The 55894-nt window shown below is 70.3% G+C and carries 52 protein-coding genes, 1 tRNA gene, 1 other RNA gene and 2 pseudogenes (1 of these 56 running past the window's edge); 13 read left to right on the forward strand and 43 right to left on the reverse strand.

Features of this window, described 5'->3' with window-relative positions; genetic code table 11:
• The 3 genes in view from ACWGKT_RS03230 to ACWGKT_RS03240 are tightly spaced (at most 11 nt apart) and all read left to right on the forward strand, a layout consistent with a single transcriptional unit that may run on beyond the window.
• Positions 1-569, forward strand: the 3' end of a protein-coding gene (locus ACWGKT_RS03230; RefSeq protein WP_453272247.1) for an ATP-binding cassette domain-containing protein. Its footprint begins 718 nt before the window's first position; the window shows 569 of its 1287 coding nt (coding positions 719-1287); its start codon lies beyond the left edge, outside the window; it ends in the stop codon at positions 567-569.
• An 11-nt stretch (positions 570-580) separates the two neighbouring features.
• Positions 581-1399 (forward strand): ABC transporter permease, encoded by an 819-nt coding sequence (locus ACWGKT_RS03235; protein ID WP_453272318.1) that lies wholly within the window; start codon positions 581-583, stop codon positions 1397-1399.
• The gene (locus ACWGKT_RS03240) at positions 1396-2349 is read left to right on the forward strand and encodes a glycine betaine ABC transporter substrate-binding protein (protein ID WP_453272248.1); all 954 of its coding nucleotides are present in this window, start codon (positions 1396-1398) and stop codon (positions 2347-2349) included. Before ACWGKT_RS03235 ends, ACWGKT_RS03240 begins: the two co-directional genes overlap by 4 nt.
• Before the next feature lie 7 nt (positions 2350-2356).
• Here the strand turns inward: ACWGKT_RS03240 and ACWGKT_RS03245 are convergent, their stop codons facing one another.
• From ACWGKT_RS03245 to ACWGKT_RS03255, 3 genes are all read right to left on the reverse strand, one after another.
• A complete protein-coding gene (locus ACWGKT_RS03245; RefSeq protein ID WP_453272249.1) occupies positions 2357-3148 on the reverse strand; it encodes a S16 family serine protease in 792 nt (263 codons plus the stop codon).
• A gap of 67 nt (positions 3149-3215) precedes the next feature.
• Positions 3216-4325, reverse strand: coding sequence for an o-succinylbenzoate synthase (gene menC, locus ACWGKT_RS03250; protein ID WP_453272250.1), 1110 nt, complete (start codon positions 4323-4325; stop codon positions 3216-3218).
• Entirely contained in the window at positions 4322-5080 is a 759-nt protein-coding gene (locus ACWGKT_RS03255) for a chorismate synthase (RefSeq protein WP_453272251.1), read from the reverse strand. Before ACWGKT_RS03255 ends, menC begins: the two co-directional genes overlap by 4 nt.
• 117 nt (positions 5081-5197) lie before the next feature.
• Here ACWGKT_RS03255 and ACWGKT_RS03260 point away from each other — a divergent pair, with 117 nt between their 5' ends.
• Positions 5198-6742, forward strand: coding sequence for a PucR family transcriptional regulator (locus ACWGKT_RS03260; RefSeq protein ID WP_453272252.1), 1545 nt, complete (start codon positions 5198-5200; stop codon positions 6740-6742).
• On the opposite strand, the gene dapE is transcribed toward ACWGKT_RS03260, so the two are convergent.
• From dapE to ACWGKT_RS03295, 7 genes are all read right to left on the reverse strand, one after another.
• The gene (gene dapE, locus ACWGKT_RS03265; protein WP_453272253.1) at positions 6723-7778 is read right to left on the reverse strand and encodes a succinyl-diaminopimelate desuccinylase; all 1056 of its coding nucleotides are present in this window, start codon (positions 7776-7778) and stop codon (positions 6723-6725) included. The two genes, ACWGKT_RS03260 and dapE, sit on opposite strands and share 20 nt — an antisense overlap.
• A complete protein-coding gene (locus ACWGKT_RS03270; protein ID WP_453272254.1) occupies positions 7775-9241 on the reverse strand; it encodes an amino acid permease in 1467 nt (488 codons plus the stop codon). The genes dapE and ACWGKT_RS03270 overlap by 4 nt, the downstream gene beginning before the upstream one ends.
• A 126-nt stretch (positions 9242-9367) precedes the next feature.
• Positions 9368-10009 carry an IclR family transcriptional regulator gene (locus ACWGKT_RS03275; protein ID WP_453272255.1) on the reverse strand — a complete coding sequence of 214 codons (642 nt, stop codon included), beginning with the start codon at positions 10007-10009 and terminating at the stop codon, positions 9368-9370.
• A 318-nt stretch (positions 10010-10327) separates the two neighbouring features.
• Positions 10328-12118, reverse strand: coding sequence for a DEAD/DEAH box helicase (locus tag ACWGKT_RS03280; protein WP_356142893.1), 1791 nt, complete (start codon positions 12116-12118; stop codon positions 10328-10330).
• A 206-nt stretch (positions 12119-12324) separates the two neighbouring features.
• Positions 12325-12699 carry a type II toxin-antitoxin system death-on-curing family toxin gene (locus ACWGKT_RS03285; RefSeq protein ID WP_453272256.1) on the reverse strand — a complete coding sequence of 125 codons (375 nt, stop codon included), beginning with the start codon at positions 12697-12699 and terminating at the stop codon, positions 12325-12327.
• Entirely contained in the window at positions 12696-12896 is a 201-nt protein-coding gene (locus ACWGKT_RS03290; RefSeq protein ID WP_356142777.1) for a hypothetical protein, read from the reverse strand. Before ACWGKT_RS03290 ends, ACWGKT_RS03285 begins: the two co-directional genes overlap by 4 nt.
• A gap of 97 nt (positions 12897-12993) precedes the next feature.
• Positions 12994-14430, reverse strand: a complete 1437-nt coding sequence (locus ACWGKT_RS03295) for an MFS transporter (RefSeq protein WP_453272257.1) — start codon at positions 14428-14430, stop codon at positions 12994-12996.
• A 177-nt stretch (positions 14431-14607) separates the two neighbouring features.
• On the opposite strand from ACWGKT_RS03295, the gene ACWGKT_RS03300 reads away from it, so the two are divergent.
• The 3 genes from ACWGKT_RS03300 (at position 14608) to ACWGKT_RS03310 (ending at position 15422) form a co-directional block, all read left to right on the forward strand.
• Positions 14608-14682 (forward strand) — tRNA-Cys (locus tag ACWGKT_RS03300).
• A gap of 87 nt (positions 14683-14769) precedes the next feature.
• Positions 14770-15171, forward strand: coding sequence for a hypothetical protein (locus tag ACWGKT_RS03305; protein WP_453272258.1), 402 nt, complete (start codon positions 14770-14772; stop codon positions 15169-15171).
• Positions 15168-15422: a hypothetical protein gene (locus ACWGKT_RS03310; RefSeq protein ID WP_453272259.1), complete on the forward strand. Its 255-nt coding sequence runs from the start codon at positions 15168-15170 to the stop codon at positions 15420-15422. The genes ACWGKT_RS03305 and ACWGKT_RS03310 overlap by 4 nt, the downstream gene beginning before the upstream one ends.
• On the opposite strand, the gene ACWGKT_RS03315 is transcribed toward ACWGKT_RS03310, so the two are convergent.
• Complete coding sequence (locus ACWGKT_RS03315) at positions 15395-15829, reverse strand: hypothetical protein (RefSeq protein ID WP_356142767.1); 435 nt, start codon at positions 15827-15829, stop codon at positions 15395-15397. The two genes, ACWGKT_RS03310 and ACWGKT_RS03315, sit on opposite strands and share 28 nt — an antisense overlap.
• Before the next feature lie 62 nt (positions 15830-15891).
• Here ACWGKT_RS03315 and ACWGKT_RS03320 point away from each other — a divergent pair, with 62 nt between their 5' ends.
• Positions 15892-16302, forward strand: a complete 411-nt coding sequence (locus tag ACWGKT_RS03320; protein ID WP_453272260.1) for a MerR family transcriptional regulator — start codon at positions 15892-15894, stop codon at positions 16300-16302.
• Here ACWGKT_RS03320 and ACWGKT_RS03325 read toward each other — a convergent pair.
• The 8 genes and pseudogenes from ACWGKT_RS03325 to ACWGKT_RS03360 all read right to left on the reverse strand — a co-directional run bounded on the left by ACWGKT_RS03325 (position 16257) and on the right by ACWGKT_RS03360 (position 26001).
• Positions 16257-17414 carry an SUKH-4 family immunity protein gene (locus tag ACWGKT_RS03325; protein ID WP_453272261.1) on the reverse strand — a complete coding sequence of 386 codons (1158 nt, stop codon included), beginning with the start codon at positions 17412-17414 and terminating at the stop codon, positions 16257-16259. The two genes, ACWGKT_RS03320 and ACWGKT_RS03325, sit on opposite strands and share 46 nt — an antisense overlap.
• Positions 17415-17666: 252 nt before the next feature.
• On the reverse strand, positions 17667-19967 hold the full coding sequence (locus ACWGKT_RS03330; RefSeq protein ID WP_453272262.1) for a xanthine dehydrogenase family protein molybdopterin-binding subunit: 2301 nt from the start codon (positions 19965-19967) through the stop codon (positions 17667-17669).
• Complete coding sequence (locus ACWGKT_RS03335; RefSeq protein ID WP_453272263.1) at positions 19964-21859, reverse strand: 2Fe-2S iron-sulfur cluster-binding protein; 1896 nt, start codon at positions 21857-21859, stop codon at positions 19964-19966. The genes ACWGKT_RS03330 and ACWGKT_RS03335 overlap by 4 nt, the downstream gene beginning before the upstream one ends.
• Positions 21856-22749: an FAD binding domain-containing protein gene (locus tag ACWGKT_RS03340; protein WP_356142757.1), complete on the reverse strand. Its 894-nt coding sequence runs from the start codon at positions 22747-22749 to the stop codon at positions 21856-21858. Before ACWGKT_RS03340 ends, ACWGKT_RS03335 begins: the two co-directional genes overlap by 4 nt.
• A gap of 224 nt (positions 22750-22973) precedes the next feature.
• Positions 22974-24593: a beta-N-acetylhexosaminidase gene (locus ACWGKT_RS03345; RefSeq protein WP_453272264.1), complete on the reverse strand. Its 1620-nt coding sequence runs from the start codon at positions 24591-24593 to the stop codon at positions 22974-22976.
• Between the two features lie 4 nt (positions 24594-24597).
• Positions 24598-24732: pseudogene (locus tag ACWGKT_RS03350) on the reverse strand (carbohydrate ABC transporter permease); the annotation flags it as partial.
• A gap of 388 nt (positions 24733-25120) precedes the next feature.
• Positions 25121-25399: a DUF3039 domain-containing protein gene (locus tag ACWGKT_RS03355; RefSeq protein ID WP_235452699.1), complete on the reverse strand. Its 279-nt coding sequence runs from the start codon at positions 25397-25399 to the stop codon at positions 25121-25123.
• A gap of 29 nt (positions 25400-25428) precedes the next feature.
• On the reverse strand, positions 25429-26001 hold the full coding sequence (locus ACWGKT_RS03360) for a YqgE/AlgH family protein (protein WP_453272265.1): 573 nt from the start codon (positions 25999-26001) through the stop codon (positions 25429-25431).
• A 252-nt stretch (positions 26002-26253) separates the two neighbouring features.
• Between ACWGKT_RS03360 and murA the strand changes: the two genes are divergently transcribed.
• Positions 26254-27594 (forward strand): UDP-N-acetylglucosamine 1-carboxyvinyltransferase, encoded by a 1341-nt coding sequence (gene murA / locus ACWGKT_RS03365; protein WP_235452696.1) that lies wholly within the window; start codon positions 26254-26256, stop codon positions 27592-27594.
• A 122-nt stretch (positions 27595-27716) separates the two neighbouring features.
• Here murA and ACWGKT_RS03370 read toward each other — a convergent pair whose 3' ends face one another.
• The 6 genes from ACWGKT_RS03370 to ACWGKT_RS03395 form a co-directional block, all read right to left on the reverse strand.
• Positions 27717-27998: an HU family DNA-binding protein gene (locus ACWGKT_RS03370; protein ID WP_067001509.1), complete on the reverse strand. Its 282-nt coding sequence runs from the start codon at positions 27996-27998 to the stop codon at positions 27717-27719.
• 288 nt (positions 27999-28286) lie between these two features.
• Positions 28287-29702, reverse strand: a complete 1416-nt coding sequence (locus tag ACWGKT_RS03375; protein ID WP_453272266.1) for a malic enzyme-like NAD(P)-binding protein — start codon at positions 29700-29702, stop codon at positions 28287-28289.
• A gap of 366 nt (positions 29703-30068) precedes the next feature.
• Positions 30069-32477: a HelD family protein gene (locus ACWGKT_RS03380; protein WP_453272267.1), complete on the reverse strand. Its 2409-nt coding sequence runs from the start codon at positions 32475-32477 to the stop codon at positions 30069-30071.
• 73 nt (positions 32478-32550) lie between these two features.
• The gene (locus ACWGKT_RS03385) at positions 32551-33381 is read right to left on the reverse strand and encodes an anti-sigma factor family protein (RefSeq protein WP_356142747.1); all 831 of its coding nucleotides are present in this window, start codon (positions 33379-33381) and stop codon (positions 32551-32553) included.
• Positions 33381-33902 carry a sigma-70 family RNA polymerase sigma factor gene (locus ACWGKT_RS03390; RefSeq protein ID WP_010039908.1) on the reverse strand — a complete coding sequence of 174 codons (522 nt, stop codon included), beginning with the start codon at positions 33900-33902 and terminating at the stop codon, positions 33381-33383. The genes ACWGKT_RS03385 and ACWGKT_RS03390 overlap by 1 nt, the downstream gene beginning before the upstream one ends.
• Before the next feature lie 468 nt (positions 33903-34370).
• A complete protein-coding gene (locus tag ACWGKT_RS03395; protein ID WP_453272268.1) occupies positions 34371-34964 on the reverse strand; it encodes a CGNR zinc finger domain-containing protein in 594 nt (197 codons plus the stop codon).
• Between the two features lie 184 nt (positions 34965-35148).
• Here ACWGKT_RS03395 and ACWGKT_RS03400 point away from each other — a divergent pair, with 184 nt between their 5' ends.
• The gene (locus ACWGKT_RS03400; protein WP_453272319.1) at positions 35149-35694 is read left to right on the forward strand and encodes an anthrone oxygenase family protein; all 546 of its coding nucleotides are present in this window, start codon (positions 35149-35151) and stop codon (positions 35692-35694) included.
• 199 nt (positions 35695-35893) lie between these two features.
• On the opposite strand, the gene ACWGKT_RS03405 is transcribed toward ACWGKT_RS03400, so the two are convergent.
• The 3 genes from ACWGKT_RS03405 to ACWGKT_RS03415 form a co-directional block, all read right to left on the reverse strand.
• Positions 35894-37045, reverse strand: a complete 1152-nt coding sequence (locus ACWGKT_RS03405) for a uroporphyrinogen-III synthase (RefSeq protein WP_453272269.1) — start codon at positions 37043-37045, stop codon at positions 35894-35896.
• A gap of 117 nt (positions 37046-37162) precedes the next feature.
• Positions 37163-38545, reverse strand: coding sequence for a nitrate/nitrite transporter (locus ACWGKT_RS03410; protein WP_453272270.1), 1383 nt, complete (start codon positions 38543-38545; stop codon positions 37163-37165).
• A gap of 341 nt (positions 38546-38886) precedes the next feature.
• Positions 38887-39528, reverse strand: a complete 642-nt coding sequence (locus ACWGKT_RS03415) for a hypothetical protein (protein WP_453272320.1) — start codon at positions 39526-39528, stop codon at positions 38887-38889.
• Positions 39529-39713: 185 nt separating this feature from the next.
• On the opposite strand from ACWGKT_RS03415, the gene ACWGKT_RS03420 reads away from it, so the two are divergent.
• Positions 39714-40352: a hypothetical protein gene (locus tag ACWGKT_RS03420; protein WP_453272271.1), complete on the forward strand. Its 639-nt coding sequence runs from the start codon at positions 39714-39716 to the stop codon at positions 40350-40352.
• A 196-nt stretch (positions 40353-40548) separates the two neighbouring features.
• Here the strand turns inward: ACWGKT_RS03420 and ACWGKT_RS03425 are convergent, their stop codons facing one another.
• From ACWGKT_RS03425 to ACWGKT_RS03465, 9 genes and pseudogenes are all read right to left on the reverse strand, one after another.
• Positions 40549-41142 (reverse strand): hypothetical protein, encoded by a 594-nt coding sequence (locus ACWGKT_RS03425; RefSeq protein ID WP_453272272.1) that lies wholly within the window; start codon positions 41140-41142, stop codon positions 40549-40551.
• The gene (locus ACWGKT_RS03430) at positions 41139-41747 is read right to left on the reverse strand and encodes a hypothetical protein (protein WP_453272273.1); all 609 of its coding nucleotides are present in this window, start codon (positions 41745-41747) and stop codon (positions 41139-41141) included. Before ACWGKT_RS03430 ends, ACWGKT_RS03425 begins: the two co-directional genes overlap by 4 nt.
• 18 nt (positions 41748-41765) lie before the next feature.
• Positions 41766-43199 (reverse strand): hypothetical protein, encoded by a 1434-nt coding sequence (locus tag ACWGKT_RS03435; RefSeq protein WP_453272274.1) that lies wholly within the window; start codon positions 43197-43199, stop codon positions 41766-41768.
• On the reverse strand, positions 43199-43522 hold the full coding sequence (locus tag ACWGKT_RS03440) for a hypothetical protein (protein WP_453272275.1): 324 nt from the start codon (positions 43520-43522) through the stop codon (positions 43199-43201). The genes ACWGKT_RS03435 and ACWGKT_RS03440 overlap by 1 nt, the downstream gene beginning before the upstream one ends.
• Positions 43523-44073: 551 nt before the next feature.
• Positions 44074-45111: a hypothetical protein gene (locus ACWGKT_RS03445; protein ID WP_453272276.1), complete on the reverse strand. Its 1038-nt coding sequence runs from the start codon at positions 45109-45111 to the stop codon at positions 44074-44076.
• Positions 45099-45761, reverse strand: coding sequence for a hypothetical protein (locus tag ACWGKT_RS03450; RefSeq protein WP_453272277.1), 663 nt, complete (start codon positions 45759-45761; stop codon positions 45099-45101). The genes ACWGKT_RS03445 and ACWGKT_RS03450 overlap by 13 nt, the downstream gene beginning before the upstream one ends.
• A gap of 258 nt (positions 45762-46019) precedes the next feature.
• Positions 46020-47233, reverse strand: a pseudogene (locus ACWGKT_RS03455) (acyltransferase family protein).
• A gap of 45 nt (positions 47234-47278) precedes the next feature.
• On the reverse strand, positions 47279-47437 hold the full coding sequence (locus ACWGKT_RS03460) for a hypothetical protein (protein ID WP_453272278.1): 159 nt from the start codon (positions 47435-47437) through the stop codon (positions 47279-47281).
• 535 nt (positions 47438-47972) lie between these two features.
• Positions 47973-48944 carry a LysR family transcriptional regulator gene (locus tag ACWGKT_RS03465; RefSeq protein WP_453272279.1) on the reverse strand — a complete coding sequence of 324 codons (972 nt, stop codon included), beginning with the start codon at positions 48942-48944 and terminating at the stop codon, positions 47973-47975.
• An 84-nt stretch (positions 48945-49028) separates the two neighbouring features.
• Here ACWGKT_RS03465 and ACWGKT_RS03470 point away from each other — a divergent pair, with 84 nt between their 5' ends.
• The gene (locus ACWGKT_RS03470) at positions 49029-50312 is read left to right on the forward strand and encodes an MFS transporter (protein WP_453272280.1); all 1284 of its coding nucleotides are present in this window, start codon (positions 49029-49031) and stop codon (positions 50310-50312) included.
• 61 nt (positions 50313-50373) lie between these two features.
• On the opposite strand, the gene ssrA is transcribed toward ACWGKT_RS03470, so the two are convergent.
• The 5 genes from ssrA to ftsE all read right to left on the reverse strand — a co-directional run bounded on the left by ssrA (position 50374) and on the right by ftsE (position 54401).
• Positions 50374-50778, reverse strand: a transfer-messenger RNA (tmRNA) gene (ssrA, locus tag ACWGKT_RS03475).
• Between the two features lie 113 nt (positions 50779-50891).
• Complete coding sequence (smpB, locus tag ACWGKT_RS03480; protein WP_356142889.1) at positions 50892-51434, reverse strand: SsrA-binding protein SmpB; 543 nt, start codon at positions 51432-51434, stop codon at positions 50892-50894.
• 75 nt (positions 51435-51509) lie between these two features.
• A complete protein-coding gene (locus ACWGKT_RS03485) occupies positions 51510-52679 on the reverse strand; it encodes a S41 family peptidase (protein WP_453272281.1) in 1170 nt (389 codons plus the stop codon).
• 67 nt (positions 52680-52746) lie between these two features.
• Positions 52747-53664 carry a permease-like cell division protein FtsX gene (gene ftsX / locus ACWGKT_RS03490; protein WP_453272282.1) on the reverse strand — a complete coding sequence of 306 codons (918 nt, stop codon included), beginning with the start codon at positions 53662-53664 and terminating at the stop codon, positions 52747-52749.
• 47 nt (positions 53665-53711) lie between these two features.
• A complete protein-coding gene (gene ftsE / locus ACWGKT_RS03495) occupies positions 53712-54401 on the reverse strand; it encodes a cell division ATP-binding protein FtsE (protein WP_235452642.1) in 690 nt (229 codons plus the stop codon).
• 304 nt (positions 54402-54705) lie between these two features.
• On the opposite strand from ftsE, the gene ACWGKT_RS03500 reads away from it, so the two are divergent.
• Positions 54706-54897, forward strand: coding sequence for a hypothetical protein (locus tag ACWGKT_RS03500; protein WP_235452640.1), 192 nt, complete (start codon positions 54706-54708; stop codon positions 54895-54897).
• Between the two features lie 91 nt (positions 54898-54988).
• On the opposite strand, the gene ACWGKT_RS03505 is transcribed toward ACWGKT_RS03500, so the two are convergent.
• A complete protein-coding gene (locus tag ACWGKT_RS03505) occupies positions 54989-55606 on the reverse strand; it encodes a hypothetical protein (RefSeq protein ID WP_453272283.1) in 618 nt (205 codons plus the stop codon).
• Positions 55607-55894: the final 288 nt, after the last annotated feature.

Raw genomic sequence — 55894 nt, forward strand, 5'->3', positions numbered from 1 at the left:
CGCACATCGCCCAGTTCGACACCCCGGAGGCGATCCTCACCCAGCCCGCCGACGACTTCGTGTCCGGGTTCGTCGGCGCCGGGGCCGCGCTGAAGCGGCTCAACCTCACCCGTGTACGGGACGTGAGGCTCGGCGACTGTCCGACGGTGAGCGTGGACACCCCGCTGCAGGAGATCTTCGACAAGCTGCGGACCAGTGGCCCGCGCGAGATCCTGCTGCTCGACCAACAGCGCCGCCCGTACAAGTGGCTGCGGCGCGGCGACCTGCTGCGGGCCGGGGGTTCGCCGGCCCGCGCGGGCGCGCTGGTGCGGGACACCGTGCCCGGGGACGCGACGCTGCGGGACGCGCTGGAGGCCGTGCTGACGGACAGCTCGGGGCGGGCGGCGGTGACCGGGCCGGGCGGGGAGTACGCGGGCGTGGTCGACATGGCGACGCTGACGAACGCGGTGCACCGGCTGCTGGAGGCCGACCGGCTGGAGGCGCTGGAACACCGGCACACGCCGGCCCGGGCACCGGCCCGGCAGACCCACGCGGCGCAGGAGGGCGACGGCGGGGTGAGCACGGGGTGACCGCTCCCGACCTGGAGGAGATCGCCGAGTTGACGCAGCGCCCTGAGGCGGGGCCGGCGACCGGCGCCCCGCCCGCGCCCGGCCCGGCGCGCCCGCACGTCACCTGGCAGAAGCTGACCTTCCTGCCGACCGCCCTGGTGGCCCTCATGCTGGCGACCTGGCTGTGGTTCGAACGGGCCGACCTGGACGCGATCTCCCGGAACGCGCTGGCCGGCGGGCAGGTGTCCAAGGCGCTGTGGCAGCACATCGAACTCACCGTGATCTCGACCTTCTTCGTGCTGGTCATCGCGATCCCGCTGGGCATCCTGCTGACCCGCCGAAGGTTCCGCCGGGCCGCCCCGCTCGTCCGGGCGCTGGCCAACATGGGCCAGGCGACCCCGGCGATCGGTCTGCTGGCCCTGCTGGTGATCTGGCTCGGCACCGGCATGACGCCGTCCCTGATCGGCATCACCGCCTACGCCGTGCTGCCGGTCCTGTCGAACACGATCGCCGGGCTGAAGGGGAACGACCCGACCCTCCTGGAGGCAGCCCGCGGCATCGGCCTGTCACCGCTGGGCGTGCTCCGGCAGGTCGAACTCCCCCTCGCCGTCCCGCTGATCCTGGCGGGCGTGCGTACGGCGCTGGTCCTGAACGTCGGCACCGCGACCCTGGCGGCCTTCGGCGGGGGCGGCGGCCTCGGCGTGCTGATCACCGCGGGCATCACCGCCCAGCGGATGCCGGTGCTGGTGCTGGGCTCCGTCCTCACCGTGACCCTGGCCCTGCTGGTCGACTGGCTGGCCTCGCTCGCCGAACTGCTGCTGCGACCGCGCGGGTTGGAAGTGGAGACGTGAGACGCGCCGCGGGTCTGCTGCTGGCCGGTGTGCTCGTCGGCGGCTGCGGGCTCTCCAGCGGCTCCCCCATGGTCGACTCCGTGCGGCCCGGCTCGATCGGGCGGGGCGAGCCGCTGAAGGGCGCCCGTCTCACGGTCACCTCGAAGGCCGACACGGAGAGCCTCGTGCTCGGCTCGATCATGGGCATCGCCTTCCAGGCGGCCGGCGCGCGCGTCATCGACCGGACCGGCATCCAGGGCTCGATCGGGGCGCGGGAGGCGGTCCGGAGCGGGGACGCGGACGCCATGTACGACTACACGGGCACCGCCTGGATCTCGTACCAGGGCAACAGCGAGCCGATCCCCGACCCGTACGACCAGTGGGAGGCGGTGCGCAACGCCGACGTGCGCAACGGGGTGAGCTGGCTGCCGCCGGCCCGGCTGAACAACACCTACGCCCTCGCGACGAACCAGTCGCTGGTCAAGAAGTACGGCATACGGACCCTTTCGGACGTCGCCGCGCTCGCCAAGTCCGATCCCCGATCCGTGACGCTGTGCGTGGAGGGCGAGTTCGCCAACCGGACCGACGGGCTGCGCGGGATGGAGAAGGCGTACGGGATGAACGTGCCCGCGTCCCGGGTCACGCAGATGGACACCGGGATCATCTACACCCAGACGGCGAAGGGGAGTTGCCGCTTCGGGGAGGTCTACACGACCGACGGGCGCATCGACGCCATGAACCTGACGGTGATGGCGGACGACAAGCAGTTCTTCCCCAACTACAACGCGGCTCCCGAGATCAACTCCGGGACGCTCGAGAAGTGGCCCGCCATCGCCGACGTCCTGAACCCCGTCACGGCCAGGCTCGACAACACCGTCGCCCGCACGCTCAACGCGAAGGTGGACGTCGACGGGCAGGACCCGCACCAGGTGGCACTGGAGTGGATGAAGCAGCAGGGGTTCGTGAAGTAAGGAGGGCCTAGCAGCTCGGTACCGAGCCCTTGCCCTTCTCCAGGGCGATCAGGGAGTCCACCGCGCTGTTCAGGGTGGTCACCGGGATCAGCCGGAGGCCCTTCGGCAGTTCGGAGGAGGCCTCGCCGCACTCGGCCTTCGGCACCAGGAAGACCGTCGCCCCGTCCCGGCGCGCGGCCTGCGTCTTCAGGGACACGCCCCCGACCGCGCCGACCCTGCCCGCGGCGTCGATCGTCCCGGTGCCGGCGATGGTGCGGCCGCCCGTGAGGTCGCCGCCGCTGCCGTCACCGTGCAGCTTGTCCACGATGCCGAGCGAGAACAGCAGGCCCGCGCTGGGCCCGCCGACGTCGGCCAGCTTCAGCGTGACGTCGACCTTCTGGTCGCTCAGGTCGAGGTACTTCAGCGCCGCCTGGGTCGCCGCGTCCTGGGACTGCTTCATCTGCTCGGCGTTGTGCTGCTCGATCTCCTTGACGGTGTTGCCGCTCGGGTAGACCGCCTCGTGCGGCATCACGGCCCGGTCCGTACGGAACCAGTTGCCGATCACGTCGGCGAGCGTGACGTCCGTGTCCGGGGCGGTCGCCTCGATCGTCGTCATGCGCAGCTGCCCGTCGGTCGGCCGGGTCGGCGCGCCGGAGATCGTGATCACCTCGGTGCCCTTGTTCTCGCCGAGCACGTTCGCCGTCATGCCGGGCTGCGCCACCGCGAAGGGCAGCGGCGCGAAGGCCGCCGTGGCGATCAGGGCCGCGACGGGCAGGGCGCAGACGGCGACGGCCTTCGGGCGCGTGAGACGAGAGAGCACAGGATCAATCTAACGTGACGCCGACTTCCGGCCAGGTGCCGGTCGGCGCGGGTACGTGCCCGGTCGGTCACCCGCCGTACAGGTCCCGTCGGTGCCGGGTGAAGCGGCGCAGGGTGTCCGGGAGCGGCTCGACGCCGATGCCGGGGCCGGCCGGGACCGGCAGGTGGCCGTCCTGGAGGACGAAGGGCTCGGTGAGGTCCTCGGCGAAGTAGCGGGAGGACGCCGAGGTGTCGCCCGGGAGGGTGAAGCCGGGGAGGGCGGCCAGGGCCAGGTTCGGGGCGCGGCCGATGCCCGTCTCCAGCATGCCGCCGCACCACACCGGCAGTCCGTGCGCGTGGGCCACGTCGTGGACGCGGCGGGCCTCCAGGTAGCCGCCGACCCGGGCGGGCTTGACGTTCACCACCCGGCAGGCGTCCATCGCGATGGCGGAGGCCGTGTCGCGCGCGTTGTGCAGGGATTCGTCCAGGCAGACCGGGGTGGCGATGCGCTGCTGGAGCCGCGCATGGGCGTGCGGGTTGTTCTCCTCCAGCGGCTCCTCGATCAGCAGCAGCCCGAAGTCGTCCAGGCGCCGCAGGTGCTCGGCGTCGGCGAGGGTGTAGGCCGTGTTGGCGTCCACCTGGAGGGGCAGCTCCGCTCCGAAGCGCTCGCGGACCGCCCGTACCGGCTCGACGTCCCAGCCGGGCTCGATCTTCAGCTTGATCCGGACATAGCCCTCGGCGAGGAAGCGCTCGACGTCGTCCAGCAGCTCGGGCACGGAGTCCTTGATCCCGACCGAGACACCGGCGGGCACCCGGTCCCGTACAGCACCCAGGTAGGTCGCGAGGGGCATGCCGTGCGCGCGCAGCTCCGCGTCCAGGACCGCCGTCTCCAGCGCGGCCTTCGCCAGCTCGTGCCCCTTGATCTTCGCCGTCGCGGGGGCGAGCGCCGCCGTGGTGAGGTCGGGGAGGGCGGCGACGCGCGGCAGCAGGAAGTCGCGGAGCACGATCTCGGCGCCGGCGACGAACTCCGAGCAGTACAGCGGCTCGGGGTCGGCGGCGAACTCCGACCAGCCCTCGGCCGCGTCCGTGACGACGCGGAGCAGGAACGTGTCCTTCGTGGTCATCGTGCCGAAGGAGGTGCGGAAGGGGGTGACCAGGGGGATCGCGACGTGGACGATCTCGACGCGTTCGAGCTTCACGCCACGTCCTCCTTCCGGCCGAGCGTGTACCAGCCCTCGCGGGACATGCCCGCCGCCACGAACCCCTCCACGAAGGCCTCCGTGAACACCTCACGGACGGCGTGCCGCCAGCGCAGCGCCGCCGCCGGGTCGGCGGCCCGCAGCCGCACGATGTCGTCCGGGACCCGGCAGTACAGGTACCGGTCGGCGCGGTCACGGCGGACGAGAGGGCCGCCGTCGGGGGCGAAGGCCATGACGGGCGCGGCCTCGCGGTCCCCGGTGTCGTACGACCGCGGCCGCGCCGTCAGGTCCCAGGTCGCCGTCAGCCGGTCGCTCTCGTCGCCGTCGTTCACGCCGTCCGTCATGGGGCCGTAGAAGTCGGTGAGGTACTCGGTGCCGACGGCGCCCAGCTTGACCAGGTTGAAGCGGGCGTTGCGGCCGACCAGCGGGTCGAAGGTCCAGCGCATGGTGAGGGCGCCGTGGTCCAGGGCCCACTCCCGCTGGGCCTGCTTCACCGCGTACCCGAGGCCCCGGTCGGCGGCGGCGACCAGCGAGTAGGTCTCCTGGCCCGGGCCGAACACCGCCACGGACGCCCCGGCCAGCCGGTCCCCGTCGTGGGCGGCGTGCACGGCACCGCCCGCGTGGACCAGGCTGTGCAGGACCTCGGCCGGGTACGGGGGCGCGTCGTGGGGCGTCTGCCAGACCTCGCAGAAGTAGCGGGTCACGGCCGCGATGCCGGCGACGTCGTGGACGGTACGGATGGTGACTCCTGTCATGGTCCGAGTGTCGGAGGCGGAGGTCGGCCTCGTGTTGTGCGAGCGGCCAACACGCGCGTACGTTCGTTTTCAGATCGGCCAATCGCGAAGCCTCGGCCCCTCGCGAAGGTGAGAACCATGGATGCCTGCACGCTCGGCGACCTCCTCGACGTCATCGGCGGCCCCTCCGTCCGCCTGCACACCGCCCCCGCCGGGCTGACCGTGCCGGTCGCCGAGGTGCTGCTGTACGACGCCCACGCGCCGCTCCCTCATCTGCCCGGCGCGCTGCTCCTGGCGGTCGGGGTGCGCGCGGCGGCGGCCGGGCCGCTGGTGCGGGCCGCCGCGGAGGCGGGGATGACCGGGGTGGTGGTGCGGGGTCCGGACGGGCCGGTCGGCGAGGCGGAGGCCCGGAGCGTGGCCCTGCTGTCGGTCGACGAGGACGCGGCCTGGCACCACGTGCACCTGCTGCTGGCGTCCGCGATCGGGGCCCGGCCCGCCGCGTCCGGCAGCGGCCTCGGCGACCTGTTCGCGCTGGCCGACGCCATCGCGGCGGCGGCCGGCGGGGCCACCGCCATCGAGGACCCGCGGCAGCGGATCCTCGCCTACTCGACCGTCGCCGGCCAGGCCGTCGACGAGGACCGCCGGCAGGGCATCCTCGGCCTCCAGGTGCCGGCCAGCTCGGAGAACACCGAGCAGTACCGGGTGCTGTTCGCCGCCGACCGGCCGGTGCGGCTGCCCGCGCTGCGGGACGCGGACCTGCCCCGGCTGGCGATGCCCGTCCGCGCGGGCGGCGAGACGCTCGGCTCGGTCTGGGTGGTCGACGGCGGCACGCTCGCGCCCGACGCGGAGGAGACCCTCGCCCAGGGCGCGTCCACGGCTGCGCTGCTCCTGCTGCGGGCCCGGGCGGCGCAGGAACTGGCCCGCCACCAGAACAGCGACCTGCTGCGCCGACTGCTGGAGGGCACGGCCGACGCGTCGACGGCGGCCCAGCGGCTGGGACTTGAGGGCTCGCTGCGCGTGGCGGCCTTCGTCCTGGACTCCGCGGCGAGCGTGCCCGACGCCGAGCGGACCGCGCTGCGCCTGCTGGACGTCGTACGCCTGCAGTGCGAGGCGCGCTACGGGCGGCACGCGTGCGTGCTGGTCGACGGGGTGGTGTACGCGCTGCTGCCCGGACCCGGCGCCCGGCATCGGGCGCTCGCGGAGGACATCGTGGCGCGGGCCGGGCAGGCGCTGCGGGTGCCGGTGCGGGCCGCGCTGGGCGAAGTGGTCCCGGACGTCGGTGGGGTGGTGGACTCGCGGGCGGACGCGGACCTGGTGCTGCGGGTGCTGGACAGGCACCTGCCGGTGGCGACGGTCGACGAGGTGCGCCCGCGCATCAGCCTGCTGCGCCTGGCGGAACTGCTGTCTCAGCGGCGGGAGTTGAGCGCGGGCGCGTGGCGGCGGGTGCTGGCGTACGACGCGGAGCACGGCACGGACTACGCCCGCACCCTGGTCTGCTGGCTGGACGCGGGCTGCGACATGGCGGGCGCGGCCAAGCTGCTCGCCGTGCACCCCAACACCTGCCGCTACCGCCTGCGACAAGCCCAGCAGCACACCGGGATCGATCTGGACGATCCCGATGAACGGCTGATGCTGTGGCTCCAGTTGAGGGTCCTCGCGGGCCTCAGAGGAGCCACTTCCTGAGGCGCTCCTCGCACGCGCGCAGGTGCGCCACCGGGACGTACTCCCCCGCCGTGTGGGCGAGGGAGGGGTCCCCGGGCCCGTAGTTGAGCGCGGGTACGCCCAGCGCCGCGAACCGGGCCACGTCGGTCCAGCCCAGCTTGGGCCGGGGCCGCGCGCCGAGCACGGCGACGAGGTCGGCCACCCGCTCCAGCCGGGGCAGGGCACCCGGCACGACCTCGGTGACCCGGACCTCGTACTCGGGGAAGAGCCCGCGCACGTACGCCTCGGCCTCCTCGGCGGAACGGCTCGGCGCGAAGCGGGCGTTCACGGTGACGACGCACTCGTCGGGCACCACGTTCCCGGCGACCCCGGCGCGCACGGCGACCGCGCCGAGCCCCTCCCGGTACTCCAGACCGTCGATGACGACCCGCTCCGGTGTGTGGTCGTCGAGACGTTGCAGAACCCGGGCCGCCTTGTGGGCGGCGTTGACGCCCTTCCAGGCGCGGGCGGTGTGCGCGCGTTCGCCCCGGACGACGATGTCCGCGCCGAGGATGCCCTGGCAGCCGGCCTCGACGCCCGCGTCGGAGGGCTCCATGAGGACGGCGAGATCGGCCTCTTCGAGAAGTCCGGGCCGCTCGGCGGCGATCCGGCCGAGCCCGTTGCGGTCGCCCTCGACCTCCTCGCACTCGTAGAAGACGTAGGTGAGGTCGAGGGCCGGGTCCGGGACGGTGGCCGCGAGGCGCAGGGCCACGGCCACCCCGCCCTTCATGTCGCAGGCGCCGAGTCCGTGGACGCGGTCGTCGGCGAGCCGGGAGGGGAGGTTCCCGGCGGCCGGGACAGTGTCCAGATGGCCCGCGATCACCGCGCGCCGGGTGCGGCCCAGGTCGGTGCGGGCGATCACGGAGTTGCCGACGCGCTCCACGGTGAGGTGACGAAGCCCACACAGGGCGGCCTCCACGGCGTCCGCGATCGCGGCCTCCTGCCCGCTCTCGGAGGGGAGGTCGACGAGGGCGCGGGTGAGGTCGACGACGTCGGCTCTCAGGTCGAGGAGGGTCATGCGAGGTCCTGCGGGAGCGGGTCGGACGGGGCGGCGAGCTTGGAGTGGCGGATGCCGTAGAGGCCGTAGACGACGAGCCCGACCGCCATCCACGCCCCGAACGCGATCCAGGTGTCGGCGCCGAGGCTGAACAGCATGTAGGCGCAGAAGGCGACGCCGAGCAGCGGCGTGACCGGGGAGAAGGGGACACGGAAGGAGCGGGATGCCTCGGGGCTGCGCCGGCGCAGGATGACGACCGCCAGGTTGACCAGCATGAAGGCGAAGAGGGTGCCGATGCTGGTGGCGTCGGCGAGGCTGCCCAGCGGGACGAGCGCGGCGAGCACCGCGATGAAGCCGGAGACGATGACCGTGTTGGCGCGCGGCACCCCGGTGCGCGGGTGGACCTTGGCGAACAGCGGCGGCACGAGACCGTCCCGGGCCATCGCGAACAGGATGCGGATCTGCCCGTACTGCACGGTCAGCACGACGCTGGTGGTGGCGACGACGGCACCGACGGAGAGCAGGATCGGCCAGACGTTCCCGCCGCCGACGGCCTGTACGAGCACCTGGCTCAGCGTGGCCTTCGTCCCTTCGAACCTCGTCCACGGCACGGCGCCGAGCGCGGCGACGGCGACGAGGACGTAGAGGGCGGTGACCAGGACGAGGGACAGGATGATGGCGCGCGGCAGGTCCCGCTGCGGGTTCTTGGCCTCCTCGCCCGCGGTGGAGGCGGCGTCGAAGCCGATGTAGGAGAAGAAGAGGGAGGCGGCGCCGGCACTCATGCCCGCGGCGCCGAGCGGGAACAGCGGCTGGAAGTTCCCGGCGTGGAAGGCGGTGAACGCGACGGCGCAGAACATCACCAGGGCGGCGATCTTCACCGCGACCATGATCGTGTTGGCGACGGCGCTCTCCTTCGAGCCGCGCAGCAGCACGACCATCGCGAGGACGACGATGAGGGCGGCCGGGATGTTGAGCGTGCCGCCGAGGCCGGGCGGCGCGCTGAGCGACTCGGGCAGGGTGACACCGAGGGTGAGGTCGAGCAGTTCGTTGACGTACTGTCCCCAGCCCACCGCCACCGCGGCCACGGACACCCCGTACTCCAGGATCAGACACCAGCCGCACACCCAGGCGACGAACTCCCCGAGCGTGGCGTAGGCGTAGCTGTACGAGGAACCCGAGCCCGGGATCATGCCGGCCAGCTCGGCGTAGGACAGGGCCGAGAAGAGCGCGGTCACCCCGGCCAGCACGAACGAGACGACGATGGCCGGACCCGCCTCGGGGACGGCCTGCCCGAGCACCACGAAGATGCCCGTGCCGAGGGTCGCGCCCACGCTGAGCAGCGTGAGTTGGGCGACCCCCATGGTCCGCTTGAGCGGGCTGCCCTCGGCCTCACCGACGAGCGCGCCGACGGCCTGTCGCCGGGTGAGGCGGGCCGCCGTGCTCGTCTCCTGTCCGGCCCGGGGCCGTGTTCCGACTGTGTCCACCGTGTCGTTCCCTCCGCCGTGGGGCTGTTATGGCCCCTGATGATGCGGAGGGACGGCGAAGCCGGGGTGAGGGAATCGACCAAACCTGAGGGGAGCCGATTTACGCATCGGCCAAACAATTCGCGGCTAGCGCAGCGCTTCGGCGACCTCGCGTGCCGCGTCCACGACCCGTGGTCCCACCCGCTCCGGTACGGCGTCCGCCAGCATCACGACACCGACGCTGCCCTCGACCCCCGTGACCCCGAGCAGGGGCGCCGCCGCCCCGCTGGCGCCCGCCTCCAACTCGCCGTGCGTGAGGGTGTATCCGGGCTCCGCGAGCGGCGACTGCCGCGCCGAGAGGATCGCCCTGCCCGCGGCGCCCCGGTCCAGCGGATGCCGGAACCCGGCCCGGTACGCCACGTGATAGTCCGTCCAGGTCGGCTCGACCACCGCCACGGCGAGTGCCTCCGTGCCGTCCACGAGCGTGAGATGAGCGGTCGCCCCGATGTCCTCGGCCAGCGACCTGAGCGCGGGCAGCGCGGCCTCCCGTACCAGCGGATGCACCTGGCGCCCCAGCCGCAGCACACCCAGTCCGACCCGGGCCCGTCCGCCCAGGTCACGGCGGACGAGCGCATGCTGCTCCAGCGTGGCGAGCAACCGGTACACCACGGTCCGGTTGACGCCCAGTTTGTTGGACAGCTCGGTGACGGTCAGGCCGTGGTCCGTATCGGCCAGCAGCTTGAGGACACGCAGTCCCCGGTCGAGCGTCTGAGAGGTCTCCGCGGTCACGACGCCCACTCCTTAGGTGGTGAGGTCGGCAACCCCTTCGCGGCGGATGCGTCGCAGAGTCCCGTCAACGACGCGCTTCAGAGGCCGCCGATCGGCAGGACGGCCCGGCGGCTCCGGACCCAGTCGCTTCACGGCTGCGCTCCGCGGCGGCGCTGCCACGGGGCGTGTGCGTAGCGGGACAGTAGCGAAGCCGGTTCGCTGAGCGGAAGCCTCCGTCCAGAATCCGGGCAGTGGCAGAGTTGAACTGCCAACATTCGTCCGTATACGTACATCGCACGAACGCAACTGACACTTCACGGGCCCGAACCCGGCGGAGCGTCACCGCATGCGGGTGGCCCACTCCTGCACCTTGGCGATCCGCTGCCTGAGCTGTCCCGGCGTCGCCTCGGCGCTCGGCGGCCCCCCGCACACCCGCCGCAGCTCGGTGTGGATGACCCCGTGGGGCTTGCCGCTCTGGTGGACGTAGGCGCTCACCATGGTGTTGAGCTGCTTGCGCAGCTCCATCATCTCCTTGTGGCTGACCACCGGCCGCCGCTCGGCGGGCAGTTCGAGCAGGTCGGCCTCGGTGTCGGGCTTCTTGCGGCTGTGCGCGATCTGCCGGGCCTGCCGCTTCTGCAGCAGCAGCTGCACCTGCTCGGGTTCGAGCAGGCCCGGAATGCCCAGATAGTCCTGCTCCTCCTCGCTGCCCGGGTGCGCCTGCATGCCGAACTCGGCGCCGTCGTACAGCACCCGGTCGAAGACGGCGTCGGACTCCAGGGCCTCGAACGGGAGCATGTCCTGTTCGCCGGTGTCCTCGTCCTGCTCCTTGTTCGCCTCCTCCATCTCCTTCTCGGACTCGGCGTACGGGTCCTCCTCGCCCTCCTTCTTCGGCTTGTCGAGGGCGTGGTCCCGTTCCACCTCCATCTCGTTGGCGAAGGTGAGCAGGTCGGGGATGGTCGGCAGGAACACCGAGGCGGTCTCGCCGCGCCGCCGGGACCGTACGAAACGGCCCACGGCCTGGGCGAAGAACAGGGGCGTGGAGATGGTGGTGGCGTACACCCCGACGGCGAGCCGGGGCACGTCGACGCCCTCGGACACCATGCGGACCGCGACCATCCAGCGGTCGTTGCTGCCGCTGAACTCGTCGATCCGGCCGGACGCGCCGGCGTCGTCGGACAGCACGAGCGTCGCCCGGGTTCCCGTGATCTCGCGGATCAGTTTGGCGTAGGCGCGCGCGGACTCCTGGTCGGAGGCGATGACGAGCGCGCCCGCGTCCGGGATGGCCTTCCTGACCTCGGTCAGCCGCTGGTCGGCGGCGCGCAGCACGCTGGGCATCCACTCGCCGCGCGGGTCGAGGGCGGTGCGCCAGGCCTGGCTGACGGCGTCCTTGGTCATGGGCTCGCCGAGCCGGGCGGCGATCTCGTCACCGGCCTTGGTCCGCCAGCGCATGTTGCCGCTGTAGGAGAGGAATATGACGGGCCGGACGACGTGGTCGGCGAGCGCGTTGCCGTACCCGTAGGTGTAGTCGGCGGCGGACCGCCGGATCCCGTCCTGCCCCTCCTCGTACGCCACGAACGGGATGGGGTTGGTGTCGGACCGGAAGGGCGTACCCGTGAGCGCGAGCCGCCGTGTCGCCGGCTCGAAGGCCTCCAGACACGCCTCGCCCCAGGACTTGGAGTCGCCGGCGTGGTGGATCTCGTCCAGGATCACCAGGGTCTTGCGCTGCTCGACGCGGTTGCGGTGCAGCATCGGGCGCACGCCGACACCGGCGTAGGTGACCGCGACCCCGTCGTAGTCCTTGCCGAGAGGTCCGGCGCTGTACTCGGGGTCGAGCTTGATCCCGATCCGCGCGGCCGCCTCCGCCCACTGCTTCTTCAGGTGCTCGGTGGGCGCGACCACGGTCACCTGCTGCACGACGTGGTGGTGCAGCAGCCAGGAGGCGAGGGTGAGGGCGAAGGTCGTCTTACCGGCGCCGGGGGTCGCGACCGCCAGGAAGTCGCGCGGCTGCTCCTGGATGTACTTCTCCATCGCCCCCTGCTGCCAGGCACGCAGCTTGCTGGCGGTGCCCCAGGGGGCGCGGCCCGGGAAGGCCGGGGACAGGTGGTGGGAGTGCGAGGAGGAAGCAGACATGGGGGCGGGCCCGGAGGGCACTCCGTTGAGGGTGGTGGCGGGTGACGGGCGGGCAGTAGTCACGGTCTCCGTGGATGGGTCGGGTCGCGCGCCGTTCGGGGCGGCGGCGGGTGGCTCGGCTACGTATGACAACCGGGCCACCCTACCGGCGGCACGGTGGTGTCAACGCGTGGTCGTGGCCGGGTCGCCCGCGGGTGGGATCCACGTCACAGACAACGCAGCCGTCCCGCGATCGCGCCCACGTCGCTCTCCTTGCCGGAGGCCACGTCGATGACCAGGCCGTACGCCATGTCCTGGTCGACATCGGCGAGATCGACCCCGTTGACCGCGAGGAAGGTGGCCGCCGCCAGCCAGGCGGTGCGCTTGTTCCCGTCGACGAGGGGGTGGTTCGCGGCGATGCCGTGCAGCAGCGCGGCGGCCTGCTCGTACAGGTCGGCGTAGGCCGCCGCACCGAACATCCGGGCGCGCGGCCGGTGCACGGCCGAGGCCAGCAGCCCGGGCTCGCGGGCCTCCGGGGCCCGTCCGCCGAAGGCGACCTCGGCGAGGGCGGTGACCTCGGCGACGGTGAGGTGACGGGTCATTCGCCGAGTCTCCTCAGCAGGTCGGCGTGGGCCCCGGCCAGCCGCTCGGCGGCGGCCCGCACGACCAGCCCCTCCTCGATCAGATACCTGCGCACGGCCTCCAGGACCAACTCCTCCGGCGCACGCCCCTGGGCGTCCGCGAGGTCGTCGAGGGTCTGCCGGGTGGCGGGGTCGAGGGGGAGGGTCAGCCGGTGCATGAGGGGAGGGTAGGTGCCGGGGCCGACGGGCGGCGAACGCTTTTACGACGCCCGCGGCCGGTCCTCTCGCGGCACGCCCCGCCCGTTGCCGGGCGGCTCAGCGCACCCGCACCCGGGTGGTCACCCACGCCCCGACGAGCGCCACCACCGCCATGGGCAGGAACACGGCGGCGAACGCGGCGGGATGCGCGCCGGAGCCGGCGTCCGCGGCGGTGGAGGCCGCCGTGCCGCCACCCAGGGCCGCGAAGGCGGCGCCTGTCGCGGCGAGGAGGACGACGTTGGACAGGGCGTCGGAGATCTGGAGGGCGGCGGAGTTGGCGCCGGCCTCCTCCGGGGCGGAGAGCCGGAGCAGGAGCACGCCGGCCGAGGCGATGACGAGCCCCATCCCGAAGCAGCCGAAGGCCCAGGTCACGGCGACGATCCAGACGGGCACGGAGTGCACGAGCACGCTGGGCGCGGCGGCGATCGCGCAGGCGACCAGCACCATCCCCAGGGTCATCAGGCGCTCCCGGTACGGCTCCACCCGCGGCCGTGACTGCACCCACGACCCCAGCGCCCAGGTCGCCCCGCCCGCGGCCAGGGAGAACCCGGCCAGCGTCGGCGACAGCCCGCGCTGGGTCACGAGCATCAGCGGTACGAAGGACTCGGCGGCGATGAAGGACCCCGCGGCCACGCCGCGCAGCAGCACGACGGACGGCAGCCCGCGCGCGGCCCGGTAGGTACCGCGGGGCAGCAGTCCGAGCACGGCCGGTACGAGCAGGGCGGCGCCGGCGACACCGGGGACGAGGGAGGCCCACCGCAGGTCCTGCGCGGCGTACTGCAGGAGCCCGGCTCCGAGGGAGATGCCCAGGGCGAGCCGGATGCGCCGCCGGTCGAAGCCGCCCGTCTCCGTCCCCCTCACGGGACCGGCCGCGCGGCGTCGTATCTGCGGGAGGGCGAGCGCCAGCGGGAAGACGACCAGTACGGGTATGCCGAGGAAGACCCACCGCCAGCCGAGGTGCTCGGTCACGGCTCCCGCGGCGAGCGGCCCGACGATGGACGGTACGACCCATCCGGCGGCGAAGGCGGCCAGGATCGCCGGCCGCAGCCGCTCCGGATAGGCCCGGCCGACGATCACGTACAGCGCGACGATCACCAGCCCGCCGCCGAACCCCTGCACGGCCCGCCCCACGATGAACACCCACATCGTCCCGGCGGTCCCGGAAACCACGAGCCCCGCCGCGAAGGCGCCGATCCCCGTGGTCAGGGCGCCCAGCGGACCTCGCCGGTCCGACCACTGACCGCACAGCACCATGCCGAACAGGCTGGTGGTGAAGTACCCGGAGAAGGCGAACGCGTACAGCGACACCCCGCCCAGTTCCCGGGCCGCGACCGGCATCGCGGTGCCCACCGCGGTCGCCTCGAACGCGATGAGCAGCACGACGGAGACGATCCCGACGCTGAGGGCCCGGTACGCCCGCCCGAGCACACGCTCGTCGGCTCTGTCAGCAGGCTCTTCGGCGACTCCGGCGTCGCGCGGCTCAAGGGCGGTCATGGTCGCCAGAGTAAGTCCCACGAGCCCGTTTCGCCCCTGTCGCGAGTCCCCCTCCCGCTGAGACCTTGGTCGTAGTCCCCCCGCCCCTTCGTGAACGCGGCATGGCAGTCCTGTTGCAGCCCCGCCCCACCTCTTGAGCCGCTCCCCCACCCCTGCCTACGGTCGATCCATCAACACGGCCGTGTGCCCGAGTGGCTCAGGGACTCGCCTGCAAAGCGGGTTACGCGGGTTCGATTCCCGCCACGGCCTCCACTGCTCCGAGCAGGCAAAATGCCTCGCTCACCTGTCGTTCTCAGCCCCAGATGTCGTAGTACTGGAAGCCGTTGCCGACCGATACCCGTGGGGCGAAGAAAAGCGGGTATCGACGCCCACCCCGCCACGCTGACGGACACGCTCGCCGCGGCGCGGTACCCGGCGCCGTCCACGACCACCGACTGGCACTTCCCGCTCGGCGAGAGCCAAGCGGCGGGTACGACGCCCTACCAGGTCGCCCGCGCGGCGGTTCGCTTCGAGTGTGCGCCGCCCGCGACGGAGGCCGCCCGCCTCGTCTACTACTGGGTGTCCATGAAGGTCGGCCAGGGCGATGTCTACCTCCGGCGCCTGTCCACCGAACCCGACTTCACCGCGCGGAAGCGGGAGCTGCTGCGCGCGCGGGTGGGCAAGGTTCTCGACCTGGACGTCGCGGACCAGACGGACTGGTTCCGGCGCACCGTCGCCTCCGCGTGCGAGCGGGCGTCATGACCTGGTGGCTCAAGGCGCGGCGGGTGCACACTCACCTGCCGGCCGGACTCCGGTTGTTCTTCCTGCTGGCCGCCGTCGTCCAGGACGGCCCGGTTCATCTGCCGTCGATATCGCTGGGCACCTCGGAAGGGGTGCAGGCATTGATCTTCGTGCCGCTCGTACCGGCGGCGATCCTGTCCCACACCCCCGCGGGAACGGCCGAGGGCAGGAGCGCGGGAGGGGCCTACACAGCACTGCTCCAGTCCCTCTGACGGAACCACGGGACGAGTTGGGCGGCCCCGAAGGCTGTCTCCAGTGCGAAGAAGGGCCACAGGAGGGCGGGGAGGCCCTGGGTGGTCAGGGCGTAGGCCTGCCACAGGGCGAAGAGGGTGCGGGCGGCGCCGTCGTAGAGGCCGTGGACGGGGAGGGGGCGGGTGAGCCGCAGGAGGGACCAGATCACCACGACCGAGCCCATCAGGTTCGCGTAGAGGGTCTGCATCGGGTCGAGGGCGGGCAGGGTGCCCAGGCCGGTGGCCTCGCCCAGAAAGGAGAGGGCGTCGTGCAGCAGCGCGTAGGTCCACGGTGTCGCGAAACCCGCGGTGACGACCAGGTCGTACCAGGCGCTGGCCCGGACGAGGCGGAGGTAGGCGGGACGGGAAGGCGAAAGGAGTCGGTTCACGACGCCCGACGCTAAACACTGGAGTACTGTCCAAGGTCAAGCCCACGATCCGACGGGGGATCATGCGTATCGGTGAGCTGGCCGAGCAGACCGGGATGACCAGGGACACCCTTCGCTTCTACGAGAAGGTGGGCCTCGTCGAGGGGCGGCGGCTGGCCAACGGCTACCGCGACTTTCCGCCGGAGACGGTGCCCTGGCTGCTGTACGTCCGCACGGCCCAGGCCCTCGGTTTCTCGCTGGCCGAGATCGCCCGGCACGGTGCGCAGCTGCGGGACGCGCCGGACTCCGCCACGGCGCTGTCGGCACTGTTCGAGGACAAGATCCGGGTGATCGACGAGCGGATGGCCGAACTCGCCGCCCTGCGGGACGAGCTCGGTGCGCGGGTCGGCACCGGGTGCCCGCTACGGGCGGACGGCGCAACCGGCGGTCACAGGACGCCGCCCGCCTCGTCCTGGAAGGTCTCCGTCCAGTAGTGCCACGCGGCGTCCGTCGTCGCGGCGGTGGGGTCGACGGCCGCCAGGGTGTGGAGCATCGTGGCGGCCAGCTGGGCGTAGGCCTCGGTGGTCAGCTCATGGCCCAGGTGGGCGTCGATCGTGCGCTCGTGGTGCAGGAGCCAGAGGGTGTACGCGAGCGTGGAGACGTCCGTGTTGAGGGGGTTCAGGCTCGCCTCGGGCTCGCTGAAGTTCAGGACGGCGCCGGTCCTGCCGTCGACCACCAGGCTGTTGTCCTCGACCAGGTGTCCGAGACGTATGAGGTGGTCGGCGTGGGCCGGGAGGGCGTCCAGGGGGTATGCGCCGGCTCGCTCGTCCTCGTAGTACTCCGCCAGGGTCGGCAGGGGGACGTCCGTGTCCAGCCGGAAGAGGACCGCGTCCTCGGGCAGGCCCGTCTCGCGCAGGAACCGGCGGGTCGGCTCGTGGGTGAGCGTGGCCGGGAAGTCGACTTCCTCGAAGCGGGCCACCCGGCCCTGTCCGAACTCCTGGTCCAGGAGGCGGGCCGGCACGTCCAGGGTCAGGCCGAAGTCCCCGCCGGGGCCCGCGGCCAGGGCGAGGGGGCGGATCAGCGCGGCCGCCTTCCAGTAGGGCGGCACCTGACCGTCGGCGCCCTCCTCGAAGAGGGCGAGGAGCCGGCGGGACACCTCGCTCGCCACCTTCGGGCCGTGCTGCCCGGCGAAGGAGGCGAAACGACCGCGCAGACCGGCCAGCTCCTCCGTGACCGCCGCGAAGCGCAGCAGGGTCGCCAGGGACGACGCGAGAGGCAGCGGGTCCGGGGCGAAGAGGTGCGCGGCGCTGATCTCGCCCGTGCCGCCGTCGAGCAGGACCGCCTCGCGCAGCATGCCCGCCGGGCCGACCAGCTCCCCTATCACCAGCCGGTCGCGCAGCTCCTCCGCCAGCCGTGAGGGGCCGTCCGCCGCGTCCGCGAGGGTGCGCAGGCCCGCCGTGCGCAGCGGCTCGAAGGTCAACAGGCCGCTGCTGCCGGGCAGTCCGGGACCCGTCAGCAGGTCGCGCGTCGGCGCGTGCGTGACGTACAGACCGAGTTGGTCCTCGGTCAGGGTGATCGCCGCGACACCGGCGTCGGTCGTGCTCATCGCTCCCCCGCGATTTCGGTCGTGCCTCGTCGTGCTCAGTCCCCGGCGGGGCACGTCACGGCCGGCGTCCGCCCTCCCGTCGGAAGCGGCCGTCCCCCACTGCCCAGAACACTACGCCGCACCACTGACAACGGGCCCTCGGCACAAGACGCCGGGCGACGCCCGTCCGTTCCGCCCCAGGGTGACCCGCACGAACAAGCCACCGGACACGCCACCGGACACGGGGGACTCCCGCGACCGCCCGCGGGGGGCTCACTGGCCGGTCGTCACCACCGCCGCCTGCGGGCGGATCGGCAGACGGTTCACCGGGCGGCCCGTCGCGGCGCGCACGGCGGAGGCGATGGCCGCCGGGGAGGTCACGACCGGGACCGCGCTGACCGACTTCGCGCCGAAGGGGGCGACCACGTCCCGCTCCTCGATCAGCCTGACGATCCGGATGTCCGGGGCGTCCAGGGCTGTCGGGAGGGCGTAGCCCGTGAGGTCGGGGTGGCGGATCAGGCCGCGCGGGGTGCGCAGATTCTCGGTGAGCGCGATGCCGACGCCCTGGGTGACGCCCGCCTCGATACGGGCGGCGAGCTGCGCCGGGTTGAGGATCCGGCCCACGTCCTGGGCGACGGCCAGCTCCACGACGCGCACGGAGCCGAGCTCGATGTCGACGTCCACCACCGCGCGGATCGCGCAGAAGGCGAGGCCGACGAAGGCGTCGCCCTGGCCCTCGCCGTCGAGCGGCTCGGTGGGGTGCGGGCGGCACTGCGCGGTGGCCCACAGCTCCTTGCCGTCCAGCGCCTCGGTGACGGTGGTCGACAGCACGCCGTCGTACGAGGTGATCTTGCCGTCGGTGATCTGCAGCAGTTCGGTGGACATGCCGAACTTGTGCGCCAGGGGCTGCAGGAGCTGCGTGCGGACCATCTTCGCCGCCCGCTCCACCGCACCGCCGGACACCCAGGTGTGACGGCCGCGGCAGCCCGGGCCCGCCGGGGGCTGGTCGGTGTCGACCGGCGCCACGTGCACCTCGTCGATGCCCAGCGTGTCCTGGACGATCTGCCGGGCGAGCGTGGTGAAGCCCTGGCCGCTCTCCACGGCCGCGCACAGGACGGTGGCGACGCCGTCGTGGACCTTCACCGTCGCCGTCGAGACCTCGTCGGCGCCCTCCGCGCCGAGCATGTGCACCATGCCCAGGCCGTAGCCGACGCCCCGGCGCACCGCGCCCGGTTCGCCCGCGCCCTCGGGGCCGCCGGGCAGCAGCCACTCGTCCTCGGGGGTGTCCTTGGGGAGCTGCGGGAGCGGGAAGTCCCGTACCGCCTGGAGGAGTTCGGCGACGGGGGCCGGGCAGGTCACCGTCTGGCCGATGGGCAGGACGTCTCCGGTCGCGAGGACGTTGCGCAGCCGCAGCTCGGCCGGGTCCAGGCCGACCTTCTTGGCGAGCTTGTCCATCTGCGCCTCGTAGGCGGCGCACACCTGCATGGCACCCTCGCCGCGCACATGGCCGGAGGGCGGGTTGTTGGTGCGGACGGCCCAGCCCTCGATGAAGGCGTTCGGGACGACGTACGGACCGCAGGCGAAGGAGACCGCGGCGGCCAGGGCCTCGCCGGAGGTGTCGGCGTAGGCGCCGGCGTCCAGCAGGATCTGCGCCTCGACCTTGATCAGCTTGCCCTCGGCGTCGGCGTGGTGGCGGTAGCGCAGGAGGGTCGGGTGGCGGTGGACGTGACCGAGGAAGGACTCCTCGCGGGTCGCCGTCAGCTTCACCGGGCAGCCGGTCTTCAGGGCCAGCAGGCCGAGCGGGATCTGGAAGCCCTGGTCCTCGCGGTCGGCGGTGGCACCGGGCACACCGGTGACCACGATCTTCACCCGTTCCGGCGACAGGCCGTAGCACGCGGCGGCCGAGTTGCGGTCGGCGTGCGGGTCGGTGGAGGCCAGGTACAGCTCGACGCCGCCGTCGGGACGGGGCACGGCGAGGCCCGCCTCGGCCCCTATGGGCGCGGGGTCCTGGCGGCCGATGCGGTACAGGCCCTCGACGACGATCTCGGCGGCCGCCTCCGGGTCGCCGTGGTGCAGCGGGATGTGCCGGATCAGGTTGCCGTCGGGGTGCAGCGGTTCGGCCTCGAAGGCCTGCTCCGGGTCGGTCACCGGGTCGAGCACCTCGTACTCGACGATGACGGCCGCGGCGGCCATCCGCGCGGTGTCCGGGTGGTCGGCGGCGACGGCGGCGATGGGCTCGCCGTGGTGGCGCACGACCTCGGAGGCGAACACCGGGCGGTCGGGGGTGCCCCGGCCGTGGCGCGGGGTGCCGGGCACGTCCTCGTGGGTCACGACGGCCCGTACGCCGGGCATCTCGCGCGCGTGGGAGGTGTCGATCGACACGATGCGCGCGTGTGGGTGCGGGGAGCGCAGGACGGCCGCCCACAGCAGGCCCTCGGCCCACAGGTCGGCCGCGTACGGGAACGTGCCCTCGGTCTTGGCGCGGGCGTCGGCCGGCGGCAGGGAGGAGCCGAGGCCGTGCGGCGGGCCCTCGGGGGCGTCGGGGGCGTCCGCGGTGGCGGCGTCGTTGCTCACGCCTGGCCTCCGTCCTGGCCGTAGTGCCGGTCGTGCGCGACGGGTGAGCCGTGTGCCTCGAACGCCGAGGGGTTGACGCCGCCGGCTCCGGGGCCCGCCTGGTGCGGGATGCGTGCCCCGTCGGCGTCCGTCTCGGCGTCCGCCGCGGCGTGCGCCTCGCGTTCGGCGACGACCTCCTGGACCGCGTCCAGGACGCCCCGGTAGCCGGAGCAGCGGCACAGGTTGCCGCACAGGGCCTGGCGGGCCTCCAGCTCGGTCGGCGCCGGGTTGCCCTCCAGCAGGTCGTGCACGGTCATCGCCATGCCCGGCACGCAGAACCCGCACTGCACCGCGCCGCACTTGGCGAGCGCCCGCTGCACGTCCGAGGGCTGTCCGTCGTCGGCGAGTCCCTCGACCGTACGGACCTCGCTGCCGGCCGCGGTGACCGCGGGCACCAGACAGGAGGCGACGAGCCGCCCGTCCACCTGGACGTTGCACGCCCCGCACTCGCCCTGCGAGCAGCCGTCCTTGGCGCCGGCGAGTCCGAGCCGCTCGCGCAGCACATACAGCAGGGACTCGCCGATCCAGGCGTCGGAGACGGGGCGCTCGACGCCGTTGACGCGCAGGACGTAGGCGGCGAGGGGGTGGTCGTCGTGCGGCGGGACGGAGCCCGCCGCGTCGTCGGACTCGGCGTCCGTCGCGGCCGTTTCCCCGGCCTCCGGGCCGAGTTCGGCATCCGGGGTGGCATCGGGGTCCGTGGGGCGCCCAGAGGGCCCCTCAGGGGCCTCCTCGGCCCCGCGGGCGGCGTCGGCCTCCCCCGGCGCGAACGCCTCGCCCGACTCGGCGTCTTCGGCCGGCTCGCGCGCCGCGTCCGCCTCGTGCACGGGGTGCCCGGCGACGATGCCGCCGCGTCCGGCCAAGGTGTCGGAGCTCCGCCCGGCCAGGGTGTCGTGACCCTGGCCCGCCAGAGTGTCGTGGCTCTGCCCGGCCGGCGTGTCGTGACTCCGCCCGGCGAGGGTGTCGGAACCCCGCCCACCCAGCGTGTCGTGCCGCTGGCCGCCCAGCGTGTCGGAACCCCGGCCGCCCAGCGTGTCGTGACTCCGCCCGGCGAACGTGTCGTGGTTCTGCCCGGCCGAGGTGCCGGTGGCGTGCCCGGACAGCGTCCCGGTGTCGCCGTCGGTCGGCGGTTCCGGGTAGCCGCCCGCGAACGGGGCGCCGGTGCCGGGACGGTCGGCGCCCGGTGCGGGCGCGTGTTCCTGGGTCCGGGCCTCGCCCGGCCGTGCGTCCGCCGGCCGTCCACCCGCGCGCGGGTGTCCCGCCGGCGCTTCGGACTCCGTCCCCGGACCCGTCTGCCGGTGGTCCCAGGGCCGGTCCGCCGGCTCCGTCGCCCAGGGCGCGGACGCGCCGCCGGGGAGGGTGGCCGGCGGGGTGCCGCCCCACTGCTCGACCAGGGAGGACGTGGTGAACTCGCCCGATTCGTCCGGAAGGTCGCCGCCCGCGACGGGGATGGACCACTGACCGGTCACGTCGTGACCGGGGGCGGGCGCCGGCGCGGGCGCGGGCTCCTCGAAGGTCCACTGCTGGGTGGCGGCGGGGTGGTACGTGAACCGGTCGTCCGCGCCCGCGTCCTGGGGCACGGCGTTCGGGTCGGGCCACTGGGTGCGGTCGGTCGGCATGGTCCAGGTGCCCGTGGCCGCCGGATCGGTCCCGGCGTTCGTGGCGGGAGCCACCGTTATCTGCGGCGGCACGTACCCATGGCCGGGCGCGGCGAGCGGGCTGTCGGCGGCCAGGAGGGCGTCGATGCCGCCCTCCGGAAGCTTCACGAAGGCGGTGGCGCCGTCGTCGTAGTCGCCCTGGGGCAGCGGATCCCAGCGCCCCCGCGACGTGCCGTCTCCGTGCTGGTCGTCGGTCACGACAGCGCCCTCCCCAGTGCTCGTCGGGCCAGCGCGGCGACGGTGCGCCGCAGGTGCAGTACGGCGGGCGGAAGCGCTGGCACGGATCCGTCCTGCTCCGGGGCCGGGTCGGGGATGCAGGCCGAGGCGACGTACTCCCCGAAGGCGTTCAGCGCCTCGGGGACGATCGCCCGGTCGTTGTCCCAGTCGATGAGCTGGGCGACCCACTGCTCGGCCTCCAGGGGCCTGAGCGGCATGGGCGCTATGGCGCCGACGGCGCACCGCACTCCGCGCCGGGCGGGGTCGAGGACGAGGGCCACGGAGGCGACCGCACGGCCCGGCCCGGTCCGGCCGGTCGCCTTCAGGAAGACCTGCGGGGCGTGCAGCAGCGGCACGCGCACGTAGCCGATGAGTTCGCCGGCGCGCAGCATCTCCACGCCCGCCAGCAGGTGCGACACCGGGATCTCCCGGCCCATGCCGCCCGGGCCAGCGATGATCAGCGTCGCCTCCAGGGCGGCCAGCACCGGGAGCGCGTCGCCGGTGGGCGCGGCGGAGGCGATGTTGCCGCCCAGGGTGCCCGCGTTGCGGATGTGCGGCGGGCCCGCGGCGCGCGCGGCGGCGGCGAGCGCCGGGATCAGGGCCGCGAAGTCGGGGCGGCCCATGCGGGCGTGCGTGAGGCCGGCGCCGAGCAGCGCGTGGCCGTCCTGGTACTGCCAGCCGCGGATCTCGCTGATCCGCCCGAGACCCACCAGGGCGGCGGGCCTGAGCTGTCCGGAGTTGACGGCGGCCATGAGATCGGTGCCGCCCGCGACGGGAACGGCTGCGGGCATGGCGGTGAGCGCCGCCACGGCCTCGTCCAGAGTCGTGGGCAGCGTGACGGCCTGCGCCGCCTGCGGTGCGTGCGTGGTCAAACCGGCTGCCCCTTCCCGCTGCCCCACCTGGTCCCACCTGTGTTGCCGTACGGTACGTGCTGACAGGGCGGACGTGGCAACTCTGGCACATCATCGCAACACTCGAACGCGGGGGTCCGCTAGGAGGCATTCGCCCACCTCATCAGGGAGATGGTCCGATTTCGCCCATCATCACCGGAGCATGGCGATTGACACTCTTCGGTGACCCTTGAGGTCTTTTTCCATTACGTGTTCGGAGGCAGCCCCTCGATGGGACGCCCGAGCACACCGGGGCGCCGCTGCCAGGGGCGCGGGCCGGCGGGCGGCCGGTAGGCGACCCCCAGGGCGTCGAGTCGCCCGTAGTGGGCGGCCATGCGGCGTTCGAAATCCGCGAAGTCCCGTTCCCCGGGGGCGGGCAGGGCGCTCCAGGCCACCTCGGCGAAGGCGGCGAGCCGGGGGAACGCCTGGTAGTCCACGCGTGCGTGGTCCTCCATCACCTCGGTCCACAGGTTCGCCTGGGTGCCCAGCACATGGCGGATTCCCGGTTCGTCCAGTTCCGGTGGAACCGGCTCGAAGCGGTAGACATCCTCCAGGGTGCGGACGTACCCGATGGGAACTGGTTCGTCGTCGCCCGCGGCCTGCCGGTAGTCCAGATACACCTGCTGCTGGGGGCACATGACGACGTCGTGCCCGGCCCGCGCTGCCGCGACCCCGCCCTGGTAGCCGCGCCAGGACGACACGGCCGTGCCGTCGGGGAGGCCGCCTTCGAGGATCTCGTCCCAGCCGATGAGTCTGCGCCCGCGCGCGGACAGCCACTTCGCGAAGTGGCCGATGAACCAGGACTGCAACTCGTCCTCGTCCGCGAGCCCGAGTTCCTTGATGCGCGCCTGGGCGGCGGGTGACCGCTTCCACTGGTCCTTGGGGCATTCGTCGCCGCCCACGTGAATGAACTCCGAGGGGAACAGGTCGAGGACTTCCTCGAACACCCCCTCGTAGAAGCGCAGGCTGTTGTCAGTGGGGGCGAGTACGTTCGTGGAGATCCCCCAGTCGTCCAGGACGGAGAGGGCGGTGGTGTCGATGACGTCGGTGTTGCCGAGTTCCGGATACGCGGCGATGGCGGCCTGCGAGTGGCCCGGTACGTCGATTTCGGGGACGACGGTGATATGCCGCTCGGCGGCATAGGCGACGATCTCGCGGATGTCGTCCTGGGTGTAGTAGCCCCCGTGCGGCTTCTCCTCCCACAACGGCGAGGCCCGGTGGCCGAATTTCGTGCGCGTCCGCCAGGAGCCGGTCTCGGTCAGCCTCGGGTGGCGTGCGATCTCGATCCGCCAGCCCTGGTCGTCCGTCAGGTGGAAGTGGAAGACATTGAGTTTGTGCGCGGCCATCAGGTCCAGGTAGCGCAGGACTCCGTCCTTGGGCATGAAGTGCCGGGCGACGTCGAGCAGGAGACCGCGCCAGCGGAATCGGGGACCGTCCTCGATGCTCTGGTGGGCGATTCCGTGGGTGATGCCGGATCGAACGGGGGCGCGCCGGAAGGCCGCGGGGCCGAGCAGCTGGCGCAGGGTCTGGGCGCCCCAGAAGACCCCGGCCGGGTCGCCGCCGCGGATCCGCACGCCCCGGGTGGCGACGACGTCGAGCCCGTAGGCCTCCGGCTCCAGCGCGTCGTCCAGCTGCAGTTGTACGGAGTTGGGGGCGTCCCGCGGACCCGGCCGCAGCGGCAGGCCGAGGGCCGCGCCGAGGGTGGAACGCAGCCAGCGTTCCGTGGTGTCCGTGCCCGGGGCGGCCCACAGGGTGGTGTCCCGGTCGAACAGGAAGCCACAGCGCATCGGGCCCTCGACGGCGCGCGGCGCCGGAATCAGATCCATCACGTCAGTCCTTTACCGCTGCGCCCAGTCCCGACACCGGTCGTCGCTGGACGAGCACGAAGAAGATGAGCTTGCAGAAGACCGGCAGGGCCATCGGCAGGGTCGACCGCGAAGTGCCGCCGATGATGAAGGACTTGGAAGAGCGGCGAGTTCGTGCGCGGTCCGGAAACGGAACCGGAAGCGGAATCCCGTCGCGGCGGTCGCGGCGGTCGCGGCGAGAAACGCGATCGGTGTCGAGGCGATCACCACTTTGCCCGCCGAGAGAAAGCCACGGGAGAAGTAACGGCCGAATTCCTGCTGCCCGTTTCATGGAGTGCCTCTCCGGAAGATCATTGCAACATATGCAACGACGGTTTCACTCTGCACAACACACGGAGGCTAGGGACAACATGAACATGCCGACAAGAGGTCTCAACCACTCTGTGACCGGCGGACGCACTCCCCGCAACGCCACACCACGACAAAGGCCCCCGAAGCACGCCAAAGCGTGCCGGGGGCCCTGTGAGTCTCAGCCGGAGAGGGACCGGTTACTTCTTGTCGTCGCCGCCCTCGTCGCCGCTGCCCATGGACTCGTAGATCTCCTTGCACATGGGGCACACGGGATACTTCTTCGGGTCACGACCCGGCACCCACACCTTGCCGCACAGCGCCACGACGGGGGTGCCGTCGAGGGCGCTCGCCATGATCTTGTCCTTCTGGACGTAGTGGGCGAAGCGCTCGTGGTCGCCGTCGCCGTGGGACACCTGTGGCGTCGGCTCTACGAGGGTCCCCGTACCAGTCCCGCGCTCGGGCTCAAGAGTGCTCATGCCGCCAAGGGTACTGAAGCTCCGGGACATCAGTTGAGTGTCGGGTCGTCCGGATAGGTGGCCACCATCGCCAGCTCGTTGCGCTGCCGACGCAGCACCTCGCGCCACAGCCGCTCCGGCGCCGGGGACGACACGTCGCCCGGCTCGGACTCCACCACGTACCAGGCGCCCTCCACCAGCTCGTCCTCCAGCTGACCGGGGCCCCAGCCGGCGTATCCGGCGAAGATTCTCAAGGAGCCGAGGGCCGAGGCGAGCAGCTCGGGCGGGGCCTCCAGATCGACCAGGCCGATCGCTCCGTGCACCCGGCGCCAGCCGAGCGGGGTGCGGTCGCCGGACGCGCCGCCGGGGATGACCGCGACACCGAGTGCCGAGTCCAGCGACACCGGACCGCCCTGGAAGACGACACCGGGCTCGCCGGTGAGAGCCGCCCAGCCCTCCAGGATGTCGCCCACGCCCACCGGGGTCGGACGATTGAGGACGACACCGAGGGAGCCCTCCTCGTCGTGGTCGAGAAGGAGCACCACCGCACGGTCGAAGTTCGGGTCCGCCAGGGCGGGCGTAGCCACGAGCAGCCGCCCTGTGAGCGAGGACACCTCGGTCATGCCAGACATGATCCCGCATCTTCCCCCCATGTGGGGAGCCAATGCGGGTACGGGAGTGAATGCAGCTCAGGGCGCACCGATGCGCCCCCACGCGCACGCCCCGGGCGGTGACCGCACGTGCCCGACAGGAAACGGTTCGTGTTGTGACACAGCTATGACGTAGCTGAGTGGTACCAGGGCTTACTGGAGGGGGGCGATCGGCGATTACCCTGTCTCTCCGGCCCCTGCCCAACTCCACGGAACGCGAGATTCATGACCGTCAACGACGATGTCCTGCTTGTCCACGGCGGAACCCCGCTGGAGGGCGAAATCCGTGTCCGCGGTGCGAAGAATCTCGTGCCCAAGGCCATGGTCGCCGCCCTGCTGGGCAGTGCGCCGAGTCGACTGCGCAACGTTCCGGACATCCGTGACGTTCGTGTCGTACGCGGTCTGCTGCAGCTGCACGGGGTGACCGTACGTCCCGGTGACGAGCCCGGTGAGCTGGTGCTCGATCCGACCCATGTGGAGAGCGCGAACGTCGCTGACATCGATGCCCACGCGGGTTCGAGCCGTATCCCGATCCTGTTCTGCGGTCCGCTGCTGCACCGCCTCGGGCACGCGTTCATCCCGGGCCTCGGTGGCTGCGACATCGGCGGCCGTCCGATCGACTTCCACTTCGACGTGCTGCGGCAGTTCGGCGCCACGATCGAGAAGCGGGCCGACGGCCAGTACCTGGAGGCGCCGAAGGGTCTGCGCGGCACGAAGATCCGGCTGCCCTACCCGTCCGTCGGCGCGACCGAGCAGGTGCTGCTCACGGCCGTAATGGCCGAGGGCGTCACGGAGTTGTCCAACGCGGCCGTCGAGCCGGAGATCGAGGACCTGATCTGCGTTCTGCAGAAGATGGGCGCGATCATCGCGATGGACACCGACCGGACGATCCGCATCACCGGTGTGGAGAGCCTCGGCGGCTACACCCACCGTGCCCTGTCGGACCGGCTGGAGGCCGCGTCCTGGGCGTCGGCGGCGCTGGCGACCGAGGGCAACATCTACGTCCGCGGCGCCCAGCAGCGCTCGATGATGACGTTCCTGAACACCTACCGGAAGGTGGGCGGTGCCTTCGAGATCGACGACGAGGGCATCCGCTTCTGGCACCCCGGTGGTCAGTTGAAGTCCATCGCGCTGGAGACGGACGTGCACCCCGGCTTCCAGACCGACTGGCAGCAGCCGCTGGTGGTCGCCCTCACCCAGGCGACCGGACTGTCCATCATCCACGAAACGGTCTACGAGTCCCGGCTGGGCTTCACCTCCGCGCTGAACCAGATGGGTGCCCACATCCAGCTGTACCGCGAGTGCCTCGGCGGCTCCGACTGCCGCTTCGGCCAGCGCAACTTCCTGCACTCCGCGGTCGTCTCCGGCCCCACCAAGCTGCAGGGCGCCGACCTGGTCATCCCCGACCTGCGCGGCGGCTTCTCCTACCTCATCGCCGCACTCGCCGCCCAGGGCACGTCCCGCGTCCACGGCATCGACCTCATCAACCGCGGCTACGAGAACTTCATGGACAAGCTCATGGAGCTGGGCGCCAAGGTCGAACTGCCGGGCAAGGCACTCGGCTGACGGTCGGGGGACTCCCCGCCGACGGCACGTACAAGCGATGGGGCGGCACCCGGAAGTCCGGGTGCCGCCCCATCGGCGTTGTTACGTGCCGTACACCGTCCCGTGATGCACGGACGACAAGGTCACTTGCCCTTGGCGGCTTCCTTGAGCTTGGAGCCCGCGGAGACCTTCACGCTGTAGCCGGCCGGGATGTTGATGGGCTCACCGGTCTGCGGGTTGCGCGCGGTGCGAGCGGCACGGTGGGTGCGCTCGAAGGTCAGGAAGCCGGGGATGGTGACCTTCTCGTCGCCCTTGGAGACGATGTCGCCGACGACCTCGGCGAACGCGGCCAGCACGGCGTCGGCGTCCTTACGGGTCACCTCGGCGCGGTCGGCCAGCGCGGCCACCAGCTCACTGCGATTCATGTTGTTACTCCCGTGTTCTTCTTGCTGTTGGGGCGTGCCACGCGGCGAAGCCGCGGCACAGCGAAGCCGATGCGCTCGCGCCCAGGGACGCATCCTGCCCCTACCTGCGGCGGGAAAGCCAATCCGGCACCCGTAGGAGTCGTGAGAACACCCTAGGGAGTCACACGAAAAGCGCCTGCTCGGCCGTCACCCTAGAGGGCGCCCGACGCCAGGGGGTTCCGCGACGCGCCGGGGCGGGGGCCGCCGTGGTGATCCTCACAGCCCCCGCACATCAACGGTACGCCGTGGTCACGACTGCGCGGCGACCGCCTTCGCGGCCTCCCGCACCGCGCCCGCCACCGCGCCCGCGACCTTGTCGTTGAAGACGCTCGGAATGATGTAGTTCGGGTTCAGCTCGTCCTCGGTCACCACGTCCGCGAGGGCCTTCGCGGCCGCGAGCATCATCTCGGTGTTGACCGTGCGGGACTGGGCGTCCAGCAGGCCGCGGAAGACACCCGGGAAGACCAGCACGTTGTTGATCTGGTTGGGGAAGTCGGAGCGGCCGGTGGCCACAACTGCGGCCGTCTGACGGGCGATTGCCGGGTCCACCTCGGGGTCAGGGTTCGCGAGCGCGAACACGATCGCGTCCTCGGCCATGGCGGCCACGTCGTCGCCGTCGAGCACGTTCGGGGCGGAGACGCCGATGAAGACCTCGGCGCCGTGCACCGCCTCCTTCAGGGTGCCGGTCAAGCCCTCGGGATTGGTGTTGTCGGCGATCCAGCGCAGCGCCGAGTCCGGCGCCGCGTCCACCAGGTCGCCGCGGCCGGAGTGCACGACGCCCTGGATGTCGGCGACGACCGCGTTCTTCACGCCCGCGGCGATCAGCAGCTTGAGGATGGCCGTACCGGCCGCGCCGGCGCCGGACATGACGACCCGGATGTTCTCGATCGCCTTGCCGGTGACGCGAAGTGCGTTGGTCAGGGCGGCGAGGACGACGATCGCGGTGCCGTGCTGGTCGTCGTGGAAGACGGGGATGTCGAGGGCCTCGCGCAGCCGCGCCTCGATCTCGAAGCAGCGCGGCGCGGAGATGTCCTCCAGGTTGATGCCGGCGAAGCCGGGGGCGATCGCCTTGACGATCTCGACGATCGCGTCGGTGTCCTGGGTGTCCAGGCACAGCGGCCAGGCATCGATACCGGCGAAGCGCTTGAAGAGGGCCGCCTTGCCCTCCATGACCGGCAGCGCGGCCTTCGGGCCGATGTTGCCGAGGCCCAGCACGGCGGAGCCGTCCGTCACGACCGCAACGGAATTGCGCTTGATCGTCAGGCGGCGGGCGTCCTCGGGGTTCTCGGCGATCGCCATGCAGACGCGGGCCACACCCGGCGTGTAGACCATGGACAGGTCGTCACGGTTGCGGATGGGGTGCTTGGACTGCATCTCGATCTTGCCGCCGAGGTGCATGAGGAACGTACGGTCCGAGACCTTGCCGAGGGTGACGCCCTCGATGCCGCGGAGCTTCTCGACGATCTCGTCGGCGTGTCCGGTCGAGGTGGCCGCGATGGTGACGTCGATGCGCAGCTTCTCGTGGCCGGACGCGGTGACGTCGAGGCCGGTCACCGAGCCTCCGGAGGACTCCACGGCGGTGGTGAGCTGCGAGACGGCGGTTCCGCTCGCGGGCACCTCCAGCCGGATGGTCATCGAGTAGGAGACGCTGGGCGCCGTTGCCATGGCCGACTTCCTCTGCTTTCACCGTGTCGCGAAATTGTGCCGTCCGATCGTCGCACCTACCCCCGAGTAGGCGTTAGCCGCGTGGGGTTGCGGACGTTTTGTTCACGGACCGGCCCGATTTCGGAAAGAGACTTCCACCATACGAGAGCGGAACGGTCAATGAAAGAAGCCCACGTCACGATGTGACGTGGGCCTCTCGTACGTTCATGACACCGACCCGCCATGCTCGCCTCGCGGCAAGTGGTCGCTCGTAGCGACGAAGGTTGGGCCCGGGGGCTTGGATCGAGCCGGTGCCGTACCCAGGCTAACAAACGGATCCGGCACGGCCATTCCCGTCCGGAAGGTTCACAGGATTCCGTCCCCCGGTCAGTCCCGCAGGAGGTCCGGAATCCCGGCCGGGTCCGGCTCGTCCCGGTCCGTCGAGATCACCGTCAGCTGCTGGGTCGCCCGGGTGAGAGCGACGTACAGCACGCGCAGGCCGGCCGGTGACTCGTCGGCGATCTCCGCGGGCGAGACGACCACCGTGGCGTCGTACTCCAGACCCTTGGCCTCCAGGCTGCCGAGCGCCACCACCCGGTCGCCGAGCCCGGCCAGCCAGCGCGCGGCCTCCGCGCGCCGGTGCATCGCGACGACCACGCCGACCGTGCCGTCGACCTGGTCCAGGAGCCGCTCGGCCGCCGCGCGCACGGTCTTCTCCAGCGACTCCCGTACGACGCCGAAACGCGGCTCGACCCCGGTGGACCGAACGGCGGACGGCGACTCGGAGCCGGGCATGGCGAGGGCCAGCACCTTCGCGGCGAGCTCGGCGATCTCGGCCGGGTTGCGGTAGTTCACGGTGAGCCGGAAGCGGCGGCGCGGGCGGGTGCCCAGGGCCTCGTCGCGGGCCTCGGCCGCCTCGTCCGGGTCGGACCAGGAGGACTGCGCCGGGTCGCCGACGATGGTCCAGGTGGCGTGCCGGCCGCGGCGGCCGACCATGCGCCACTGCATCGGCGTGAGGTCCTGCGCCTCGTCGACGATGACGTGCGCGTACTCGACGCGCTCCTGCGCGAGCCGCTCGGCCCGCTCGCGCTGCGACTCCTCGCGCACGGGCATCAGCTCGTCCAGGCCGGTGAGCTGGTCGAGCGGGTCCAGGTCGCGCTTCTTGCGCGGGCGGGCCGGGGTGCCGAGGACGGCCTGGAGCTCGTCGAGCATGGCGATGTCGTGCACCGAGAGGCCGTCCCGCTTCAGGGAGCGGGCCACCTTGCGCACCTCGCCGGGGTTGAGGATCCGCCGGGCCCAGCGGCCCAGGCGCCGCTCGTCCGCCATGGCCGCCAGGACCGCCTTCGGCGTCAGCTCGGGCCACCAGCCGTCGAGGAACGCGAGGAAGCTGTCCTCCGTGGTGATGTCCTCGTCGAAGGAGGAGCGCAGCTCGGCCGCGAGCTCCGGATCGCTGTGCCGGCCGGCCGCGCCGGACCGCTCCCACAGGGCGTCCAGGAGCAGCTTGCGGGCGCGCGGGCGGAGCAGGTTGACGGGGGCGGTGCCGCCCAGGGCGTTGCGGCGGATACGTTCCAGCTCGTTCGCCTCCAGTTCGAGCCGGCGCCCGAAGGCGACGACCCGGAGCCGGGTGGGCGGACCGGCCTGGACACGCTCCGGTCCGGCGCCGCCGCCGCTTTCGCCGACCTCATCCCCGAACGCGAGCTGCCCGGCGGCGGCCCGGGCGCCGTTCACGCCGGGGCCCGCGCCGCCCGGTCCCAGTTCCAGTGCGCCCCGGGCCGCCTTGCGGAGCACCTTCAGCATCCGGTACGACCCCTTGGCGCGGGCCACCGCCGGGGAGTCGTACAGCGTGGCCTCGGCGCCGTCGACGAGCGAGCCGATCGCGCGGATGGCGACCTGGCCCTCCTCGCCCAGGGACGGCAGCACACCCTCGGTGTACGCCACCAGCAGCGGGGTCGGCGAGACGATCAGGATGCCGCCCGCGTACCGGCGCCGGTCCTGGTAGAGGAGGTAGGCGGCCCGGTGCAGCGCGACGGCCGTCTTCCCGGTGCCCGGTCCGCCCTCGACGTACGTCACGGAGGCGGCGGGTGCGCGGATGACCAGGTCCTGCTCGGCCTGGATGGAGGCGACGATGTCCCGCATGGTGTGGCCGCGGGCCTGGCCGAGGGCGGCCATCAGGGCGCCGTCACCGATGACGGGCAGCTCGTCGCCGTGCAGGGTGGCCTTGAGCTCGGGGCGCATCAGGTCGTCCTCGACGCCGAGGACGCGGCGCCCCTTGGAACGGATGACCCGGCGCCGCACGACCCGGCCCGGGTCGACCGGGGTGGAGCGGTAGAAGGGCGCGGCGGCCGGCGCCCGCCAGTCGATGACCAGCGGGGAGTAGTCCTGGTCGAGGACGCCGATCCGCCCGATGTGCAGGGTCTCGGCGATGTCGGCGGTGTTGTCGGGGCGCACCGAGCCCTCGGCCGGCTCCACGGCGGTGTAGGCGCCGTCGGGCCCCTTCTTCCCGTCCTTGCCGAGGAGCAGGTCGATCCGCCCGAACAGGAAGTCCTCGAACTCGTTGTTCAGCCGGTTCAGGTGGATGCCCGCCCGGAAGACCTGGGCGTCCCGCTCGGCCAGCGCGCCGGGGGTGCCGACCTGGCCGCGCTTGGCCGCGTCGTTCATGAGGAACTCGGCCTCGTGGATCTTCTCCTCAAGGCGCCGGTACACCCGGTCGAGGTGTTCCTGTTCGACGCTGATCTCTCGGTCCCGGACGGAATCCTGAACCGAGCCGACCGCGGATTGCTGAGCCTGAGCGGCCACCGGGCCCCCTTCTGACGTGCTGGGCAGCCGTCAACCGTACGCGAAGGGGGCCCGCGGAAGCTATGTGTCGGCGTTACGCGCCGACGTCGACCAGCTTCTTGCCGTCGAAGGTCATCACCTCGAAGTGATCGATGTCGCCCGGGTTGAAGGCGGCACCGCCGTGGACGTAGAGCGGCTTCTTGGCCTCTTCCGTCTTGGCGTTCTCGATGCCGTAGCCCCAGTTCGGGACGGACCAGGAGGTGACCGTCTCGCGTTCGCCGTTCTTGCCGACGGCGATGAGCGAGCACTTCTTCGGGCCGGTGACGTTCTTGAGCTGGAGGACCGCGTGGGTGCCCCAGTCCTTCTTCTCGACGGCGACGGTCGCGGTGACGTGGGTCGCCGGATCCGTGGCCGTCTTCTTGTCGCCCATGGTCTCGAACGCCGTCTGGGCGGGCCCCATCGCCATGTTGTTGTTGCCGCTGTCCGAGCCGCCGCTCGCCGCGAGGACGGCCAGCGGGCCGCCGACGATCAGCGCGGCCGACGCCGCGAGCATGAACATTGTGTGACGCCGCTTGACCGCGCGGCGCTCCGAGACCTCGACCACCAGCTTTTCCGCGAGTCGCGGAGAGGGCTTCGCGGAGAGCGACTCGCCTATCGCGGGCGTGCTGCCGGTACCCGGCAGGTCCGCCAGCGCGGCGAGCATGGGCTCCATCCCGGCGAGCTCGTCGAGCTGCTGGGCGCACCATTCGCAGCCGGCGAGGTGAGCCTCGAAAGCGGTTGCCTCGGCATCGTCGAGAAGGCCGAGGGCGTAGGCGCCGACGGTCTCGTGCTCGTTGGGCACCGGAGATCCCTGCCTGGGGCTCATGGGTCCAGACATACCCGGACCTCCCGCGCCGAATCCGCCGTGTCCCCCGTATCCACTCATCACGCCGTCACCCCCCGCTCCTCCAGTGCCAGCTTCATCGACCGCAGGGCGTAGAACACCCGTGAGCGCACGGTGCCGCTGGGTATACCCAGCGTTTCGGCCGCCTCATTGACGGTACGCCCCTTGAAGTAGGTCTCGACGAGCACCTCCCGGTGGGCCGGGGTCAGGTCGTCGAGCGCGTCCGACAGCGTCATCAGCCACAGCGCCTTGTCGATCTCGTCCTCCGCGGGGATGACCTCCAGCGGCGACGGATCGACCTCCTGCGGCCGGGCCTGCCGGCTGCGGTGGCCGTCGATGACGATGCGTCGTGCGACCGTCACCAGCCAGGGGCGTACCGAACCGGTCGCTCGATTGAGCTGGCCGGCGTTCTTCCAGGCACGGATGAGCGTCTCCTGCACGACGTCCTCTGCTCGCTGCCGATCTCCGGCGACCAGCCTGAGGACATACGCAAGGAGAGGTCCGGCATGCTCTCGATACAGAGCACGCATCAGCTCCTCGTCAGGTTCCGAGGGCTGGGACATGCGATGTCGGGCCCTCGATCCACGTTCATTGGCCACGGCCGCATCCTTGCGCACGCCTACCTCCGGTGTCCGGGGGTTCCCCCAGTCGGTCGCTCGCCCACGGGTACGGACAGGGGGTGCGATGCGTTCAAAGTGACGTGACAGATTTCTTGGAGGTGGCATGACGAGAGGGACATGGATACACATTCCTCCCGCGTGATCTTTACATTTCCGACACATGGGCCGGAGCGCCGCAGGTGACCGGGTCACTCGGAAGGCAAACGCGGTGTTACGGAAATCACTCCGCGACCGAATCGGTGATCCCGCCTCAGAAGTGGTGTACCGGACACTTGGTGATTCCGGGTCGGGTCCTCTTTCAGGCCCTATTTCGGGCTCTGTTTCGTTCCCTTTTCGGGTTCCGTTCCGGCACTCGGCCGGGGTCCCGGTCGGGGTCCCGGTTCGCGTCCACGGCCGTGCCGGACCGTCGGCTCACGCCCGCGCGAGAGCCGCCCGCCGCCGATGACGGGCCACCCGTTCGCGGTTGCCGCAGACCTCACTGGAGCACCAGCGCCGCCGACGCCCCCGGGACGTGTCCAGGTACACGATGGGGCAGTTGTCCCCTTCGCACTCCCGCACGGCCGCCCAGGTCACCGGGTCGGTGAGCAGCTCGACGGTGTCCCGGGCGACGGCCGCGAGCAGCGCCGCGCACTCCGGCGGACCGTCCAACTCCCGTACGAGCGTGCCGTCGCCGCCGCGCACGGCACGCGGGGCCGGCGGCGCGGTGTGGGCGATCTCGTTGACGCGGGCGAGCGCGAGGTCGTACGACCGCCCGTCCGCCGCGAGTTCGTTGTGCACCAACTGTCCGATCTGCCCGCGCAGTTCACGGAAGGCCACGAGCCAGGACGCGTCGGCGTGCGCCAGCGGGGTGCCCGCCGGGACCAGACCGGAGCCCACGATCCAGGCACGCAACGGCTCGACCGAGTCCAGCCGTTCCTCCGGATGGGTCGTCGTGAGGAGGTCCAGGCAGATCCGCCCGGCGTCGAACCGCAGCTCGTAGGGGGCCGTGGCCGTACCCAGTGCCATGTGCCTGTCACCGCCTAGGGGTCACCCGGGTCAGGAACCGTTTCCCTCTCTCACAGTGCCTGCCCGCACCCGCCTCCGGAACCCCTCGTACCGGCGTGGACGCACACGTATGCGGGTGCGCGCCTCGGCCATGTCCAGGACGCGATCACGTCGGTTGCCTGGAGACATGACGAAGGACATGACACTGACACGGAACAGCACGACGGGACGCCGGACGACCGCGGGTCCGGTACTGGGCGCGGCCACGGTCGCCATGGGTCTGATCGCCGGGGTCTTCTACATCTTCGCCTGCGCGGTGATGCCCGCCCTGCACCGCAGCGGGGACCGGGTCTTCATCGAGGCCATGCAGAACATCAACGACGTGATCCAGAACCCGGTGTTCTTCCTCGGCTTCATGGGGGCGCTGCTACTGACGGCGGTGTCGGCGTGGCAGCTGCGCGGCACGGCGGGCGGCCGCTGGGTGTGGGCGGCGCTCGCGGCGTACGTCCTGGTCTTCCTGATCACGGTCGCCTTCAACATCCCGCTCAACAACGACCTGGCCGACGCGGGAAACCCGGCGAAGATCGCCGACCCGGCCGCGGTGCGCGACCACTTCGAGAACACGTGGGTGGCCTGGAACGTGGCACGGGCGGTGCTGTCGACGGTGGCGCTGGGGTGCTTGGGCAGGGCGCTGGTCCTGTACGGCCGCGACTCGGCGGCGGCCGGCACCGTCAGTCTGTCCGGCGCGTGAGGACGGGGCCGCTCAGGCCGAGGCTGTGCCGCTGCTCCAGTGCGGCCACTCCTTGGCACCGGCCCACATCATCAGCCCGTCTGGGGGTACCCCCTGCTCGTAGAGCTTGGGGGAGATTGAGGACGAGGCCGTTCAGGCCGAAGCGGGGGGCTGGGGGCGGCAGCCCCCAGGGACGGTCACACCAGTACCGGGTGCCTGATCACGCGTCGGAGTACTTCGCGTCCGCCGCCGGATCCAAAGCCAACCGGTACCCCCGCTTGACCACCGTCTGGATCAGCCGCGGAGCCCCAAGTGCGGTACGCAGCCGAGCCATCGCCGTCTCCACCGCGTGCTCGTCCCGCCCCGCCCCCGGCAACGCCCGCAGCAGCTCGGACCGGGCCACCACCCACCCCGGCCGCCGCGACAGCGCCCGCAGCAGGGACATCCCGGCCGGCGGCACCGGCTTCAGGGCACCGTCCACCAGCACCGCATGGCCCCGGATCTCCACCCGGTGCCCGGCGATCGGCAACACCCGAGTCCGTCCGGGCAGTTCCTTGCACAGCAGCTGGACGAGCGGCCCGAGCCGGAACCGCTCGGGCTGCACCGTGTCGACGCCGCGCGCCTGCAGCGGCAGCGCGGTGACCGGCCCGACGCAGGCCGGCAGCACATCGTGCTGGAGGGCGACCAGCAGCTCTCCCAGCAGCCCCCGCTCCTCGGCCCGGGAGAGAAGGGACGCGGCGGCCGGCGCGCTGGTGAAGGTGAGCGCGTCCAGTCCGCGCGAGACGGTCGCGTCCAGCAGCCGGTCGACGGGGCCGATGTCCTCGGGCGGCATCCAGCGGTAGACCGGCACCAGCACCACCTCCGCTCCCCCGGCCCGCAGCGCCTCCACGAACCCGGGCAGCGGCTCGCCGTGCAGCTGTACGGCGATGCGGCGCCCGTCGATCCCCTCCTCCAGGAGCCGGTCGAGCACCTCCGCCATGGACTCGCTCGACGGCGACCACTCCTCCGTGAGCCCGGCGGCCCGGACCGCTCCCTTGACCTTGGGCCCGCGCGCCAGCAGCTCCACCCCGCGCAGCTGCCTGATCAGCTGCTCGCCGAACCCCCAGCCGTCCGCGGCCTCGATCCAGCCGCGGAAACCGATGGCGGTGGTGGCGACCACGACGTCCGGGGCCTGGTCGATGATCTCCTTGGTGGCGGCGAGGAGTTCGGCGTCGTCGGCGAGCGGCACGATGCGCAGGGCGGGCGCGTGCAGGACGACGGCACCCCGCCGCTGGAGCAGCACGCCCAGTTCGTCGGCCCGGCGCGCGGCCGTCACGCCCACGGTGAACCCTGCGAGGGGTCCGTGTTCCGTTGACTGGTCTTCGTCGTACATGGCTCTCGTCCCGCGGTCGAGTCGGCGTCCTGGCTGCGGATGTGTCACCTGGATGACGAACGAGCCTGTCAACGGCGCGTGACAGGCTCGGTTCGACTTGATGTCACCGGTGTTACGTCACACCTCGGCGTAGCTGAGCTGCGACTTCGCCTCGGAGGCAGTCTCGGTCCGAGCCTGTGCGGCCGGGCGGCGAAGGTATACGGCCCAGGTGACCGCGAAGCAGACGCCGTAGAAGGCCAGGAAGGCGACGAATGCTCCGGTGCCGGTGCCGTAGGAGAGGAAGGACTGCCGGAAGGCGAGGTTGATGCCGACGCCGCCGAGCGCTCCGACGGCCCCGATGAGCCCCATGGAGGCCCCGGACAGGCGCCGCCCGTAGCGTGCGGCCTCCTCCCCTTCCAGCCCCTTGGCGAGCGCCTTCGCCTGGAAGATGCCGGGGATCATCTTGTACGTCGACCCGTTGCCGAGCCCGCTGAGCACGAACAGGACGACGAAGACCGAGACGAACAGCGGCAGCGACTTCTCCATGCTGGCGAAGATGAGGACGGCGGTCGCGGCCGCCATGCCGAGGTAGTTGTACAGGGTGATCCGCGCGCCGCCGTACCGGTCGGCGAGCAGGCCGCCGACGGGCCGGATGAGCGAGCCCAGCAGCGGGCCGATGAAGGTGAGGTACGCGGCCTGCAGCGGGGTCCGCCCGAACTGGTTGGTCAGCACCTGCCCGAAGGCGAAGCTGTACCCGATGAACGACCCGAACGTCCCGATGTAGAGGAAGGACATGATCCAGGTGTGGGCGTCCTTCGCGGCGTCCTTGGCCGCGCCGGTGTCGTTCTTCACGGACGCGAGGTTGTCCATGAAGAGGGCGGCGAGGACGGCGGCGGCCACGATCAGCGGGATGTAGATCCCGAGCAGCAGGCGCGGCCCGCCGCTCGCCCCGATGATCGCGAGGGCGACCAGCTGGATGACGGGCACACCGATGTTGCCGCCACCGGCGTTCATCCCGAGCGCCCACCCCTTCTTCCGCAGCGGGAAGAAGGCGTTGATGTTGGTCATGGAGGAGGCGAAGTTGCCGCCGCCGATCCCCGCGAGCAGCCCGACGAGGAGGAAGGTGCCGAAAGACGTCCCCGGCTCCATCACGGTGTACGCGGCGACGGTCGGCACGAGGAGCAGGGCGGCCGAGACGATCGTCCAGTTCCGCCCGCCGAAGACCGCGACGGCGAAGGTGTACGGGACGCGGACGACGGCGCCGACCAGCGTGACCATCGACGTCAGCAGGAACTTGTCGGCCGGCGTCAGCCCGTACTCCGGCCCCATGAAGAGGACGAGCACGGACCACATGGTCCAGATCGAGAAGCCGATGTGCTCGGAGAGGACGGAGAAGAGGAGGTTACGGCGGGCGACCTTCTCCCCGGACGCCCTCCAGAACGCCTCGTCCTCGGGATCCCAGTGCTCGATCCAGCGGCCTGACCGGCCGCTCCGGGCGGGGGCAGTACTCGGGGCTGTCATGACGCCTCCACGGTTCAGGGTGCTCTGGCGCTCGGGTGGTACGAGGTGATGAGCGGTGATGAGTCCCGAAGGTAGGGAGGGCGCGTTTCCTGACTGTGCCTGTGAGTGACCGGAAGGGAACGTTGCTCTCACTCGGCCGGGGGGCCGTCGGTGAGGCCGATTCTGCGCGCGAAGACGTTGGGCTAGGGCTAGGGCTGAGCTTGCCCGTAACCACCGCCGTACGGCCCACCCCCGTACGACCCGCCGCCGTACGGCCCACTGCCGTAGGGCCCGGAGCCGTACGAAGGATCGCCATACGGACCACTGCCACTGCCATACGGCCCCGCCGGCCACCCTTGCTGCTACCCAGGCACCTGGCCCGGATGCGGCATGGGCACATGAGACTGATGGGATGGATGGGGCTGCTGAGGTTGCTGATAAGGCGGATGAGACAGCAGAGCCGAGTGAGATAGCTGAGCCGGGTGAGGCAGATGCGGCAGATAACGCACCCGCCCACTCGCATCGGTCACCGGAACGAACCCGGCGGCCTGAAGCCGTCCGGCGAACTTGGCATTGCGACGCCGAGTCACCAGGAACCCGATCCCCATGATGCTCATGAAGATGACCCAAGCACCCCCGGCGACGGCGAAGTTGAAGGCACCGCCGCCCTTCCGGACGGTGTAGAGCAGCAGGCCGAGGGTGATACCGCCGGCGCCGTACAGCGCCCGCTTCTCGGCGTTCTTGCCGGTGAGGTCGAACTGGATGCGAGCCTTGAGGAGTTCGAGCGCGTCGGGCACGTCGGGCGGCAGGGAGACTCCGTCCCCGGCGTTGGGATACTGCGCCCGGTTCTGCGCGGCACGCGCCTGGGCCTGCGGGCTGTGATCGGGCACGACGACCATCTTCAGCACGTTGTTGCGCGACCCGCTGTACCCCGCGTCGGCGTACTCGTACCCGAACTGCTGGGCGATGAAGGCGAGCCGGGCGAGCTTCTTCACGGACCCCATTGAATGGCTGAGCTCGACGGGCCCCCCGCCGGCCATCAACTGCAGCATCTTCCGCACTTGTCGCTTACTCACCGCACGGCCCCCGCTCCCACTGCCGCTCCACCCCACGACTTCACGCTGTTCACTTACGCAACTCGGGCAGTGTTCCACGACCGGGAGGCGCCACGGCCGAAGGGGGACACCGATTGACGCAACCTTGGCAGAGCTTTGAGCAAGACCCGCCCGCCAACCACCACGGGGAGAATGCCCGCATGGGAACAGACATCCATGGCTGGATCGAGTGCCGCACATGGGGCCTGGACCTGGAACCGGGAAAAACGGCATGGCAGCCGGCCATCACCCTGTCGATGCTGGGAATGCCGAGGGACTACGAAGCCTTCGCCTGCCTCTTCGGCGTCCGGGACTTCAGCGGCCTCTGGCGCCCGGTCGCGGCGAACCGCGGCCTCCCACCCGACGCATCGCAAACGATCCGCACCGAACTGGAGTCATGGGGCGATGCGGCGTTCGGCACCACATGGCTCGACTGGCCGGAGGTCGAGTCCATCGACCGGAACGAACCGGCCGTCCCCCGCACCACTCGCATAGCCCAGTACCGCCGCCACGAGGACGGCACCCTGCACCTGATCCACCCCTCGATCTGGACCAGAGCCTTCGCCCGAGCCACCGGCATCAACACCCTGACACTGAGCCCCACGGACATAGCCGACCTCCACCCAGAAGGCACCGAGTGGCAATCAGGCACCACCCTCTACCGAGCGGAACGAGACCGCCGCCAAGACGCAGTCCCCAAAGACGGCCCTGGCAACCGGTATGGACGGTCATGAACACCCTCGCCACCATCCACGGGGCCGGGGGCGTCGGCTTGGTGGCTTGGTTCGACGAATGACACCCGTCAGTTGGCTTGTCGACCTCCCGTCGGGGGCACGGTCTCGGGGACGATCTTCCCGCAGCGCGGTGCGACACGACTACAGGGCTGTCGCACCATATGCAGCAAGGCGGGTCGCAATAGCGGAGCTACAGTCACCTCCAGTGCAGCGACTTGGCAACTGCTTCGAAGAGCTCGACCATGGCATCCACGAAGGGGTCCAGCGACGTCGAGAACGTGAGTAGAAGAAACGCTTGCGTCCCCGGAATCCTTACCACGTAGTCGACGACCGTTATAGGTAGCTCATTGCCCGACGTGTCATCCGCATCCGGCACAGAACGGCTGCGCCGTCTGACCGCTGAGCCCGCATGCGGCAGAAGGATTTCATCAACTTCCCGTTGGCGTCCACCCTTGACTGCCAGGCCGAGATCCTGTCCCGTCGGCACCACGGTCACAAGTAGGGATGTAGAGAGAGGTAGCGGGCCGATTGACATCGTTGAGATGTAGAGCTCCAAACCGCCGTTCTCATAGCCCTCTTCAGCGTGGGCACGGAGGCTCCTAGCCAGTTCTCGCCTGATAATGGCGGCGTCATCCTGGCCGTCGAAGGTTCGCTCAACCAGGGCCCGGATAGGGCGCTTCCATTCACCAGGATCCAGCGGAATACGGAACCAGCCTTCGGGGACAATCAAACCATAATCACTGGGAGGGGAATGCGCCCCTGTCGGGGATTCCGTGACCGAATCCGTCATCCCTCATCCTCCTTGACCTCAACGAGCTCCAATGAGTCAGCCAGGGTCTGCGCCAAGTCCTGCAAGGCCTCACTGAAGACGAGGTTCGTCCAGGACATCCGGAGAACAAGGACATTATCCGCCTGCGGAGGCAGGGCGGCATATGTGACGGTCTCCATCAAGACTTTCTTCTTGAGGAACGAACCCTTCTCTACCGAAGAAATCTCCTGAACGCGCACACCCGGCCCCACAGGCAGGTTGACCTGAACCACATTCCGTCGATCCGGGAACGTAGGCAGAACGTCCCGCAGAAGGTCGGCGAGACGGTCCACGGACCGGTAGCCATCTGCGTCGTAGTCATGAACCTCGTAGACCGCGGTCACGGCTTTGGCGGCATCCACGACATAGGCGTAGGCAAAAGTGGGGTCGCTCAACTCGGACGTCTCCGCCAGGCGCTCCAACACTGACGAGAGCCGACCAGCCTCACCTTTAGGTGTTGACACGCCCAGATAGCTCTGAGCAGCCCCCTTGGACCACCGACTCAAGTCTGCAGCCTCCCCCACAGGGAGCCTGATGCAGCCTTCCGGCTCAGAGATCAAGCACTGCCACGCTGTACCGTCGTCCACTTGAATTCCCTCTGGGAGTCATGAGCCTACCGTCCAAGCGTTTTTCCACTTGTTGTACGGGTTATCCCATTCAGTGAGTCCGTGGAGCTTGTCGTTCCCGTCAATGATCGTTGCTGCGGCAGTGTACCCAAGCCAACGCCTCCCAGATGAACGCACATAGTCGGTGAACTTCATCCCGCCTATGCTCTCGAACTTACCCAGGATCGGCACTTCTTTGAGCGCATTGCTGGCCTCCGTCCATTCCGGATTACCAAAGGGGCGAGCGCCCCTCCAGGTGTTCCGACTCAACAGCCTCCCCACGTCCCCGAGACCCTTGAGCCCTTTCACGGCATCAACCGAATCCCGGTAGATCGCCTTCGGGTTCAGAACGTGCTGGAACTCGCCCATCTCCCCAAAGACCCCAGGAAGATCTCCCGCCAATCGCTGAGAAGCTTCCCGGGCTGCCTGGTTGGCCAGCTTCGTAGCCTTCCCCTTCAACGTGTTGGCTGCCTTCGCAGACCTACCGGCAAGTGAGTTCACAGCAAGGAAGTCGGCACGCGCCGTGCGGCTTGCCGTTTGCACACCTCTGACTCCTGCGGCAGCCGCCTTGCCTCCGCTCAGCGCAGCCCGCCCCAATCCAAGGGTAAGAAGAGCAACGCCATCCAGGACCAGGTCCGCGATGCTGGCATCTCCCGAAAAAACGAGAACCAAGTGACAGCCCAGAGATACCACAGTCGCCAGCAGGGCGATTGCATCCAGAACCCCCGCCAACGCCCAGCCAATTACGGGAATCCAACCGACGAGAAGTGAAGCCAGAGCACAGCCTGTGGCCACCCAGCCAGCGATATCAGCAACTGTCTTCAGAGCGCCCTTGATGTTCTCCCAGGTGGAATTCTTCAGTTTGTCACGATCAATCAGTTCCTCAAGAGCCCGAGCGGCTTTCTCACCTGCCCGGTTACGGGCATCATGCGCCGCATGCACCCTTTTGATGGCGTCTTCGATACGACCGTTGATTTCATCTCTCTTGCGGGTAAGCTCCCGTTGCTTGTCCTCGTAGTCATGTGCCGACTTGTCCAGCGCGTCAAGGGATTTATCCAGACAGTCCCGCTCGCCACGCTCCCGTTCGGCGTCGCTGCGCGCCTTGTCTGCCGCCTGCTGGGAAGATGCCAGGACAGATGCATACTTCCCATCTGGTTGCTCAGTCTGTTCACCGAGCAGGTCGGCCGCCGTGTCGAACCGGTCCAAGACCTTTTTCAGGCGACCGACGGTCCCTTCGGCATTCTTTCGGAACTCCTCTGCCGCTTCGCTCTGCCAGCCCTCTACACTGCAACGGGTCTCGATGTTTCCCGACTGCTTTCTGATGGTGTCGGCCACGGCACGAAACCGTCTACCCAGCTTCGCCACGGCTTCGGGATCTCCAGCCACGGGGTCCGAGTCGAGCTCGACCGGCGACCAGTCTTTCGGTCGTGTCATCAGTCCCCCTGGCTCTTTGGCTTCTTGTCCTGCTTGCGGACCGCATCAGCGAGTGCTGCGTCTACCTGCTCATAGGCGTCGGCGGCGGCCTTTGTAATCCCAGAGAGTTTCTTCAGCTTTTCTTCGAGCTTGGCGCGCCGGTAGTCCCAGTCGGTGGCGAAGTCGTTGAGTCTGTTGGTGAGTTCTTCGTGACCGATGACCTCTTGGTCCCAGCCGTACTTGTCCTCGTCGTCAAGACGCTCCAACTCGCCAACGATCTTTTCGATGCCCGTGGAAACGCTTTTGAGCACGTCGAGATCGTCGACTCTGGTCCGGTCACCCACAGATCCCCCTACAGCCGATCACTCAGCATGCGGCCCCCACCTGTTGACAGCCTGGGTCTCCTGTACCACAACGTCCTGCGCCGCCCCGAACGTACCGTCCGGCAGGTCGCCATCCGCGATTCCGGTGTGTGTCCAGTCAATCTTCCAGGTGATGGTGGCCTTGAGCTGGTGCGAGCCCGTACCCGAAGAACGCAGGTAATTCACTCCACAGGGTGGCGCTTCGTCAGCACTTCCCTTTGCCTCAGACTCACCAATGCTGCCGCCCCTGACCTCGCAGACGCCCGATCCGGATACGTCTGTGCGTCCGAAGTACCGGAGTGGATCTTGTGGGAGACCGGCTGAGCGGTGGTCGTCACCGACGCCGAGTATCGGCACGAACGCGGTGATGAAGACCGGCTTGAGTTTGGCGTCATCCAAGCAGACCCACGGGGGCAGATTGACCCTTGGTTGTATTCACCAGGGCCAGGCTCACCTTCGTACCGACTAGGTGAAACGCCCGCCTTCCTGCGGTAGGAAGGCGGGCGGCTAACGCGCTGATGCTGATGGCTGCTCTAGCGGTTGACGGCCTGGATCTCCTGGACCGTCACATTCTGGGTGGCGCCGAACGTGCCGTCGGGCAGGTCGTCGCCGTTGCCGTCGCTGCCGGTCCAGTGGATCTTCCAGGTGATCGTGGCCTTGAGCGGGTACGAATCGGTGCCGGACGAGCGCAGGTATTTCACTCCGCAGGGTGGCGTCTCGTTGGCCTTGCCTTTGGTGTAAGGCTCGCCGATGCTGCCGTTGTTGATCTGGCAGACGCCCGAGGACGGGTACGTCTCCGCGTCGGTGGTGCCCGGGTCGATCCTCAAGGACACCGGCTCCGCCGTGGTCGTCGCGGAGATGCCGAGCACCGGGACGGAGGCGGTCACGGACACCGGCTTGAACTCGGCGCCGTCCAGCCAGGCCCAGGTGGGAAGGTTGACCTTCGTGTCGCCCGCGGGGGCCAGGGTCACCTTCGTACTGGGGACACGGATCTCTTTGTACGCGAGTTCGGCCAGGATCTTCGGTGTTACCGCGTTCTCAACGTCAGCCGGCGGGGGATCGCCCTTGTCCACCCAGAAGAACGGCTTGGTGCACTTGTCCCAACCAGGCGGGAAGCTCTCGTCGACGTACGAGTCCCACCAATAACCCTTGCCGTCCTTGTCCTTGTTGAAGTCCTTGTACGGGTGGCCCTTGACATACCGATCACGCTGTTGGGCATCCCAATCAGCACCGGTCGAGTCGACCGCCCAGATCGGTTCCAGGTACGCCTTGAGTTGATCGGGTGTGTACTTCGGGGCGTACCAACACGGCGGCGGCGCCCAAGACGTGGTCGACGTAACCGCACCCACGGAGCTGCCGCTACCGTTCTTGGAACGGTCGTACACGATGACGCCGACCTGGGAGTTGAGGGTGTTGCCGTCAACATCACCTGACGTCTTCCCGCTGGGCGGTGGAGTCTGGGCGCCACCCCCGATCTTGTTGTCAGCCATGGCAGGAGTGGCACACGCGAAGATCGAGCCGATCAGTGACAACACGATCAGCGGCCGCGAGCCGGCACTCAGGGCTGGCACTTGGAACTCCCCCTTACTGACATGAGCTTCTGGATCACCCAGACACCCTTGTCGTTCTTGTGCAGCTGGCTGCTGTAGAGGACATAGCTGTTCTTGGTGACGGGGGTCTTATCGACCTTCTTCGTCTCCAGATAGAGGTCGTACGCCTTGCCCTGGTCCTCGCAGTAGACGAGTGACGCGTTGTCGGAACCGCTGATGTTCACCACCGGCTGGTAGTAGCGGTAAGCGCCCGTCGTGCGGGCCTTCGCCTTGACGTATGCCTTGATGAACTGCTGTGTCTGGGCTGCCGCTTCGCCCTCGTAGTAGTAGAGGTACGCCTTGTCGAGCGCGTTCTGATTAACGATCGCCAGGTCCACCGCCTTGATCGACTGCTCGCTGTCCGACAGGACCGCGTCCTTGTCCTTGTTGCCGGTCTTGGGCCAGTCGAAGGTGTAGGACAGGTCGGCGGGCATCTCGATCTTCGGGCGGTCAGCGGTGGAAGGATCCGAAGCCGTCGCTGAAGGCGACGCCGTGTCGCCCGTGTCCGCCCCCGCAATCTTGTCCTTCGGCTTGGACGCGTCGTCGTCCCCACCCCCGCCGCAACCAGCGAGCAGAAGTGCGGACATCGCACCGGCGGCGGCTGTCGTGAGCAGGCGGGGGCGGCGGGTCACGGTGGGCTCCTGGTGGGGCTGTTGAGGGTTGAGAAGCAGCCGATACGGTATCGGGGTCCGTCCTGGCCGCACCAGAGCGAATTGCTCACCCCGCTATCGCGAATCAGGCATAGCGGGGCAGACAACAGTCAACTGGCAGGGGTGAGGCTGGTATTGGTTGCCGTCCCGTGACATTGCAACGGGGCCCGAGCGGGAGCGCGTTGGCCCGTGCAAAGCGCCGGGGTGTGCTCCGTCGAGCCCCGTACAGGTGGTCGGGCGTCAGGCCTTTCGGCGGCTCCCGCCCCTCCTCACCCCGTTGGGCCACAGCCGCGGGCTCCGCTTCGCCGCCATGTCCTCGATCCAGCCGAGAGCAAGGATCGTCAGGCCGATCAGGGGCCAGACCAGGAGGAACATCCAGATCATGTACGTGGAGTCGAGTGCCCCCACCGCTCGATCGCTCTGCATGAAGGGCAGGTTGTACACCTGGTCGGTGATCGGGACCGTGGCCATGATGAGCATGTTGTGCCACTGGTAGATCGTCACCGCGCGGTTGTTGGAGAGGGTCACCCGTTTGTCCCAGCGACGCAGGGGGCCCGGCAACTCCCGCCACGACGGCGAGCACTGCAACAGGATGACCACGAAACCGAAGGACCAGCTCGCCTGGGCCGGCGGGATGTCGTTCAGGTCCCAGCCGCCGGGGCCCAGAGGGCCCGACGCCCACCACAGGCCGAACGCCATGAGCAGGGCCGAACCGGAGACCGCGACATAGTGGGGGATGCGGGACAGCAGACCGTCGTGGTGGGCGAAACCCAGACCCAGCAGCCGCCGTACACCGCGAAGTCCGTCACCGCGTTGCCCGTCTCACCGGGGATCGTGACCAGACCCGTACCCACGATCGCCGTCAGGCCCAGCGGGGCCAACAGCGTCGGCCACTGCGCCCTGCGGAAGGCCCACAGCAGCAGCGGCGACGCGATCACGCACCACAGGTACGCACGCAGGTACCACAGCGGCCCCGCCGCCTGCACCGCCCACGTGTCCTCCAGCAGGCCCGGCTTCGAGCCGATGTGCCAGGGGAAGGGCGGCGCACCGAGCGGGATCACGTAGTCGATCAGTTTCAGTACGCCCCAGATCCCGCCGTTGTCCGGGTCCTTCACCGGGTTCCAGCCGCCCGCGAACATCAGCGCCAGCGCCACCGCGCTGAACGCCCGGAGCAGGGGCAGCAGACGACCGATCCGGCGGGCGTGCGCCGCCGACAGCACCAGCATCAGGACGAAGCGGCCGATGACCAGGGACCCGATCACCGCGAGGGCGACCACCAGCACGCCGGTGACGTTGTCGGAGGCCTGGACCAGGAAGATCCACGCCTTGTCCTGCCACAGGTCGAGGCCGGTCACCGGGGTGGGGGCGCTGGGCGCAGGCGCCGGCGATGGCCATGCCGAGCCGGCGCCAGCGGCGGCTGCGGCGGCCGGACTCGTCGACGAAGACCGGCCCATCGGAGCCCTCCTGGCCCACCGGGCGCGCGGCGCCCTCGGCCGGGCTCAGCCGGACGTCCCGAGCTCCTGTACGTCTCCGAGTTGTTGTACGTCCCCGATCTGCACGGCGTCGAGCTGAACCGTCACTTCATGCGAGTCGTGGTTCGGCGGGCCGGCGGTGCCGTTGGCGGCGGGTTCGTCCCAGGGATCGCGGAGGGATCCCATGGCCCGGGTGGTGACGGTGGCGGACCGTCTCAGCTCGGAGGTGGTGCGGCTGTCGGAGCCAAGAGGTCTGTCGGAGCCGACAGGTCCATCGGAGCCGAGAGGTCTGGGCGAGCCAAGAGGTCTGGCCGAGCCGACAGGAGCCGACAGGTCCGTCGCAGCCCAGAGGTCCGTCGAAGCCAGGACCTCTGTCGAAGCCCAGGATCTCCGTCTCCGGAAGCGCTCCCTCCCCCGTCGGCCCAGGACCCCGTCCTGGCCGAAAGGCACCGGCTCCCCCGGTTTCCGGGAACGCCCGGGTGTCTCCACCCGTCACCGGCATTTCCGGGGTCCCTGGTGGATCATCGGGCTATTCCGGTTGAGCGTCTTCTCGCCACTTTTTCACGCGCGCACATCCCCCCACGGGACCGTTCCGGGTGCGCTTACGACACCGAGCACCCGTCGACCGGACCAGGCCCCCACCCGGCCCGAGCGCCCCCCTTACCACACCGTGCCCGGCCCAAGAATGAATCGCACGTGAGGGACGCGCCGTCGCCGTGTCTCATTTGTGGACCGACATCACACTTTCATCGGTGTCCGGAATCCATCCCTCGGTGGGCCGGTCCAGCCATCCCTCGGCGAGGGCGATCTCGGTAGCTGCCCGTCGAAGCGCATCGAATCCGGGATGCACCAGCCCCTTTCGCCACACGAGTGACACGGGCGACAAGGGGACCGGGTCGACGAGGGGCCGCTGGACGGTCCGTGGCATGGCCGGAAAGTCCACGACGGTGAGGATCGGATTCCGGGTCTTCGCCATGATCCGCTCGAACTCCTCGTCCCCGACGGCCAGCGGAAGGGGTGACGCGACGCGTATGCCTCGTCCCTCGAAGAGGCGACGGGCCAGGTCGGTCCACTCGGGGGTGCGCGGGTTCCCGGCGCCGGCGTACACGGACTCCCCGGCGAGCGCGGCCAACGGTACCGCCTCCAGCGCGGCCAGCGGATGGTCCTCGGGCAGGACGACGGCCATCGGCTCGTACCGGACGGGCTGGTGCGCGAGGCCGGCCCGCAGCGCCGGCGCCAGGCCCGCGAACCGTCCGAAGGACGCGTCGAGGCGGCCCGCGAGCAACTCGGCCGCCGCCCCGGTCAGCCCGCTCTCGTAGCGGGCCATCAGCTCGCAGTCGGGGGCGAGTTCGCGGGCCCGGTACAGCACCCGGCGGCCGGTGGTCAGGCCCGGGGAGTTGAGGTCGACCAGCAGGGGCCGGGCCTGCCCGAACGCGGCGAGGAGGTCGTCCTGCGCGTCGAGCACCCGACGGGCGTGCGGCAGCAGCCGCTCGCCGTCGGCGGTCAGCGTCACCTGCCGGGTGGTGCGGACGAACAGCTCGGCGCCCAACTCCCGCTCCAGCCGCCGCACGTCCCGGCTGAGCGCCTGCTGGGCGACGTACATGCGGGCGGCGGCCCGGGTGAAGTGGAGCTCCTCGGCGACGGTGACGAAGGCGCACAGGAGGCGGGGATCGAGGTGAGCGGGGGCGGGCATGCGAGCGAACTTACAACAGGAGTGCGTGAATCGGTACGGAGAAGGTGTTGGACCCCTTGATCCACTCCGGGCGACCGTGGATCCATGTCCCAGCTGCGCATGACTCCGTACCGACGCCTCTTCGCCCGCTCCGGCACCCGCGCGTTCACCGTCGGCAATCTGATCGCCCGCCTGCCCATCGGGATGTTCGGCGTGAGCGCGGTGGTGATGATCGCCGGTGCGCGGGGGTCGTACGCCCTCGCCGGCGCCGTCACCGCGACGGGGCTCGCGACGATGGCGGTGGCCGGGCCCGCGGTCGCGCGGCTCGTCGACCGGTACGGGCAGGCCCGGATCGCCGTGCCCGCCACGGTCACCGCCGTGCTCGCCAGCCTCGCGCTGCTGCTGTGCGTGCGCTACGACGCCCCCGACTGGACCCTGTTCGCCGCGTACGTCGCCACCGCGTCCACCCCGAACATCGGCGGCCTGTCCCGCGCCCGCTGGGCCCATCTGCTGCGGGACGACCCGGACGCCCTGCACACCGCGAACTCCTTCGAGCAGGCCGCCGACGAGCTGTGCTTCATGCTCGGGCCGGTCCTGGCGTCCTTCTTGACCGGGACGTTCTTCCCGGAGGCGGGGACCCTGGCCGGGGCGGTGCTGCTCCTCGCCGGAATGCTGGTGTTCACCGCCCAGCGCGCGACCGAGCCCCCGCCCCGGGCGCGCAGCCGGGCCGCGTCGCCGCTGCGCAGCCCCGGCATCCCGCCGCTGCTGGCCTGCTACATCGCCACCGGCGCGGTGTTCGGCTCGATGGAGGTCGTCACGATCGCCTACGCCGACGGGCAGGGGCACCGCTCGGCGGCCGGGGCGGTACTCGCGCTCCAGGCGGCCGGTTCCTGCGCGGCGGGCCTGCTGTACGGGGCGCTGAAGCCGGCCGACCCCCGGCTGTCCCGGTGTCTGCTCGCGATGACGGTGCTGATGTCGCTGCCGCTGCTGGCCGCGCGCACGGTCGGTTCCCTGTGGGCCCTGGCGGCGGCGCTGCTCGTGGCGGGGATGGCGACGGCCCCGACGATGGTGACCGCGATGACGCTGGTGCAGCGCCGGACACCGCAGGACCGGTTGAACGAGGGCATGAGCCTCGTCGTCACCGGTCTGCTCGTCGGCATAGCCTGCGGTTCGGCGCTCGGCGGGTGGACGGCGGAGCACGCCTCGCCGGCGACGGGCTTCGCGGTACCGGTCGCGGCGGCGGCCGCGTCCTTCGCGATCAACGCCGCGGCGGAGAAACTCCGTTCGCTCAAGTCAGGGCAGCCGGGTCGGCCACAGCAGCCCGGCCGACGAAGCCGTCGAGGCCTTCGAAGCCTTCGAGCCCGTCAAGAAGTCCGCAGCCCTCACTGAGGGCGCACACGCCGAGGGCCCGGTGGTCTGTACGACCACCGGGCCCTCGGTTACATGGGAATTGTGGAGATGGCGGGAATCGAACCCGCGTCCAACGGTGCGGAATCAGGGCTTCTCCGTGTGCAGTCCGCTTCGATTTTCTCGGCCCCGGAGATCACGCGGACAAGTCTCCGACGGGCCCAGTCACTGTTTGATTTCCCTCTTCACCCCGTGACCGGGATCAAGGTTTAGTCCCCTAGCTGATGCCAGGATCCGGGTCGGGAACAGCCCCGGGCTGACACTCCCCTGAGTAAGGGGCAGTCGCCTAACTACCTAGATCAGGCAGCGAGGGCGAACTGCGTCGCCTTGGGAGAATCGCTCTTAACAGTGGCGATTATTTTTTTCGGCCTGTGGTTTACGAGATCATGGCCGCTTCCTCGACACGCTTCCCCTGCTTCGACAGCCGCTGTCGAAACCGATCATCCCCATGTTGTTTTTTCAATCCCTCCGGAGAGGGCGCGCACCCTCTGTGGAGTGCAGGGCCATCCTACGTGAACAACGCAGGTCCGTGCCAGCGTATTCCTGGCGACCCGCGTGGGGCTACGCGCCCCGCTGCTTACGCTTCGCCGCCGCGATGGCGCGGGCGGACTCCCTGCGGTCCTGCTGCTCACGCAGCGTCTGCCGCTTGTCGTACTCCTTCTTGCCCCGGGCGAGGGCGATCTCGGCCTTGGCCCGGCCGTCCTTGAAGTACAGGGCGAGGGGCACGATGGTGTGGCCCGTCTCCTGCGCCTTGGCCTCCAGCTTGTCGATCTCCTCCCGGTGCAGCAGCAGCTTGCGCTTGCGGCGCACCGAGTGGTTGGTCCAGGTGCCCTGGCTGTACTCGGGGATGTGGGCGTTGTGCAGCCACGCCTCGCTCCCGTCGATCTGCACGAAGCCGTCGACCAGCGAGGCCCGGCCCTGACGCAGCGACTTCACCTCGGTGCCGCTCAGGACGAGCCCGGCCTCGTAGGTGTCGATGATCGCGTAGTCGTGCCGCGCCTTCTTGTTCTGCGCGACGATCTTGCGCTTGCCGCCCTTCTCGCCGTCCTTGGCTTTGGCGGCCGTCCCCTGCTGCTTCTGCTGGGACTCTTTCGGTACGTACATTCCCTTGGCCATAGTGCCGTCCATTTTCGCACTACGGACGGGGTGTGAGGGAAGCAGATAAACCCAGGAGCGGCGCTACGACGGGTCACCCAGTCCGCTCAGCACCGTCTCGGCCCGCTGCATGGCCCCCCGGTCGACCTCCAGGTCGGGGGTGATGCCCCGGCCGTCGACGCCATGGCCGGAGGGGGTGCGGTAGTGGCCCACGGTCAGTTCGGCGACGGAGCCGTCGGGCAGCCGGCTGGGCATCTGGATGGAGCCCTTGCCGAAGGTGCGGGAGCCCACGACGACCGCGCGGCCGCGGTCCTGGAGAGCGCCGGTGAGCATCTCGGCCGCGCTCATGGTGCCGCCGTCGACGACCGCGACCAGGGGCCGGGTGGTGTCGCCGCCGGGCTCGGCGTGCAGGGCGCGCTGTTCGCCCTCGACGTCGTAGGTGGCGACCAGGCCGCCGTCGAGGAAGGCGGAGGCGGTGGTGGCGGCCTCGGTGACCAGGCCCCCGGAGTTGCCGCGCAGGTCGAGGATGATGCCGGCGCCGGCCGGGGCCTGCCGTACGGCGGCGCGGACGATGTCGCCGGAGCCCTTGGTGAAGGCGGCGATCTTGATGACGGTGACCGCGCCGGGGAGCTTGCTGACGGTGACGGAGCCGGTGGACAGGCGGGCCCGGCGCAGGGTCTGGTCCCACGCGCGCGTGCCGCGTTCCAGGCCGAGCCGGACGGTGGTGCCGGCGGCGGCGTCCTCGGCGTCACCGCGCAGTAAGGAGACGACCTCGGTGACCGGGTGCCCGTCGACGCCGCGGCCGTCGACGCTGCGCAGCCGGTCGCCCTTGCGGATCCCGGCGGCGGCCGCGGGCGATCCGGACTGCACCCGGGTCACCTGGATACGCCCGTCGCGCTCGCGGCGGGCCCACAGGCCGACGCCGGTGTACTCGCCGTCGAGGGCCTCCTGGAACTCCTCGTACTCGCCCTCGGAGTAGACGGCGGCCCAGCGGTCCCCGCTGCGGCTGACGGCGCGCTCGGCCGCCTCCATGGGGGACGTGCCGTCGGCCAAGGCGTCGGCGGCGGCCTTCTCGACGGCGTCGTGGCGGCTGGCCGCACGGGCCGAGCCCGCCGCCGCCCGCCGGTCGGTGTGGCCGGGGTCCGGGAAGGCGCCGGTCGCGGCGCCGGTCACCAGCACTCCGGCGAAGACCAATGTCAGGGCGGCCCCGCGGCTCATGCGGCGGGGCTGACAGAACAGGTCACGGCCTGACATGCGGGTGAGTCTAGGACAACGCGAAGGGCCGCACGGTCGGTTGACCGCACGGCCCTCTTGGCATGCGTCACACCTTCAGGTACTTGCGCAACGCGAAGAATGCGGCAAGCGCGGGCATGAGGAGGCTGGTGGCAAGGATCAGCGGCAACTTGGTCAACACGGCATCCCAGCCGATGAAGTTGATCAAATTCAGCTTTTCGGACAGGGCCAGGCCGTGGTCGATGATGAAGTACCGCGCCATGACCAGGAATCCGCAGGCCACGGTGCCGCCGATCAGTCCGGCGACGGCGGCCTCCGCGATGAACGGCGCCTGGATGTAGAAGCCGGAGGCGCCGACCAGGCGCATGATCCCGGTCTCCCGCCGACGGCTGAACGCGGACACGCGCACGGTGTTGACGATCAGCATGAGCGCGACGACCAGCATCAGCGCCATGACCATCCGGGCGGCCCAGTTCATGCCGTTGAGCAGCCCGAAGAGGTTGTCCAGGATGCCCTTCTGGTCCTGCACCGACTGCACACCGTCACGCCCGTCGAAGGCGGTCGCGATGACCTGGTACTTCTCCGGGTCCTTGAGCTTGATCCGGTACGACTCCTGCATCTGGTCCGGCGTGAGGGAGCTGGCCAGGGGGGAGTCGCCGAACTGCTCCTTGTAGTGCTTGTAGGCCTCGTCCTGGGACTCGTACGTGACCTTCTCGACCACGGTCATCTTGCCGAGGTCGGCCTTGATCTGCTTCCTCTGGTCCTCGGTCACCGCGCCCTTGGCGCAGTTGGGGTCCGACTCGGCGTCGCTCTTGTTGCAGAGGAAGATCGAGACGTTGACCTTGTCGTACCAGTAGCCCTTCATGGTGTTGACCTGGTCGCTCATCAGGAGCGAGCCGCCGAACAGGGCCAGGGACAGGGCGACGGAGACGATCACGGCGAAGGTCATCGTCAGATTGCGGCGGAGACCGACACCGATCTCCGACAGTACGAACTGGGCGCGCATGGCGTCTGGTTAGGCCTTTCCGTGGACGTCTGCGGGGTCGGTGGCGGTCAGTGCTGGTAGCCGTAGACGCCGCGGGCCTGGTCGCGGACGAGGCGGCCCGCCTCCAGCTCGATGACGCGCTTGCGCATCTGGTCCACGATGTTCTGGTCGTGGGTCGCCATCACCACGGTGGTGCCCGTCCGGTTGATCCGGTCGAGCAGCTTCATGATGCCGACGGAGGTCTGCGGGTCGAGGTTGCCGGTGGGCTCGTCGGCGATCAGCAGCTTGGGCCGGTTCACGAAGGCCCGCGCGATGGCCACGCGCTGCTGCTCACCACCGGAGAGCTCGCCGGGCATCCGGTCCTCCTTGCCGCCGAGCCCGACGAGGTCGAGCACCTGCGGCACGGACTTGCGGATCTCGCCCTTCGACTTGCCGATGACCTCCTGCGCGAAGGCCACGTTCTCGGCGACCGTCTTGTTCGGCAGCAGGCGGAAGTCCTGGAAGACCGTCCCCAGCTGGCGGCGCATCTGCGGCACCTTCCAGTTGGAGAGGCGTGCGAGGTCCTTGCCCAGGACGTGCACCTGGCCGTGGCTGCACCGCTCCTCGCGGAGGATCAGCCGCAGGAAGGTGGACTTTCCGGAGCCGGAGGACCCCACGAGGAAGACGAACTCGCCCTTCTCCACTTCCAGGGACACGTCCCGGAGGGCTGGACGGGTCTGCTTGGGGTAGACCTTGGAGACATTGTCGAATCGGATCACGGATGCACCACGGGTCGCCGGGGGTAGATGTGCGTGACCATACGCGAAGCAGGCGCGCAAGCGCAGTCGCCGGTCGGGGTTGGATGATGCTTGTCCCTTTTTGTCCCGGGTAGGGATCGCGCCCCACAGAGGCCCGGGGAACCCCGCGGACACCCGGATCGGGCCCGCGGCCGCCTGAGCCCGGATCCACCCCTCTTCGAGCGACCCGCGCAAGCTCCGCGGGAACCTGGCAGAGTGGAGGGGGGAACGTTCTCGTTTCCGGAAGCGTTGTATGTGTGATGGCCGGCGCAAGGAGGGCGAGCGCATGACGTACGACCGGTTGGTGTGCGCGAACTGTGCGGCGCCCGTGAACGAGGGTCGGTGCCCCGTGTGCCGCGCCAACCGCGAGCGGCTGCAGCAGGAGAACTTCTTCGCGGGACTGAACCCGATGGCGCTGATCGCGCTGCTGGCGGTGCTGATCGCCGCGGTGGCGCTGCTGGCGCACCAGACCGCGTAAGAGCGCCGTGAAGCGGTGAAGGGCCCGGAGCGCCAAGCTCCGGGCCCTTCACCGTATGTCCGCTGTACGTTGCGTACAGAGCCGACTACCGTCAGGCAGCCGCTCCGCCCCGGCCGCCCACGAGGCGCGGCAGGATCCGGAAGCCGATGCCACCGGCGATCATGGTGGCGGCGCCGACGATCAGGAACGTGGTCTGCGCGGCACCCGTCTCGGCGAGCTGCTGACCGTTGCCCTGGGCCTGGGTGCCCGAGGAGGTGTTGTTCGAGCCGGTGTCCGTGAGGGCGGAGGTGCCCTCCTCCTGGGCGGAGGTGCCGGAGCCGCCGTCGGGGTCGTTGTGGTTGCCCTGGCCGTTGCCGTTGCCGTGGCCGTTCCCGTTGCCCCCGCCGTTGCCGTTGCCGTGCGTCGGGTCGGAGGTGGGCTTCTCGGAGGGCTGGGCCGTGGTCGGGTCCTCGGTGGGCTCGGTGGGCTCCTCCGTGGGGTCCGTCGGCTCGTCCGTGGGGACCGTGGTCTGCGACGGCACATCCGTCGGCACACCCGTGTCGGTCGGGCCCGGGTCCGGGGTCGGGTTCTCGTCGGCGCACAGGACGCCGAGCAGGCAGTCGTCCGACTCCGCGGCCGAGGCGGCGCCCGCGGCGGTCAGCGAGGCGCCGGCCGCGATCACGCCACAGGCGGCGATCCGCGCGATCCGGATCCGCGTCTTCTTCGTCATATGGTTGCTACCCCCAGTAGCTAATGGTCACCAAGCGGCGCTTAGGGGGGCCGTGATCGACGGGGGTGGCTGACGACGAACTCGTCTTTCACTTCCCCCGGTTCACATGCGCCCCAGAGATACGCATGCCACTCTTCACCCTTCCGATTTTTCAAACCAACGTCAAGGCCGTTGCGTGTGCAATGTCCGATGCTGGGCCTTATGCCGGGAGTTGCGGGTGTGAGTGTGATGTAGAACCCAGACAAAACACAACTGCCGCCCCGAGGGCGGCAGTTGTCATGTCGACAA

This window comes from Streptomyces sp. NPDC054794, assembly GCF_053611585.1.

What these genes read in the sequence shown, in the direction of transcription:
- ACWGKT_RS03255 (WP_453272251.1), bottom strand. Translation starts at nt 5,080, where the DNA reads ATGACAGGAGTCACCATCCGTACCGTCCACGACGTCGCCGGCATCGCG.
- ACWGKT_RS03260 (WP_453272252.1), top strand. Translation starts at nt 5,198, where the DNA reads ATGGATGCCTGCACGCTCGGCGACCTCCTCGACGTCATCGGCGGCCCC.
- dapE (WP_453272253.1), bottom strand. Translation starts at nt 7,778, where the DNA reads ATGACCCTCCTCGACCTGAGAGCCGACGTCGTCGACCTCACCCGCGCC.
- ACWGKT_RS03280 (WP_356142893.1), bottom strand. Translation starts at nt 12,118, where the DNA reads ATGTCTGCTTCCTCCTCGCACTCCCACCACCTGTCCCCGGCCTTCCCG.
- ACWGKT_RS03285 (WP_453272256.1), bottom strand. Translation starts at nt 12,699, where the DNA reads ATGACCCGTCACCTCACCGTCGCCGAGGTCACCGCCCTCGCCGAGGTC.
- ACWGKT_RS03290 (WP_356142777.1), bottom strand. Translation starts at nt 12,896, where the DNA reads ATGCACCGGCTGACCCTCCCCCTCGACCCCGCCACCCGGCAGACCCTC.
- ACWGKT_RS03295 (WP_453272257.1), bottom strand. Translation starts at nt 14,430, where the DNA reads ATGACCGCCCTTGAGCCGCGCGACGCCGGAGTCGCCGAAGAGCCTGCT.
- ACWGKT_RS03310 (WP_453272259.1), top strand. Translation starts at nt 15,168, where the DNA reads ATGACCTGGTGGCTCAAGGCGCGGCGGGTGCACACTCACCTGCCGGCC.
- ACWGKT_RS03320 (WP_453272260.1), top strand. Translation starts at nt 15,892, where the DNA reads ATGCGTATCGGTGAGCTGGCCGAGCAGACCGGGATGACCAGGGACACC.
- ACWGKT_RS03325 (WP_453272261.1), bottom strand. Translation starts at nt 17,414, where the DNA reads ATGAGCACGACCGACGCCGGTGTCGCGGCGATCACCCTGACCGAGGAC.
- ACWGKT_RS03345 (WP_453272264.1), bottom strand. Translation starts at nt 24,593, where the DNA reads ATGGATCTGATTCCGGCGCCGCGCGCCGTCGAGGGCCCGATGCGCTGT.
- ACWGKT_RS03355 (WP_235452699.1), bottom strand. Translation starts at nt 25,399, where the DNA reads ATGAGCACTCTTGAGCCCGAGCGCGGGACTGGTACGGGGACCCTCGTA.
- ACWGKT_RS03360 (WP_453272265.1), bottom strand. Translation starts at nt 26,001, where the DNA reads ATGACCGAGGTGTCCTCGCTCACAGGGCGGCTGCTCGTGGCTACGCCC.
- murA (WP_235452696.1), top strand. Translation starts at nt 26,254, where the DNA reads ATGACCGTCAACGACGATGTCCTGCTTGTCCACGGCGGAACCCCGCTG.
- ACWGKT_RS03370 (WP_067001509.1), bottom strand. Translation starts at nt 27,998, where the DNA reads ATGAATCGCAGTGAGCTGGTGGCCGCGCTGGCCGACCGCGCCGAGGTG.
- ACWGKT_RS03375 (WP_453272266.1), bottom strand. Translation starts at nt 29,702, where the DNA reads ATGGCAACGGCGCCCAGCGTCTCCTACTCGATGACCATCCGGCTGGAG.
- ACWGKT_RS03385 (WP_356142747.1), bottom strand. Translation starts at nt 33,381, where the DNA reads ATGAGTGGATACGGGGGACACGGCGGATTCGGCGCGGGAGGTCCGGGT.
- ACWGKT_RS03390 (WP_010039908.1), bottom strand. Translation starts at nt 33,902, where the DNA reads ATGTCCCAGCCCTCGGAACCTGACGAGGAGCTGATGCGTGCTCTGTAT.
- ACWGKT_RS03395 (WP_453272268.1), bottom strand. Translation starts at nt 34,964, where the DNA reads ATGGCACTGGGTACGGCCACGGCCCCCTACGAGCTGCGGTTCGACGCC.
- ACWGKT_RS03405 (WP_453272269.1), bottom strand. Translation starts at nt 37,045, where the DNA reads ATGTACGACGAAGACCAGTCAACGGAACACGGACCCCTCGCAGGGTTC.
- ACWGKT_RS03410 (WP_453272270.1), bottom strand. Translation starts at nt 38,545, where the DNA reads ATGACAGCCCCGAGTACTGCCCCCGCCCGGAGCGGCCGGTCAGGCCGC.
- ACWGKT_RS03415 (WP_453272320.1), bottom strand. Translation starts at nt 39,528, where the DNA reads ATGGGGTCCGTGAAGAAGCTCGCCCGGCTCGCCTTCATCGCCCAGCAG.
- ACWGKT_RS03425 (WP_453272272.1), bottom strand. Translation starts at nt 41,142, where the DNA reads ATGACGGATTCGGTCACGGAATCCCCGACAGGGGCGCATTCCCCTCCC.
- ACWGKT_RS03435 (WP_453272274.1), bottom strand. Translation starts at nt 43,199, where the DNA reads ATGACACGACCGAAAGACTGGTCGCCGGTCGAGCTCGACTCGGACCCC.
- ACWGKT_RS03460 (WP_453272278.1), bottom strand. Translation starts at nt 47,437, where the DNA reads ATGGGATCCCTCCGCGATCCCTGGGACGAACCCGCCGCCAACGGCACC.
- ACWGKT_RS03465 (WP_453272279.1), bottom strand. Translation starts at nt 48,944, where the DNA reads ATGCCCGCCCCCGCTCACCTCGATCCCCGCCTCCTGTGCGCCTTCGTC.
- ACWGKT_RS03470 (WP_453272280.1), top strand. Translation starts at nt 49,029, where the DNA reads ATGTCCCAGCTGCGCATGACTCCGTACCGACGCCTCTTCGCCCGCTCC.
- smpB (WP_356142889.1), bottom strand. Translation starts at nt 51,434, where the DNA reads ATGTACGTACCGAAAGAGTCCCAGCAGAAGCAGCAGGGGACGGCCGCC.
- ACWGKT_RS03485 (WP_453272281.1), bottom strand. Translation starts at nt 52,679, where the DNA reads ATGTCAGGCCGTGACCTGTTCTGTCAGCCCCGCCGCATGAGCCGCGGG.
- ftsX (WP_453272282.1), bottom strand. Translation starts at nt 53,664, where the DNA reads ATGCGCGCCCAGTTCGTACTGTCGGAGATCGGTGTCGGTCTCCGCCGC.
- ACWGKT_RS03500 (WP_235452640.1), top strand. Translation starts at nt 54,706, where the DNA reads ATGACGTACGACCGGTTGGTGTGCGCGAACTGTGCGGCGCCCGTGAAC.
- ACWGKT_RS03505 (WP_453272283.1), bottom strand. Translation starts at nt 55,606, where the DNA reads ATGACGAAGAAGACGCGGATCCGGATCGCGCGGATCGCCGCCTGTGGC.